This window comes from Thioalkalivibrio sp. (assembly GCF_041690275.1).
Lineage (GTDB): Bacteria > Pseudomonadota > Gammaproteobacteria > Ectothiorhodospirales > Ectothiorhodospiraceae > Thioalkalivibrio.
Genome location: NZ_JAWLHP010000020.1, coordinates 1 through 46372, shown reverse-complemented (window position 1 = coordinate 46372; position 46372 = coordinate 1). Strand labels below are relative to the sequence as shown.

Annotated in this window: 42 protein-coding genes and 1 tRNA gene; 17 read left to right on the top strand and 26 right to left on the bottom strand. The window is 66.0% G+C overall.

The features are described 5' to 3' along the window. Positions 1-112 precede the first annotated feature (112 nt). The 11 genes from ACESMN_RS05640 to ACESMN_RS05590 form a co-directional block, all read right to left on the bottom strand. The gene (locus ACESMN_RS05640; protein ID WP_373052620.1) at positions 113-550 is read right to left on the bottom strand and encodes a glycine cleavage system protein H; all 438 of its coding nucleotides are present in this window, start codon (positions 548-550) and stop codon (positions 113-115) included. A gap of 39 nt (positions 551-589) precedes the next feature. Then, entirely contained in the window at positions 590-991 is a 402-nt protein-coding gene (locus ACESMN_RS05635; RefSeq protein WP_373052619.1) for a DsrE family protein, read from the bottom strand. A gap of 16 nt (positions 992-1007) precedes the next feature. Then, on the bottom strand, positions 1008-1454 hold the full coding sequence (locus ACESMN_RS05630; RefSeq protein ID WP_373052618.1) for a glycine cleavage system protein H: 447 nt from the start codon (positions 1452-1454) through the stop codon (positions 1008-1010). Between the two features lie 207 nt (positions 1455-1661). After that, on the bottom strand, positions 1662-2573 hold the full coding sequence (locus ACESMN_RS05625) for a CoB--CoM heterodisulfide reductase iron-sulfur subunit B family protein (protein WP_373052617.1): 912 nt from the start codon (positions 2571-2573) through the stop codon (positions 1662-1664). After that, positions 2566-3282, bottom strand: a complete 717-nt coding sequence (locus ACESMN_RS05620) for a 4Fe-4S dicluster domain-containing protein (protein ID WP_373052616.1) — start codon at positions 3280-3282, stop codon at positions 2566-2568. Before ACESMN_RS05620 ends, ACESMN_RS05625 begins: the two co-directional genes overlap by 8 nt. Positions 3283-3529: 247 nt before the next feature. Next, the gene (locus ACESMN_RS05615; protein WP_373052615.1) at positions 3530-4369 is read right to left on the bottom strand and encodes a hypothetical protein; all 840 of its coding nucleotides are present in this window, start codon (positions 4367-4369) and stop codon (positions 3530-3532) included. Further along, on the bottom strand, positions 4344-5372 hold the full coding sequence (locus ACESMN_RS05610) for an FAD-dependent oxidoreductase (RefSeq protein ID WP_373052623.1): 1029 nt from the start codon (positions 5370-5372) through the stop codon (positions 4344-4346). Before ACESMN_RS05610 ends, ACESMN_RS05615 begins: the two co-directional genes overlap by 26 nt. A gap of 20 nt (positions 5373-5392) precedes the next feature. Next, the gene (locus tag ACESMN_RS05605) at positions 5393-6799 is read right to left on the bottom strand and encodes a heterodisulfide reductase-related iron-sulfur binding cluster (RefSeq protein WP_373052614.1); all 1407 of its coding nucleotides are present in this window, start codon (positions 6797-6799) and stop codon (positions 5393-5395) included. 41 nt (positions 6800-6840) lie between these two features. Continuing rightward, entirely contained in the window at positions 6841-7515 is a 675-nt protein-coding gene (locus ACESMN_RS05600; protein ID WP_373052622.1) for a 4Fe-4S dicluster domain-containing protein, read from the bottom strand. Positions 7516-7717: 202 nt separating this feature from the next. Next, entirely contained in the window at positions 7718-7948 is a 231-nt protein-coding gene (locus tag ACESMN_RS05595; protein WP_373052613.1) for a sulfurtransferase TusA family protein, read from the bottom strand. Positions 7949-8083: 135 nt separating this feature from the next. Then, positions 8084-8416, bottom strand: coding sequence for a rhodanese-like domain-containing protein (locus ACESMN_RS05590; RefSeq protein ID WP_373052612.1), 333 nt, complete (start codon positions 8414-8416; stop codon positions 8084-8086). Positions 8417-8672: 256 nt separating this feature from the next. Here ACESMN_RS05590 and ACESMN_RS05585 point away from each other — a divergent pair, with 256 nt between their 5' ends. From ACESMN_RS05585 to ACESMN_RS05560, 6 genes are all read left to right on the top strand, one after another. Next, entirely contained in the window at positions 8673-8984 is a 312-nt protein-coding gene (locus ACESMN_RS05585) for a hypothetical protein (protein ID WP_373052611.1), read from the top strand. A 56-nt stretch (positions 8985-9040) separates the two neighbouring features. After that, positions 9041-10462: a M48 family metalloprotease gene (locus ACESMN_RS05580; protein ID WP_373052610.1), complete on the top strand. Its 1422-nt coding sequence runs from the start codon at positions 9041-9043 to the stop codon at positions 10460-10462. A 174-nt stretch (positions 10463-10636) separates the two neighbouring features. Then, positions 10637-12415, top strand: a complete 1779-nt coding sequence (gene soxB, locus ACESMN_RS05575) for a thiosulfohydrolase SoxB (protein ID WP_373052609.1) — start codon at positions 10637-10639, stop codon at positions 12413-12415. A 189-nt stretch (positions 12416-12604) separates the two neighbouring features. Beyond that, positions 12605-14551: a PrkA family serine protein kinase gene (locus ACESMN_RS05570; protein ID WP_373052608.1), complete on the top strand. Its 1947-nt coding sequence runs from the start codon at positions 12605-12607 to the stop codon at positions 14549-14551. A gap of 217 nt (positions 14552-14768) precedes the next feature. Continuing rightward, positions 14769-16058, top strand: a complete 1290-nt coding sequence (locus ACESMN_RS05565; protein WP_373052607.1) for a YeaH/YhbH family protein — start codon at positions 14769-14771, stop codon at positions 16056-16058. Positions 16059-16060: 2 nt separating this feature from the next. Next, complete coding sequence (locus ACESMN_RS05560; protein ID WP_373052606.1) at positions 16061-17617, top strand: SpoVR family protein; 1557 nt, start codon at positions 16061-16063, stop codon at positions 17615-17617. Between the two features lie 25 nt (positions 17618-17642). Here the strand turns inward: ACESMN_RS05560 and alr are convergent, their stop codons facing one another. The 8 genes from alr to rnr all read right to left on the bottom strand — a co-directional run bounded on the left by alr (position 17643) and on the right by rnr (position 26146). Then, positions 17643-18728 carry an alanine racemase gene (gene alr / locus ACESMN_RS05555; RefSeq protein WP_373052605.1) on the bottom strand — a complete coding sequence of 362 codons (1086 nt, stop codon included), beginning with the start codon at positions 18726-18728 and terminating at the stop codon, positions 17643-17645. Beyond that, the gene (gene dnaB / locus ACESMN_RS05550) at positions 18725-20086 is read right to left on the bottom strand and encodes a replicative DNA helicase (RefSeq protein ID WP_373052604.1); all 1362 of its coding nucleotides are present in this window, start codon (positions 20084-20086) and stop codon (positions 18725-18727) included. Before dnaB ends, alr begins: the two co-directional genes overlap by 4 nt. 64 nt (positions 20087-20150) lie before the next feature. Then, positions 20151-20600: a 50S ribosomal protein L9 gene (gene rplI / locus ACESMN_RS05545; RefSeq protein WP_373052603.1), complete on the bottom strand. Its 450-nt coding sequence runs from the start codon at positions 20598-20600 to the stop codon at positions 20151-20153. A gap of 178 nt (positions 20601-20778) precedes the next feature. After that, positions 20779-21693, bottom strand: coding sequence for a DUF2232 domain-containing protein (locus ACESMN_RS05540; protein WP_373052602.1), 915 nt, complete (start codon positions 21691-21693; stop codon positions 20779-20781). Positions 21694-21719: 26 nt separating this feature from the next. Beyond that, positions 21720-21947, bottom strand: a complete 228-nt coding sequence (gene rpsR, locus ACESMN_RS05535; protein WP_373052601.1) for a 30S ribosomal protein S18 — start codon at positions 21945-21947, stop codon at positions 21720-21722. Positions 21948-21998: 51 nt separating this feature from the next. Further along, a complete protein-coding gene (gene rpsF / locus ACESMN_RS05530) occupies positions 21999-22418 on the bottom strand; it encodes a 30S ribosomal protein S6 (protein ID WP_373052600.1) in 420 nt (139 codons plus the stop codon). Between the two features lie 264 nt (positions 22419-22682). Further along, positions 22683-23426 (bottom strand): 23S rRNA (guanosine(2251)-2'-O)-methyltransferase RlmB, encoded by a 744-nt coding sequence (rlmB, locus tag ACESMN_RS05525; RefSeq protein WP_373052599.1) that lies wholly within the window; start codon positions 23424-23426, stop codon positions 22683-22685. Then, positions 23423-26146 carry a ribonuclease R gene (gene rnr, locus ACESMN_RS05520; RefSeq protein WP_373052598.1) on the bottom strand — a complete coding sequence of 908 codons (2724 nt, stop codon included), beginning with the start codon at positions 26144-26146 and terminating at the stop codon, positions 23423-23425. Before rnr ends, rlmB begins: the two co-directional genes overlap by 4 nt. 146 nt (positions 26147-26292) lie before the next feature. Here rnr and ACESMN_RS05515 point away from each other — a divergent pair. Next, positions 26293-26379: transfer RNA gene (locus ACESMN_RS05515), tRNA-Leu, on the top strand. A gap of 51 nt (positions 26380-26430) precedes the next feature. On the opposite strand, the gene ACESMN_RS05510 is transcribed toward ACESMN_RS05515, so the two are convergent. The 6 genes from ACESMN_RS05510 to ACESMN_RS05485 form a co-directional block, all read right to left on the bottom strand. Continuing rightward, positions 26431-27726 carry an adenylosuccinate synthase gene (locus tag ACESMN_RS05510; RefSeq protein ID WP_373052597.1) on the bottom strand — a complete coding sequence of 432 codons (1296 nt, stop codon included), beginning with the start codon at positions 27724-27726 and terminating at the stop codon, positions 26431-26433. A 2-nt stretch (positions 27727-27728) separates the two neighbouring features. Continuing rightward, positions 27729-28907 carry an ATP phosphoribosyltransferase regulatory subunit gene (locus ACESMN_RS05505; protein WP_373052596.1) on the bottom strand — a complete coding sequence of 393 codons (1179 nt, stop codon included), beginning with the start codon at positions 28905-28907 and terminating at the stop codon, positions 27729-27731. A 24-nt stretch (positions 28908-28931) separates the two neighbouring features. Next, on the bottom strand, positions 28932-29126 hold the full coding sequence (locus ACESMN_RS05500; protein ID WP_373052595.1) for a DUF2065 family protein: 195 nt from the start codon (positions 29124-29126) through the stop codon (positions 28932-28934). A 14-nt stretch (positions 29127-29140) separates the two neighbouring features. After that, positions 29141-30022, bottom strand: a complete 882-nt coding sequence (gene hflC, locus ACESMN_RS05495) for a protease modulator HflC (RefSeq protein ID WP_373052594.1) — start codon at positions 30020-30022, stop codon at positions 29141-29143. After that, on the bottom strand, positions 30022-31221 hold the full coding sequence (gene hflK / locus ACESMN_RS05490) for an FtsH protease activity modulator HflK (RefSeq protein WP_373052593.1): 1200 nt from the start codon (positions 31219-31221) through the stop codon (positions 30022-30024). Before hflK ends, hflC begins: the two co-directional genes overlap by 1 nt. A 168-nt stretch (positions 31222-31389) precedes the next feature. Beyond that, positions 31390-33063 (bottom strand): NAD-dependent malic enzyme, encoded by a 1674-nt coding sequence (locus ACESMN_RS05485; RefSeq protein WP_373052592.1) that lies wholly within the window; start codon positions 33061-33063, stop codon positions 31390-31392. A 213-nt stretch (positions 33064-33276) separates the two neighbouring features. On the opposite strand from ACESMN_RS05485, the gene ACESMN_RS05480 reads away from it, so the two are divergent. The 9 genes from ACESMN_RS05480 (at position 33277) to ACESMN_RS05440 (ending at position 42893) form a co-directional block, all read left to right on the top strand. Continuing rightward, positions 33277-34197, top strand: coding sequence for a patatin-like phospholipase family protein (locus ACESMN_RS05480; RefSeq protein WP_373052591.1), 921 nt, complete (start codon positions 33277-33279; stop codon positions 34195-34197). 139 nt (positions 34198-34336) lie between these two features. Continuing rightward, positions 34337-34708, top strand: a complete 372-nt coding sequence (locus ACESMN_RS05475) for a hypothetical protein (protein WP_373052590.1) — start codon at positions 34337-34339, stop codon at positions 34706-34708. A 115-nt stretch (positions 34709-34823) separates the two neighbouring features. Continuing rightward, the gene (locus tag ACESMN_RS05470; RefSeq protein WP_373052589.1) at positions 34824-35225 is read left to right on the top strand and encodes a hypothetical protein; all 402 of its coding nucleotides are present in this window, start codon (positions 34824-34826) and stop codon (positions 35223-35225) included. Between the two features lie 508 nt (positions 35226-35733). After that, positions 35734-37740, top strand: a complete 2007-nt coding sequence (locus ACESMN_RS05465; protein ID WP_373052588.1) for a TonB-dependent receptor plug domain-containing protein — start codon at positions 35734-35736, stop codon at positions 37738-37740. Positions 37741-37763: 23 nt separating this feature from the next. Beyond that, positions 37764-38936 (top strand): HmuY family protein, encoded by a 1173-nt coding sequence (locus ACESMN_RS05460; protein WP_373052587.1) that lies wholly within the window; start codon positions 37764-37766, stop codon positions 38934-38936. Between the two features lie 96 nt (positions 38937-39032). Beyond that, on the top strand, positions 39033-40100 hold the full coding sequence (locus ACESMN_RS05455) for a hemin-degrading factor (RefSeq protein ID WP_373052586.1): 1068 nt from the start codon (positions 39033-39035) through the stop codon (positions 40098-40100). Then, positions 40097-40978, top strand: coding sequence for a hemin ABC transporter substrate-binding protein (locus ACESMN_RS05450; RefSeq protein ID WP_373052585.1), 882 nt, complete (start codon positions 40097-40099; stop codon positions 40976-40978). Before ACESMN_RS05455 ends, ACESMN_RS05450 begins: the two co-directional genes overlap by 4 nt. Beyond that, positions 40975-42072, top strand: a complete 1098-nt coding sequence (locus tag ACESMN_RS05445) for a FecCD family ABC transporter permease (protein ID WP_373052584.1) — start codon at positions 40975-40977, stop codon at positions 42070-42072. Before ACESMN_RS05450 ends, ACESMN_RS05445 begins: the two co-directional genes overlap by 4 nt. Positions 42073-42125: 53 nt before the next feature. Further along, positions 42126-42893 carry a heme ABC transporter ATP-binding protein gene (locus tag ACESMN_RS05440; protein ID WP_373052583.1) on the top strand — a complete coding sequence of 256 codons (768 nt, stop codon included), beginning with the start codon at positions 42126-42128 and terminating at the stop codon, positions 42891-42893. 52 nt (positions 42894-42945) lie between these two features. Here the strand turns inward: ACESMN_RS05440 and ACESMN_RS05435 are convergent, their stop codons facing one another. Beyond that, entirely contained in the window at positions 42946-43893 is a 948-nt protein-coding gene (locus tag ACESMN_RS05435) for a methyltransferase (protein ID WP_373052621.1), read from the bottom strand. A gap of 1736 nt (positions 43894-45629) precedes the next feature. Between ACESMN_RS05435 and ACESMN_RS05430 the strand changes: the two genes are divergently transcribed. Then, positions 45630-46289, top strand: a complete 660-nt coding sequence (locus ACESMN_RS05430; RefSeq protein ID WP_373052582.1) for a hypothetical protein — start codon at positions 45630-45632, stop codon at positions 46287-46289. The last annotated feature ends 83 nt before the right edge of the window (positions 46290-46372 follow it).

Genomic DNA, 46372 nt, shown 5'->3' with positions numbered 1-46372 from the left:
CTCGCCTCATCCCCGTCGGGGCAATCGTTGCGTCGCCCCTCCTGCGCCCATAAAAAAACCGCCGGCCCGTCTTCACGCGCCGGCGGCCTGTTTCGTGACCTGACGGTGGGCGTCAGCAGCCGCCGAAGCCATCGGCCTCCATCTTCGCCTCGAAGGCGGACAACGCATCGGCGCCCGTCTTCAGGTCTCCGGACTCGCCGTCCCAGTCCTCGGGCTGGATCTTCACCAGCCAGCCCTCGCCGTAGGGATCCTCGTTGATCAGGCCCGGCTTGGCGGCAACGGCGTCGTTGGTGGAGACCACTTCACCCGTCACCGGGGTCTTCGCGGGACCCACCCACTTGCCGGACTCGACGGTCGCGCAGGACTTGTCCTTCTTGACGGTCTTCCCCGCCTTCTTCGGCGTGTACGAGACGATCGTGCCCGCGAGCGAGCAGGCGTAGGAGGTCAAGCCAACGGTGGCTGTGCCATCGCTCTCCTTCCGCACCCACACGTTGTTCTCGATGTTGTAGAGCAGGTCTTCAGGAAACTCACAACCCCGAACTGCACCCATGATGCCCTCCCGTTGTCTGAAAAACTGGAAGAACCGGCCTCAGAAGTTCAGCGTCTTGTCGCAACGCAACACCAGATCGGCGAGCTCGCTGGCCCGGTTCACCTCATCGACCTCGGGGATGAGGTCGGCTGATGCGTCGATTTTATACCCCGGCAAAGCAGGGTGGCAAACGTGGAGGCGCACGCCGGCCCGCTTGGCATCCCGAATGAAATCGATAATCAGCTTGCCGCCTTCCATGGCCCTCAGTTCTTCCGCGACGCCCTTCTGCATCAGGCGGACACCCTCCATCGTAAAGAAAATGTGCACGTCCACGTCCATCGCGGCCAGTACCGATCCCAGATAGAAGGGCGTGGCGCAGCGGTGGGGATCGGAGGGGCCCGACGTCATCACGATCACGACGGTCTGTTCTTCGTTGTCCAGGTAGTGGTGCTCGGCGGTCATCTCGAACTCCTCTCCGTCAGCGGGTGCGTCGCTGGCAATGAATGTCCTCGTCGCGCGCGCGCTGGCAATAGCCCTTCTCCGCCTCGTCACCGGTCACGAAGCCGCTGAGCGCCGACTCGGCGCCGTTCACGGCCTCGACGCGGGCCACCCAGGCGTTATAGGGGTCGGAGTTCAGCAGCAGGGGATTTTCCAGCACCTCGGAATTCCCCTCGACGATGGTGCAGTCGATGAAGTTCGGGATCGGCCCGGCCCACTTCCCGCTCTCGATGGTGGCCACCGGCTTGCCGGGCGGCCGGCGGGTGCCGGGCCGGCGTACGCGGACGTGGATGATCTTGCCCGCGATGGTCTGCGACAGGTCGGTCATTCCGACGGTCAGGGTATCGTCGTCCTCGCGCCGCACCCAGATCTGGAATTCGTCGTCGTAGAACAGCTCCGGATGAAACTCGCAGCCGTTGCACTCCATGTGTTGCCTCCTGCAATCGCCGTTGGCCACCTGGTGGCGGGTGGTGGGCACGCTGCGCCTTGCCCACCCTGCCGGCTGCTCCATGCGCCATGGCTTGACCGAAGAGAATGGTGGGCACGCTGCGCCTTGCTCACCCTACGTCGCGGCGCGGGAATTGGCCAGCGCGCAGCGTGCCCGCCGAGGCTGACAACCGGCGGGCACCGCCGATCAGATCACGCCCTTCTCCTTGAGCAGCCCGATCGAGTCGCTGACGTTCTCGTGGATGCCCAGCTTGCGCGGGGAGAGGCCCATCGAGAGCCCGAGGAGCTGCGTGAAGTACAGCACCTTCACACCCGTCTTGATACCGAACTCCGTCTCCGCGCGGACCTGGTGCATCTCCAGGCCGGAGTGGCAGGTCGGGCACTCGGTCGCGATCACCTCGGCCCCGGAATCCTCGGCGGCCTGCAGCAGGTTAAGCACCAGCTGCGTCGAGGTATCGGAATCCGACAGGGTATGCGCGCCGCCGCAGCAGGAGGTCTTGAGCGGATAGTCGACGTTCACGGCCCCGGCGGCTGCGAGCAGGTCGTCCATGAAATGCGGCTTGTAGCTGGACTCGGAGCCGGGTCCCTGGTCCTTCTCCGGGAAGATCTGGCGCGGCCGCGTGTACATGCAGCCGTAGTAGTTGGCGATCTTGATGCCGTTCAGGCTCTTGGTCATCTTCTGCTTGATGCCCTCGGGACCCAGTTCCTCCATCAGCCACTCGAGCAGATGCAGGGTGCGCACGTCACCGTTGTAGACCGGATCGTCCGCCTTGCGCGCAAGGTCCTGCACCGTGTCCATCGCATCCTGCGAGGTCGCGGTCTCGAACTCGGCCTTCTTCAGGTTGTGGTAGCAGCCGTTGCATGGCGCCATTACGGTGTCCATGCCCATCTGCTCGGAGGCGATCGCCATGTTCCGGGCCGACAGGTAGGTCTGCAGCATCGGATGGACGTTCTTCACCTCCATCGCGCCGCAGCAGTTGTAGTCGCGAAGGTTCTCCATTTCCAGACCCAGCGCCTTCACCAGCTGGCGGGTGGAACGGTCGTAGGGGCCGCCGGAACCCTCCAGCGCACATCCCGGGTAGTAAGCAACCTTAGCCATGAGCGGCCTCCTTCTGTTCGCGGACGTAGGCCTGGAGGACCTCGCCGGTCTTGCCCCAGCTCTTGGTCTTCGGCGTGAACACCAGGTTCAGGCCCATGCGCATGCCATGGGCGATGGGCAGGCCCTTCATCATCCTCTTGCTGAACTCCACCAGCCAGCCCTGGACCAGCGGCTGCCCGGTCTTCTTGAAGAAGTTCTTGAGCACCTTGGAGTCCTCGATCCGCCCGTGGGCGTAGATCTGGTCGGCAAACTCCTCGTCGAAGATGCGCGAGGGCGACTTCTCGGTGATGCCTTCCTCCTCCATCCAGTGCGACAGGGCCTTCATCACGCCCTCGGGCTTGACGTCCTTGGGGCAGATGTTCGTGCACTTGTTGCACGAGACGCACTGCCAGATGATGTCCTTGTCCTTGATCAGCTCGTCGGTGAGACCCAGCCGGGTGAGGTAGATCCAGTAGCGCGGATTGAACTGAACGTTCTGCGCGTACATCGTGCACGAGTTCGTGCAGGAACCGCACTGCCAGCAGCGATGGACGTTCTCGCCGCCTACGTACGACTGGATCTTCGCCTCGAAGTCGTCGTCGTAGTCCTTGATGGTGCGCGGCGTGATCATGGTGTTCCAGTGGCCGGAGACGTCGACGCCGTCGACCACCAGCGAGTCGTGTTCGAGCAGGCGCTCGTCCTCGATCAGTGACTTTTCATGTATCGCCATTTCGTTCTCTCTCCCGGCGTCCGGTTTCCGCCGGACGTTGCTGTTGATTCGCTGCTGGAAGACACCAGGCGGGCCGCCATCGCGACGGGTCAGGACCCATCGGGAGCCGCGAGGCCTGCGTTGCCTCTGGCGCGGCATGGACCACCCGCTTTCCGGGCCGTCGGGACCGGCCTGCGGCGGTTTGATGTGCCACGCCCATCAGTGCCGCGCTGCCGTCGAAACGACCGGGCCTCGCTTGATCCTCTCCCTAGTGCAGCGTCTCCTCCGTTGCGGCCTTGAGGCGCCCGCCGGGCGCGTCGATGCCGAGTATCTTCACCACCAGTTCCAGCGGATCCTGCTGCGCTCCGAACTGCGCATCGATCATGCCCATGCCCATCGAAAGGGACCGGGCATAATCGGAATAGGCCTGCGCCCACACCAGGTCGACGACGAAGTGCATGTCGCGGTAGAAGCCTTCCTCGCCCAGCGCATCGTAGAACCACCGGCGGGCACCCTCGATCGAGGCAACGGTGTCGCCGATCGGAACCTGCCGCATGGTGTCGTTGCCCTGGATGAACTCGCGCAGGGCCCCGGTCGTCGTGCCCGCGTCCCAGACCCAGCGGGCCGCCAACGGCACGGACTCCGGATCCCGGAAGTGCAGCATCTCCGCCGCGAAGTCCCAGAACGCGCGGCGCAGCTTCTTGTCCTCGCCGGCGATTCCGGCGAAGGCATGAAGGCGGTCATCGACCGAGAGTTCCGACTCGGCCAGCTCCCGCATACCCTGGAGCAGTGCTCCCTCGCGCTCCGCCAGCGCCGGGCCCAGCTTGCGACGGACCGTAAACACCAGGCCGCCAAGCGTACGCAGGTCCGTGCCGTCGATCTCCGGTCCCTTGGCGAGGACCCGAGTGAAGACCTCCTGCTTGCTGCGCAGGGCCTCGATGAACGTCTCGAGGCCTTCCACGCCGCCGGCCTCGGCGATCGCGGCGCGCAGGCTCCCCAGCTTCGTCGCCAGGATCTCCTTGTTGAAGGTGACCTGGAGCGGCTCGGGGACCAGCCCCGAGCCGGAAGCCTCGGCCCCTGCCTCAGCTGGCCTTTTGAACCAGCGCATGCAGGTCACCGACGGCCCGGCCAGCCGCGGCAGCGCCCTGGGCAATGGAATCGTCGATGGTCTCGGGACCATAGGCGGCGCCGCAGGAGTAGATGCCCCGGCGCGTGGTTCCGCAGGTGTTGGTGTAGTGCTCGGCACGCTCGATGAACCCGTGCTTCTCGAGGCCGACGCCGAAGACCTGCGAGATCTCCGGGTTGTCCGCGTTCGGGTCCATGCCGATCGCGTGCACCACGATGTCGAACGGAATCACGATCGGGCGCTTCACGAGGGTGTCCTCGCCCTTTACCAGCAGGCGGCCGTCACCCGAGGCGGTCACCTCGGCGATACGGGCCTTCACGAACTTCGTCTTGAACTCTTCCTGGGACTTCCAGTAGAACTTGTCCTCGTAGAGCCCGTAGGTCCGGATGTCCATGTAGTAGATGAACACGTCGGTCTCGGGGGAGAGTTCCTTGATCTCCATCGCCAGGTTCGCAGAGACCGTGCAGCAGATCTTCGAGCACCACTCGCGGCCGATCTGGCGGTCGCGCGATCCCACGCACAGCAGGATGCAGACCCGCTCGGGCACACGGCCGTCGGACGGGCAGGCGATCTTGCCGGCGGCGACCATCTGCTCCATCTGCGTGGTGGTCAGCACGTCCTCGAAGGTCCCGAAGCCCCACTCCGGCTTGTTGATGGAATCGAAGTGGGTGAACCCGGTGGCGAGCACCACCGCGCCGGCCGCGACCGACTCGCCGTTGCTCAGCGTCGCGGTGAAGTTGCCGGCGTCGCCGTCGAGCTTGGTGACCTTCGCGCCCTTGTGGATGGTGACGCTGGCATCGTCCTCGACGCGCTTGACCATGCGGCCGATCGCGTCCTTCGCCCACTCGCCGGACGGCACCAGCTTGGCGTAGCCCGACAGGATCGGCGCACCGCCGAGCGTGTCTTCCTTCTCCACCATCACGGCCTTGTAACCGGCGGCGGTCACGTTTGCCGCGGCGGTGAGGCCGGATGGCCCCGCACCCACGACCAATACCGTATCCTGCGTCATGCCTTGCCTCCGTACGCGAGTTCGGGGTTGTACAGGTATTCGATGTTCCCGGCTTCAACCTCCTTGAGGTAGGCCTGGAAGTTCTTCTTCGCCTCGGACCAGGAGATACCCATCTTTTCGACGAGGTCCTCGCAGGGGGAGGCGTGCCACTGCAGCTGCACGATCTTGAACGGGTCGGCTCCGCAGGCCAGCGCGGCAAACTGAACCTCGGCCATGATCGGCACCTGGAAGTCCTGTTCGTGGGCCTTGCCGATCCACTGGTTCTTGTCCATCGTGGTCACACAGCCGGTATCGTTGGCGAGCAGCACGTCGGCGTTGGCTTCCTCGCGCACCACCTTGATCTTCCGGTCCATCGTGAACGAGCGGGTGAACTCGCGCTCGGAGATGATATGGCGGAAGCCGAAGCCGCAGCAGTCGTACCAGGTCGAGTAGTCGATGACCTGGGCGCCCAGCGCCTTGGCGGTGGAGGTGATGATCGCAGTGCGGTTGCCGCCGAGCACGTCGGGATCGTAGATCGCGTCCTCGTGGACCATCTTGTAGTAGTGGCAGGCCACGTGCGCGGTGGTGCGGATGTTGGACACGTCGATGGTCTGGAGCTCGGAGGCGATGCGATCGCGCATCACGTGCACCCACTCGGAGTAGTGGATGATCTCCTCCGGAATCACCAGCTTGCCATCAACCAGCCGGCCCAGCTTGCCAAGGATCTTGGTGACCTTCTCGCGCAGTTCGGCCGATTCCACCAGGTACTTGCGGATCTCCTTGTAGTTGCCGAAGGAGGTGCCGCAGTGCACCAGCGGGAAGAAGTGACCGAGCTCGTGGCCATGCTGCTTGCCGGCGACATAGGCCTGGTGGAAGTTGCGCAGGAACACCGCGGCCAGCGACTCCACGTTGCCGATGCCCGAACCATGGTAGTTCCAGGCGGTGCAGGAGGTCTGGTCGGTCTCGTCCAGGTAGTCCTTGCCCGGCACGAAGCCGAACTTGTTCATGAACCACAGCAGCGAGGTCGGGTAGCCGGGGATGTTGCCGCACTGACCGCAGGACTTGTGGTGCCACAGCTGCTTGGTCGGGATCTGCTTGTCCCAGCCGAAGAGGGTCTTCACACCGACCGGCTCGTGCTGGTCGCCGATGCGGTGGATGATGATCTGCCCGTCCTTCTCGAGCTCGTACATGTGCTCACGGACATCGTCCATCCGGTCGCCGAGGTCGATGGTGCGGCGGTCGACGTGCTTGCGCACCCAGTCGGTGGCCTTGACGGCGTCTTCGCGCGACAGGTCTGTCGCCTGGAAGAAGGATCCGTGACCGGCGATGCCCTGCCCGTCGGTGTTGTGGAAGCCGGGCTTCATCGTGCCCGCACCTGCACCCTGTGCGCTCTGATTGTGATTACCTGGGGTATGTTCGCTCATCGGTATGCTCCTGGTGGATTCGGATGCTGATGACGGCGGCTTCAGTCGTCGTCTTCTTCTTCCTGTTCTTCGAGCCAGTCTTCGTAGTCCTCACGCTTCTCGTCGATGAAGTCCTCGATGACGTCGAAGAGGTTTTCGTCCATGAGCTCGAGGGATTTCAGTACACCGGTCATTTCCCAGATGGTGTACATCTCGACCGAGGTCTTCAGCGAGACCTCCCAGGCGGTCTCCACGGTCTGCAGCGTCTTGACCGGGATCGCCTTGCGCAGCACGCGCAGATCACCTTCGACCTTCTGGATGTTCGGGCCCCAGTCGGGGAAGTGATCGGGCTGGATCATGTCCGGCGACAGCTGGTTACCGGTCGTGATCAGCTTCAGCATCACGCGGCCGAAGGGACGCAGCACGTCCTTGGCCGACTGCATCTCGTGCTTGATGGCCACCTCGCGCATGATCGCGACCAGGCCGCCGGGCGAATTCTTGAAGGGGCACCGCGCGGCACAGGTCATGCACTGCGCACAGGCCCAGATCTTCTCCTGCATCGCGTCGTAGATCTGCTCGACGTTCTCCGTCCACAGTAGCTGGACGATCTCGCGTGGCGAGTAATCGTAGAACTGCGCCGACGGACAGGTCGCCGTGCAGATTCCGCAGTTCAGGCAGCCGTTGAGTTCGTGGTCGTACCGGAAGTCACCACGTATGTCATCGAAGATTTGCTGCATCTCAGCATATGTCGCCATGTTCCACCTCTTCGCTGGTTGCGATGCAGGGTTTCCTGCTACTGGCAGCCTAGACCGAGTCTAAGACCCCGCTCCAGTTACCTTAAGGCAACCGCCGGATTTGTTGTTCGGATTAGTCAGGAATTCGAGGGAAAAAGGGGCCGGCCATGAGGGGCCGGCCGCCGGATGCTGCCGCAAACGCCCCTCAGGCCTTCTTCAGGAGGAAGTAGAACTTGCCGCCTTCTTCGCGATGCTCGAGCAGCTCATTGCCGGTCTGCTTGGAGAAGGCCTGGAAGTCCTTAACCGCGCCGGGGTCGGTGGCGATGATGTGCAGCACCTTGCCGCTCTCCATCGCACCCAGGGTCTTCTTGGCGCGCAGGATGGGCAGCGGGCAGTTCAGGCCGGAGGCATCCAGCTCTTGGTCGAAATTGGCCATAACTCGTTCTCCTGGTTCGATTTTGGTTCAACCTTTCAGTGAAGTCCGCCGCAATGGAATTGCACCAGACCCGTACAGCAGCTGCGTACGATACGCGCTCTTATAGGTTAAGACGGTTCCTAATACAAGAAAGTACTAATCTGGCGCGACAATCGGCTTGCCGGCCCTCGCCCAGCCCACGATGCCCCCGGCCAGATTGTGCACGCCCGTGACACCCTGCTGCGCCAGAAAGGCGCAGGCCTGGGCCGAACGGGCACCGCTCTGGCAGTACAGCACCACCGGCTTGTCGTCCTTGAATTCATCCTTGCGCAGCGGCACGAGATGGAGCGGAACCAGCTCGGCCCCGGGCACCACACCGCGGGCGGTCTCGGCCATCGAGCGCACGTCCACCAGGCGGTAGGCGCGACCCTCCGCGTCCCACTCTTCGAGGGTCTGCGGCGTGACTTCTTCAATCGCGACTCCGAACATGGCATACCTCCCGTCGGATCCGTTGCGGTCCAGCCTGGCGCAACCCCGCCTCGTTCGGCCCGGTCATGGCTGGAAGTGGAGTCCGCAGCCGGCGGGCCACGATGGCGTGGCGCCAGCATGTCTAGCACGCTAGAATACCCCAAGTATTAGCAGTCGCCAATATGGTGGAGACGAAAACCGGGTACTGTGGGCAACGACACGCCGGCGTGCTAGCCTCCCGCAGCTTCGTCCAGCCCGTATCCTGAGGAGACCAGTCTTGGACAAGAACGAATTCAGTAAGGACGGGCATTACGCCGTCACGCTGCGCACCGCGGACAATCGGCTGCGCCCCGCCAACATCTATGTCCATCGCCTCGAAGACGACTACATGATCGCCCGGCACACCTCCGGACCGGACGTCGGTCTGCTGATCAAACTCCGCTATGATGATGTAGTCAAAATCGTGCGCACCCACCCGGTACTGGATCGCAAGCGCTTCATGATCCCCGAGGCGCTGCTCAAGCCCAAGCTCTGGGAATCGCGCGATTCCATGCGGGCCTATTCGTCGGCACCCGGCCTGGGCAAGTAACGCGGCCACGGCTCCAGCCGAAGAGTCGAGGGTCCGCCATCAGGGATCCTCGATGCATGAAGACCCTTCTCTCAGGCCTCCTGTTCCTCGCCCTGGTCGCCGGCGCGGCCGTCCACGGACAGTCCACGCGCCTGCCCGACCTCGGTGACGCCTCCGGCGGTCTGCTGACCCCCAGCGAGGAACTCGAGCTCGGACGTTCGCTGCTGCGCGAGATCCGCCGCGTGATGCCGCTGGTGGACGATCCGGAGATCGCCTTCTACATCGACGCCCTCGGCAGCCGCCTGGCCTCCCACGCGCCAGAGGCCTCCGGTACGTTTCACTTCCTCGCGCTCGAGGACAGCCAGGTGAACGCCTTTGCGATGCCGGGAGGCATCGTCGGCATCCACACCGGCCTGATCGGCGCCGCGCGCGACGAGGCGGAGCTTGCCGCGGTGATCGCGCATGAGATCGCCCACGTCACCCAGCGGCACATCGCGCGAATGTACGCGCGCGGCCGGGATATCAACTTTGCCACCGGGCTTGCGATCCTCGCCGGCATTCTCGCCGCGAGCATCGATCCGGAACTGGGCCAGGCGGCGATCACCGGGGGTCTCGCCTTCGGCATGCAGAACCAGCTCGATTACACCCGCAGCAACGAGGCGGAGGCCGATCGCGTGGGCATCCAGATCCTGGTCTCGACCGGCTTTGACCCGCACGCGATGGCGGACTTCTTCGAACGGATGCAGGAACTCACCCGAGGCGCCAACGACGCGGTGCCCGAATACCTGCGCACCCACCCGGTGACCCTCGGCCGCATCAGCGACGCACGGGGCAGAGCGGCGCAGATGTCGGGGGATTTCACCCGTGACGACACCGATCTCTTCCCGTGGATGCAGGCTCGCGCACGCGCGCTCGAGGAGCCCAGGCGCAGCATCGCGGCCTACGAGGCGGCCCGCGATCCCGGTCCGACACAACGGTACGAGGCGGTGGTGGCCCACCTGGAGCTTGATCAGATCGATGCCGCCAGGGGCCTGCTGGAACGCATTCCGGCTCGAGAGGCGCCGTCGCTGACGCTTGCGCTGGCGGAGGTGTCCGTGCTGCGGCACCAGGACCGCTTCGACGAGGCCCTGTCTCTGCTGGGCGACCTCGAGGAGATCTACCCCGATCACCCGTTGATCCGCCGCGTGCGCGCGATGACCCATCACGAGGAGGGCGGCCACAGCGACGCGGTACGCATCGCTGACGAGTTGCTGCGCCGGCAGGCAACCCCGGACCCGGCGCTGCTGCGCCTCAAGGCCGACGCGGCTGACGCGGCTGGCCGCGTCGCGGTCAGCCGCGAGGCCATGGCGGAGTACTTCTTCCATCGCGGCCAGTACAGCGAGGCGATAAGACAATTCGACGACGCCCTGACGGCCTCCGACGCGACAGCCCGCGACGTGGAGCGCATCGAGCACAAGCGCGACACGGCACGGCAGGTCGCCAAAGATGCCGAGGACTAGCGGAAACGCTGCCGGAAACGTGAATACCGGTCATGCGGAATGAAGCACCGGTCCCGCGCGTCACCTAGTGGGCCATGCGGGAAGTTCGGTAACCGAACTTCCCGCATGGCCCACCAGAGTGTTTCCATACCTCTTCGACTCCCCCGCAATCCGACCACTGGAGGTTGATCTCCCATGCAACTAAGTCGCCGCGAATTCCTGCAGATGATGGCCGTCGCGAGTGTCGCCGGATTTCCGCTCAGCGGCCTGGCCGGCAGCCATGGCCGCAACCTGTATGACGTGCCCCGATACGGCAATGTCAGCCTGCTGCACTACACCGATTGCCACGGGCAACTGAACCCGGTGTACTTCCGCGAGCCGAACATCAACATCGGCGTGGCGGGCATGCGCAACCAGCCACCGCACCTGGTCGGCGAGGCGCTCCTGAAGCACTTCGGGATCGATCCCGGCGGCAGGAAGGCCCACGCCTTCACCTATCTCGATTTTGTTGCCGGCGCCGAGGAATACGGCCGCGTCGGCGGCTTCGCGCACCTCTCGACGCTGGTCAAGCAATTGAAGGCCTCGCGTCCGGGCGCCCTGCTGCTGGACGGCGGCGACACCTGGGGCGGCGGCACCGGTACCGGCGTCTGGACCAATGCGCAGGACATGGTCGATGCCCAGAAGATCCTGACCAGCGACGTGATGACCGGCCACTGGGAATTCACCTACGGCGCCGATCGCGTGATGGAAGTCGTCGAGAACGACTACGCCGCCGCCGGCATCGACTTCGTTGCGCAGAACGTGACCGACGTCGACTGGGGCGACCAGATCTTCAAGCCCTACGTGATCCGCGAGATCAATGGCGTCAACGTCGCGATCATCGGCCAGGCCTTCCCCTACACGCCCATCGCGAACCCGCGCTTCAAGGTCGCGCAATGGAGCTTCGGCATCCGCCCGGACGACATGCAGCGCCAGGTCAATGCGGCCCGCGCGGAGGGTGCGGAGATCGTGGTCGCGCTGTCGCACAACGGCATGGACGTGGATCTCAAGATGGCCGGCATGGTCGAGGGCCTCGATGCGATCTTCGGCGGCCACACCCACGACGGCGTTCCGGCGCCGACGCCGGTGAAGACTCCGGACGGCGGCACCTGCCTGGTGATGAACGCGGGTTCCAACTCCAAGTTCCTCGGCGTGATGGACTTCGACTTCCGCGACGGCAAGATCCAGGGCTGGAAGTACCACCTGCTGCCCGTGTTCTCGAACCTGATCGATCCGGATCCCGAGATGCAGCGCTATATCGACACCATGCGCAACCAGGAGGTCACCTTCGACGGCGAGACCTTCAACATGCAGGAGAAGCTCTCCGAGGAGCTGGCGGTGGCCGACACCCTGCTGTTCCGGCGCGGCAACTTCAACGGCACCTTCGACCAGCTGATCGTCGACGCGCTGGTCGAGCAGCTCGATGCCCAGATCGCGTTCTCGCCGGGCTTCCGCTGGGGCACCACGGTGCTGCCCGGCATGCCGATCACCTTCGAGCACGTGATGGACCAGACCGGCCTGACCTACCCGGCGGCCACCCGCAATGTAATGACCGGCTCGATGATCAAGACCATCCTGGAAGACGTGGCCGACAACCTCTTCCACGAGGACCCGTTCTTCCAGCAGGGCGGCGACATGGTCCGGATCGGAGGCCTGAAGTACGCGATCGACCCGACCAAGGGCATCGGCGAGCGCATCCTGGAGATGGAGTTCGACGGCAAGCCGCTCGACCCGGACCGGGAGTACGTGGTCGCCGGCTGGGCCAGCGTGCAGGAAGACCCGGCGGGCGATACCGGCCGCAAGATCTGGGACGTGGTGGCCGAATACCTGCGCGACAAGAAGACCATCCGCATCGACAACCTGAACGAGCCCGTGGTCAAGGGGATCGGCGAGGACAACCTTGGCTACGTGCCCACCGACAAGTCCATGTTCTGACCCCACCGCCCGCCTGGTGCAGTCGAAGAACCCCGCCGCCAGGCGGGGTTCTTCGTTGCGAAGCAACGAGCCCGAATCGACGAGGAACTGCATCGCCCGGGTGTCGTCCAATCTTCTGGAGTTCCACAGGACGCGCAGTGCCCCGGTGCAGCCGTCTTCGATTCCTTCCCCGGAGGAGCAACACGAACGATGGATTCTGCTGACACCCTGATCGCCCGTTACGCACAAGACTTCCGCAAGCGCCAGGAATCGGAAACCTCGCTTGCCGGATATCTCGAGGCCTGCGCCGATGATCCCATGCTCTACGCGACCGCGGGGGAACGCCTGGTGGCGGCGATCGGCGAGCCCCGGGTGCTGGATACCGCCCGGGATGAACGGCTCGGCCGGATCTTCCTGAACCGCACGATCAAGATCTATCCCGCCTTCGAGGACTTCTTCGGGATGGAGGAGACCGTCGAACGCATCGTCGGCTTCTTCCGCTACGCGGCCCAGGGCCTCGAGGAGCACAAGCAGATCCTGTACCTGCTCGGCCCCGTGGGCGGCGGCAAGTCCTCTCTGGCCGAGCGTCTGAAGGCCCTGATGGAGAAATACCCGATCTACGTGCTGAAGGCCGACGACGAGGTCTCTCCCGTATTCGAGAGCCCGTTGGGCCTCTTCGACCCCGAGATCCACGGCCAGGACCTCGAGGACCGGTTCGGCATTCCACGGCGCCGGCTCACCGGGCTCCTGTCGCCGTGGGCCGTGAAGCGCCTGGACGAATTCGGCGGCGATCTGTCGCGGTTCTCGGTGGTGCGCATTTATCCATCCAGGCTTCGCCAGATCGCGATCGCGAAGACCGAGCCCGGCGACGAGAACAACCAGGACATCTCCTCGCTGGTCGGCAAGGTCGACATCCGCAAGCTGGAGCTCTACAGCCAGAACGATACCGACGCCTACAGCTACTCGGGAGGGCTGAACCGCGCCAATCAGGGCCTGCTCGAGTTCGTGGAGATGTTCAAGGCCCCGATCAAGATGCTGCACCCGCTGCTCACGGCCACGCAGGAAGGCAACTACGTCGGTACCGAGAACATCGGCGCGATCCCGTTCCAGGGCGTGATCATGGCGCATTCGAACGAGGCCGAGTGGCAGACCTTTCGCAACAACAGGAACAACGAGGCCTTCCTCGACCGGATCTCGGTGATCAAGGTCCCCTACTGTCTGCGCGCGACCGAGGAACGCATGATCTACGGGAAGCTGATCAGCGGCAGCGAGCTGAGCGAGGCACCCTGCGCACCGGCCACGCTGGACCTGCTCGCGCGCTTCTCGGTGCTGACGCGCCTGAAGGAGCACGAGAACTCGAGCCCGTACTCGAAGATGCGCATCTATGACGGCGAGAGCCTGAAGGACACCGACCCGAAGGCCAAGTCGATGCAGGAATACCGGGACGTGGCAGGCGTCGACGAGGGCATGACCGGGGTCTCCACCCGCTTCGCCTTCAAGGTGCTCTCCGAGACCTTCAACTACGACAACCACGAGGTGGCCGCCGATCCGGTGCATCTGCTCTACATGCTGGAACAGGCGATCCGTCGCGAGCAGTTTCCCGAAGAGACCGAACGCCGGTATCTCGAATTCATCAAGGCGGAAATGGCCCCGCGCTACGCGGACTTCATCGGCAACGAGATCCAGAAGGCCTATCTCGAGTCCTACCACGACTTCGGCCAGAACCTGTTCGAGCGCTACGTGGCCTACGCCGACGCCTGGATCGAGGACCACGACTTCAAGGACCCGGATACCGGCCAGATGCTGGACCGCGGCGCGCTGAACCAGGAGCTCTCGAAGATCGAGAAGGCCGCGGGCATTGCCAACCCCAAGGACTTCCGCAACGAAGTGGTGAAGTTCGCGCTGCGCGCCCAGGCGGCCAAGGGCGGGAAGATGCCCGATTGGACCTCCTACGAGAAGATCCGCGAGGTGATCGAGAGGCGCATGTTCAGCCAGGTCGAGGACCTGTTGCCGGTAATCAGCTTCGGCACCAAGGGCGACTCGGAGCTGGAGCGCAAACACGGCGACTTCGTGCAGCGCATGATCGAGCGCGGTTACACCGAGCGCCAGGTCAGACGGCTGGTGGAGTGGTACATGCGCGTGAAGCAGGCGGGCTGACGATCATGAGGTGCCTGCGCCTGACGGTCACGGCAACACGTGCCACCCCGCCGCACGAAGATCTCCCTCCCCCGCCTGCGGCGACAAATTCGCCGGGAGCGGATTTCGAACCGCCGGAGGCGGACCCGAAGGGCGGAGGGCAGGAGGCCCGGGGTAACGGTTGGGGTGGGGGCGCGGTGCTGATCCCGGCCCTCGCGATCACGGAGGCCCGAGCCCCGTGGTGAACATCATCGACCGGCGGCTGAATCCGAAGGACAAGAGCCTGGCCAACCGCCAGCGCTTCGTCCGCCGGGCAAAGCGCCAGATCCTGGACGCGGTGCGCGACGTGTCGGCGCGGCGCCGCATCGCGGACGTCGGCCAGCAGGGCGAAGAGTCGATCCGCATTCCCGCCGATGGCCTGCAGGAACCCTCATTCCGCAAGGGCGACGGGGCCGGCGTGCGCCGCCACGTGGTGCCGGGCAACAAGGAATACCAGGCCGGCGACCGGATTCCACGCCCCGATGGCGGCGAGGGTGGCTCGGGTCCCGGTGGCGGGAGCCCGGACGGCGAGGGCGAGGACGAGTTCCAGTTCTCGATCAGTCGGGATGAATTCCTGGACCTGTTCTTCGAGAACCTGGAGCTGCCGGACCTCGCCCGGACCCAGCTCTCCCGGGTCGAGCAGGAGGGTGTGCGCCGGGCCGGCTACTCGGTGTCCGGATCACCGGCCACGTTGAACCTCACCCGCACCATGCGCCGCTCGCTGTCGCGGCGTCTCGCGCTGCACCGCCCGCGTCGGGAAGAGATCCTCGAGCTCGATCGCGAAATCGACCGCCTCGAGCGCTCGGGCAGGGACCCGGAGCGCCTGCGCGAGCTCGTGCGCGAACGCGAACGCCTGTCGCGGCGCTCGCGACTGATTCCGTACATCGATCCGATCGATCTGCGCTTCAATCGCTTCGTTCCGACCCCGCGGCCGATCTCGCAGGCGGTGATGTTCTGCCTGATGGACGTGTCGGGGTCCATGACCGAGGACATGAAGGACCTCGCCAAGCGGTTCTTCATGCTGCTGTACCTGTTCCTGGAACGGCGCTACCGACACGTCGAGATCGTGTTCATCCGGCACACGCACATCGCCCAGGAGGTGGACGAGGAGACATTCTTCTACTCGCGAGAGACCGGTGGGACGCTGGTGTCCCCGGCACTGGACGAAATGGATCGGGTGATCCGCGAGCGCTACTCGCCGGAGGACTGGAACATCTACGCTGCGCAGGCCTCCGACGGTGACAACACCCCGCAGGACAACCCGGCGGTGATCGAGCGGATGGACCGCACGATCCTGCCCGTGTGCCGCCACTTCGCCTACATTGAGGTGTCCGGCGAGCGCGGGCGCGGGGGCGTGACCGACCTGTGGATGGTCTATGAGCGGATTGCGCGCAGCGGCCGTCCGCTCGCGATGCGGAGAGTCCGGCGGCGCGGCGAAATCTTTCCGGTGTTCCGCGACCTGTTCACGCCGGTGGAGCGCCGGGGCTGACGATGGCACACGATCTCGGGGCCGACACAGGACTGCTCTACGATGGGCCCGATTGGGACTACCGGCGGGTTCGCCGCGCCTTCGACGCGATCGAGCGCATCGCGGTCGACGAGATGGGGCTCGAGCCCTACCCCAGCCAGGTCGAGGTGATCAGCTCGGAGCAGATGCTGGACGCCTACTCCTCGATGGGCATGCCGCTGTTCTACCGCCACTGGTCCTTCGGCAAGCACTTCGCCCGCGACGAGATGCTCTACCGCAAGGGCGTGACCGGGCTGGCCTACGAGATCGTGATCAATTCCAACCCCTGCCTCTGCTACATCATGGAAGAGAACACCATGACCATGCAGACGCTGGTGATGGCCCACGCCGCCTTCGGACACAGCCACTTCTTCCGGAACAACCAGCTGTTCAGGGAATGGACCGACGCCGAATCCATCCTCGACTACCTCGACTTCGCAAAGCGCTACATCGCCGACTGCGAGGAGCGCTACGGGCATGCCGCCGTGGAACGCGTGCTGGATGCAGCTCACGCGCTGATGACCCACGGAGTGCATCGCTACCCGCGGCCCAGGCCGCTGAACCTGAAGCGCGAACTCGAGCGTGAGCGCGAGCGTCAGCGCTTCCAGGAGAGCAGCTTCAGCGACCTCTGGCGCACCCTGCCCGACCGCGACACCGGCGAGGACCGTTCTGATCCGGATCTCGATGCCCGGCAGACCCGCCTCGGGCTGCCGGAGGAGAACCTCCTGTACTTCCTGGAGAAGCACGCCCCGCGCCTCGCGCCGTGGCAGCGCGAGGTGCTGCGGATCGTCCGGCTCGTCGCGCAGTACTTCTACCCGCAGAAGCAGACCAAGGTAATGAACGAGGGCTGCGCCACCAGCGTGCACTACGCCATCATGACGCGTCTGCACGAGACCGGCCAGATCACCGACGGCGCCTTCATGGAGTTCCTGCATGCACACACCAGCGTGGTCTTCCAGCCGGAGTTCGACGACCCGCGCTACTCCGGGATCAACCCCTATGCACTCGGCTTCGGCATCCTGAAGGACCTCGAGCGGATCTGCACCGCGCCCACCGCGGAGGACCGGCGCTGGTTCCCGGACATCGCCGGCAGCCGGGACGTGCTCGGCACCTGGAAGACGGCCTGGGCGGAGTATCGCGACGAGAGCTTCATCCTGCAGTTTCTGAGCCCGCGGCTGATGCGCGAATGGCGGCTGTTCTCCGTACTCGACGACACCGACGCCGACGCGATGGAGGTCGAGGCCATCCATGACGAGTCCGGATTCCGGGCGGTGCGCAGGGCCCTGGCCAGTCACTACGACCTCGCGCGCCACGAGCCGGACATTCAGGTGGTGGACGTCGATCTCGCCGGCGACCGCCACCTGATGCTGGAACACCGGGTGGTGGACGGCCGCCGTCTGGAACCGGGCAACAGCCGCATGGTGCTGCGCCACCTGGCGAATCTCTGGGGCTACCCGGTGACGCTGGCCGAGGTGGACGCGGCCTCGGAGCGCGTACTGAACCGCTACGAGGCCGTCGCGCCGGATCACGCCGTGACCTGACCGTGGTCCGTGGGGTGGATCTTCCTCAGGCCTCGGTCACGCGCAGGCGACCAGCCACGCGGGTCAGCAGTTCGTAGCTGATCGTTCCGGCCGCCTCGGCGATCCGCTCGACCGGAAGACCCTCGCCCCACAGCGTCACCGTGTCCCCGACGACCGCGTCCGGGGCGCCGGTCAGGTCGATCTCCAGCATGTCCATGGAAACCCGTCCGATCACCGGGCACTCGCGGCCGTGCACCAGCACCGGGGTGCCGGTGGGCGCGTGGCGCGGGTAGCCGTCGGCGTAGCCGATCGCGACTACGCCGGCCCGGGTGCACCGGTCGGCGGTCCAGGTGGCCCCGTAACCCACGCAGGCCCCGGGCTCGAGCGCCTTCACCGCGATCAGCGGCGCGGTGACTGTCATCACCGGCCGGAGCTCGCGCGCGGGACCCACCTCGCCGGCCATCGGGCTCGGGCCATAGAGCATGATCCCCGGGCGGATCCATTCGGCGGATGCGCCGCCGGCGGCCCCTCCGGAGACCACCAGCGCGGAATTCGCAACGCTGCGCTGACCGGGCAGCTCGGCCACCGCGTGGCCGAAGCGGTCCAGCTGTTCCGCGTTCTGCGGGTGCGCGATCTGATCGGCACAGGCGAGGTGAGTCAGCCAGTGCAGACCCCGGCGAGCGGCCGGATGGTCCCGCAGCTGCTGAAACAGGATCTGCGCCTTGATCGGGGCAAACCCGAGCCGGTGCATGCCGGTGTCGAGCTTGATCCAGAGGCCGGGCAGCTCGCCGCGGAAGCCGGCCAGCACCGCCAGCTGTGCCTCGTCGTGCAGCACGGGCTGCAGGCCGTGCCGGGAGCACAGATCCCACTCGGCGGCCGTGCGCGCGCCCTGCAGCACCAGGACCGGCGCGGCGACGCCGGCGGTGCGCAGCGCCAGCGCCTCGTCAACGCAGGAGACCGAGAAACCATCGGCATATCCGGTCAGCGCGGCGGCCGCCCACTCCATGCCGTGGCCGTAGCCATCCGCCTTGATCACCGCCCAGACCTTGCGTCCGGGGGCGAACGCACGGGCCCGCGCGAGATTGTGGCGCAGCGCCCCGACACTCCTGCGCATGGCGGCCGCCCGCCTCACGCCTCGGCGCCGACCCCGTAGACGTCCGGATGGTAGTTCTCGAAACGCGTGTACTGTCCCCGGAAGGTCAGCCGCACAGTCCCGATCGGCCCGTTGCGCTGCTTCGCGACGATGATCTCCGCGGTGCCCTTGTCCGCGCTGTCCTCGTTGTACACCTCGTCGCGGTATACGAACATGATCACATCCGCGTCCTGCTCGATCGCGCCCGATTCGCGAAGGTCCGACATCACCGGGCGCTTGTTCGGGCGCTGCTCCAGCGAGCGGTTGAGCTGCGACAGGGCGATCATCGGAACGCTCAGCTCCTTGGCCAGCGCCTTCAGCGCCCGGGAGATCTCGGAGATCTCGGTCGCCCGGTTCTCGCGCGAGCCCGGGGACTGCATCAGCTGCAGGTAGTCCACCACGATCAGGCCGAGTCCCTTGTGCTCGCGCATCAGCCGGCGCGAGCGCGCACGCAACTCGGTGGGCGACAGCGCCGGGGTGTCGTCAATGAACAGCGGCGCCTCGGAGAGCATGGAGACCGCGCTGGTCAGCCGCGGCCAGTCGGCGTCGTCGAGCCGGCCCGAGCGCAGCTTCTGCTGGTTGATCCGCCCCATCGAGGACAGCAGGCGCATCGCGATCTGCTCTCCCGGCATCTCCATGCTGAAGACCGCGATCGGCTTCGCGGTCTTCATCGCCACGTACTCGCCGATGTTCATCGCGAACGACGTCTTCCCCATCGATGGCCTTCCGGCGACGATGGCGAGATCTCCCGGATGCAGGCCGGAGGTGAGCTCGTCGAGGTCCTGGTACCCCGTGGGAATGCCGGTTATCGGACTCTTGCTCTCGAACAGATGTTCGATCTGCTCAACGGCGGCCGCGAGCAGCGGCTTCATGCCGCGAAATCCCTGGGTGCCGCGCGCACCGCGCTCCGCGATCGAGAAGACCTTCTGCTCGGCAAGGTCGAGCAGCTCCCGGGTCGGACGGCCTTCCGGCGCGAACGCCGAATCGGCCACCTCGGTACCAACCGAGATCAGGGAGCGCAGGACGGAGCGATCGCGAACGATGTCCGCGTAGGCCTTGATGTTCGCGGCGCTCGGTGTCTGGCTTGCAAGCTGCCCGAGGTAGGGGAGCCCCCCGGCATCCTGCAATTCGCCGGCATTCTGCAGCTGCTCCGCGACAGTCACCATGTCGAAGGGGGCATTGCGATCCGCCAGTGCGGCGATCGCCCGGAAGATCAGGCGGTGGTCGTGACGGTAGAAATCGTCCGCGCCGATGCGATCGGCAATGCGGTCCCAGGCGTCGTTGTCCAGCATCAGCCCGCCGAGAACCGACTGCTCGGCCTCGACCGAATGCGGTGGTACGCGAAGACCCTGGCTCATGACCGTGCTGCGTTGCCGATCAGCGGTGCCGCCGGCCCCGGCCTGCACCGGGGCCCGCCTGCGCTCACTCCTCGCCGATCACGATGACGCGGATTTCCGCATTCACGCCCGCATACAGGTGCAGCTCGATCTCGTACTCGCCGGTCTGCCGAAGCGGGCCCTCGGGCAGGCGCACCTCGCGCTTCTCCACCTCCACGCCGCGTGCGGTGACCGCGTCCGCGATGTCACCGGCCCCGATGGAACCGAAGAGCTTGCCCTCGCTTCCGGCCTTGGCCTTCATCTCGATCACCATGCCCTCGAGCGACGCGCGGCGGGCCTCCGCCGCAGCCAGCGCCTCGGCCGCGGCCCGCTCGAGCTCGGCGCGACGGGCCTCGAACTCGGCGATGTTCTCCGGCGTGGCGAACTTGGCCTTCCCCTGCGGAAGCAGGTAGTTGCGGGCATAGCCCGGGCGGACACGGACCTTGTCGCCGAGGGCGCCCAGGTTGTCGATCTTTTCCAGCAGAATGACTTCCATCTTGATTTTCCTGTAACTCAGTTAACGTGAAAACCGCGCGCGTTGCGCACCATCATCCCCCTCTCCCACCGTTGGCAGAGGGTTGAGGAGAGGGCATCTTTCGGCCTTAGCGTGTCGCCACGATCCCCGAGGCATCCAGATCGCTTGCCGAGAGTGTACACGCGAACCACCGAACGGTTCAGTCCTGTCCGTTCCGGCCCCGTGCCGGGAACCGCTCGCGCAGCCGCGCCACGCCGTCGATCGCCCCGAGCGCCGCGATCAGCAGAAACATCTGCGGCAATGCCAGCACCAGCAGCACGTACATCCCCACCAGCCAGAAGCTGCTCATCCCCTGCGCATGCGTGAGCCCGTGCATCACGGCCAGTCCCTGGAGGAAGAACACCACGCCGAGGATGAAGGCGAGCTCCAGGGCCAGGGGCTGGTCCGCCAGCTGACCGAACAGCGCCAGCACCACCACCGCGACGGCCAGACCGCGCCCCATCTGCAACTCGCGGAACTCGGTACCGAAGGCGCCCGGGTTGTACAGCAGGGCCTGCCAATAGCGGGCGATCAGCAGGCTGATCGCCATGCCGAGCAGGAAGATCCCGGCCAGCATCCCGGTGAGGAAGGGTGCAATAGCGGTCAGCGCCGTCTCGACGTCCTCCTCGGCCGGACCGTTGCCATCCACGAAGGGCGCCAGCATCTCCCGGCCCGCAGCCACCCACGCACTCTCCAGATCCGGCACCAGCAGCCGCACCAGCAGAACCAGCCCGCCGGCGACCAGTGCCGCCATGGAGAGGGTCGCTCGCCAGGAGACCGACTGGCGCAGGACCACGCCCATCGCCGCGGCCGGCAGCCACTGGGCGAGGCCCGCCGTCACGCCGATCAGCGGTGAGCCACCCATCATCGCAAACACCAGGGCGCCGAGAATCAGGGCCGCGAAGCCGGCGACGAACAGTGCCTGGCCCATACCGAGCCGCAACGCCACCAGCGCAACCACGGCCGCGCTGAGGATGGCGACCGGCGGGATGAAGATCCCGAGCACACCGAGGCCGGCCGCCACGGCCACGGCCCGCCAGCGCCCCTGCATGGCAAAGTCGGCCAATACTCGCATTGGCGTCCCCTGCGCTCCTGCAGGCGTCAGAACTGGTTGTCGGTATACGGCAGCAGGGCGAGGAAACGGGCGCGCTTCACGGCGGTCGCCAACTGACGCTGATATTTCGCGCTGGTGCCGGTGACCCGGCTGGGCACGATCTTGCCGGTCTCGGTGATGAAGTTCCTGATCAGGTTCAGGTCCTTGTAATCAATGTACTCGATGCCTTCGGCGGTGAAGCGGCAGTACTTGCGGCGACGGGAAAAACGGGCCATTACGATAACTCCTTGAAACGAAGAAAAAGAAATCCGGAGACGGACAACGGATCAGCTGCGGGAGGCACCGGCCTTTTCCTCTGCTTCCCCGCCGCCATCGCGATCGCCGCGTTCTTCGCGGCGCCCGCGGCCCTTCGGACTCTCCTCCTCCTCGCGGCCCTTGGCCAGGGGCGAGGGCTCGGTCTCCGCCTTTTCCATCCGCATCACCAGGTGGCGCAGCACGGCATCGTTGAACCGGAAGGCGCTGACGAGCTCTTCGATGGTTTCCTCGCCCACCTCCACGTTCATCAGCACATAGTGCGCCTTGACCAGTTTCTGGATCGGGTAGGCCAACTGACGACGGCCCCAGTCCTCCAGGCGGTGTACCACGCCTTCCTGGGCCTCGACGATGCCGCGATAACGCTCGATCATCGCCGCAACCTGCTCGCTCTGGTCCGGATGGACCATGAACACCACTTCGTAATGACGCATGCAGTTCACTCCTTGCGGGTAACAGCCTCCCGTCCATGCCCGGGGATGGATCCCCGACCCAGGGCCTGTCGGTGAGGCAAGAAGTCGCCGAAACCGGCGAGAAAGGCGCGAGATGATAGGCGATCCACGGCCAGCGCACAAGCGCGGACCGCGCGTGAGGCCGCACGGCGGGGCTCAGCGTGAAGGTCGCGCAGTTCCCCCCTCTTCCGCTTGCGGACAGGATTGCCAATGGCCGGGGACAGATCTGCAAATCGGTCCCCGGGGTCATGCGGTGGCGGAACGCTGGCGCACGGCCTCGAACAATGCCACGCCGGCCGCCACGGAGACGTTCAGGCTGGCCACGCTGCCAGCCATGGGGATTGCGGCGAGATGGTCGCAGTGTTCGCGGGTCAGGCGGCGCAGACCCTCGCCTTCCGCACCGAGCATCAGCACCGTCGGTGGCGTCAGGTCGACGCGATAGAAGGGCTCCTGCGCATCGCCGTCCAGGCCGACGACCCAGAGGCCGGCATCCCGCAGCTCGCGCAGCGTGCGCGCGAGGTTCGTCACCGCCACCAGCGGCGTCGTCTCGGCAGCGCCGGAGGCCGCCTTCGCGGCTGCCGGTGTCAACGCAGCGCTGCGGTCCCGGGGCACGATGACGGCGCGCGCACCGGCGGCGTCCGCGCTGCGCAGGCATGCACCGAGATTGTGCGGATCGGTCACCCCGTCCAGTGCCAGAAAGAGGTCGCCACCCGCGGCCACCAGGTCCGCAAGCTCCGCCTCGCCCGCGCGCGGCCGCGGCCGGGCGAAGGCCACCACGCCCTGGTGCCGCAGGCCGGCGTGATTGCGTTCCAGCCGTTCCCTGCGCAGCTCCTCAACGCTGATGCCCAGCGCCTGCGCGCGCCCGACGAGGGCCGCCAACCGGGCGTCGGAGCTGTCCGCGGCGATCTGGAGACGCCTGACCCGATCAGGTGCGTGTGCGAGCAGCGACTCCACCGCGTGCAGCCCGCCGACGACCTCGTCGCGGCTCACGAGTCGCGACGCCGCCGCCGGCTCGACCGCTTCCGATCCCCTCCTTCGCCGCCGCCCTTCCCTGCACCGGAGTCACCCGTTTCGGTCGCCCCGGCGGGGCCCGGCTCGGTCTTTGCCCTTCCCGATGGCCGGATCAGCATTGCCACCTCGCCCGCGGGCTGCGTGCGCCGGCGCCGGCGCCGGGGGGCGGGCTCGCCGGAGGGCACCGGCTCCGTGCCCGCATCCGGTGCGGGCGCGGTCCCCTGGCCGACGGCCGCTTCTGGCCCTGCCGCCTTCGCGCCGGTATCCGCGGCCACCCCGCCATCCCTCGCGCGGCGCCGCGGCGGACGCGTTGTTCCGGTGCCGGACGGCTTCGGGGGGGCGGGCGTCTCCGGAGGTGGCGCCGGGGACTGTTGCTCCGACGCGGGGGCACCGCTGCCGGCCTGCTCCGGTTTCGGCGCCCGGCCGCGCCGCCTGGACGCGCGCCGCGGCGCTCCGGACTCCGCCTTGGCCGCGTCGGACCGCTTGCGTCCGGACTTGCGCTCACCCGCGGGCGGCTCCTCGTCGACCAGGCGCAGATCGATCTTGCGGTCATCCAGACTCACGCGCACCACCTGGACTCGCAGGCGGTCGCCGATCCGGAACACCCGACCGCCGCGCTCGCCGGTCAGACGGTGCCGGACCGGATCGAAGTGATAGAAATCGTTGTCGAGGCTGGTCACGTGCACCAGCCCGTCGATGAAGACATCGACGATCTCGACGAACAGTCCGAACCCGGTGACCCCGGACACCACGCCGTCGAAGACGTCGCCGACCTTGTCCTGCATGTACTCGGCCTTGAGCCAGGCGACCGCATCGCGGGTCGCGTCGTCAGCGCGACGCTCGGCCATCGAGCAGTGCTCGCCGAGGGATTCCATGTCGCCGTGCGAATAGGCAAAGTCGGAGGTCTTGCCCTTGCGCAACAGGTGACGGATACCACGGTGCACGAGCAGATCGGGATAGCGCCGGATGGGTGAGGTGAAGTGCGCGTAGTCTGCCAGCGCGAGGCCGAAATGGCCGCCGAGGTCGGGGCCGTAAACGGCCTGACTCAGAGAACGCAGCACCACCGTCTCGATGAGTTGCTTGTCCGGCCGATCCGCCGCCGCACGCAGGACCGCGGAATAGTGCGCCGGCGTGGGTTCGTCTCCCCCCTCGAGAGTCAGGCCGACCCCGGCCAGGAAATCGCGCAGGTCGTCGATCTTCTCCGCGCGCGGCCGATCGTGCAGACGGAAGAGCGTCGGCAGCTTGTGCTTCTTCAGGAAACGGGCCGCGGAGACATTGGCCGCGATCATGCATTCCTCGACCAACCGGTGTGCATCGGTACGCTCCACCGGAACGATGCGCTCGATCTTGCGCTCCGGACCGAACTCGATGCGGGTCTCGGTGGAATCGAAATCGATCGCACCGCGCCGGTTGCGCGCCCCGTGCAGTGCCTTGAAGACCGCGTGGAGGCGCTCCAGATGCGGCACCAACGAGGCGTATTGCTGCCGAAGCGCCGCATCGCCGTCGACCAGCATCGCCGCGACCTTGGTGTAGGTCAGGCGGGCGTGCGAGCGCATCACCCCCTCGTGGAAACGGTAGCTGCGCAGCGCCCCGCGCTTGCCGACCTCCATCTCGCAGACCATGCAGAGCCGTTCGACCTCCGGATTCAGCGAGCACAGGCCGTTGGAGAGCACCTCGGGCAGCATCGGGATCACCTGCTCCGGGAAGTACACCGAGGTTCCGCGATTGCGGGCCTCGCGATCCAGCGCTCCGTCCTTTTCCACGTAGTGCGAGACGTCCGCGATCGCCACCCAGAGACGCCAGCCACCCTCCATCTCCTCGCAGAACAGGGCGTCGTCGAAGTCCCGGGCATCCGCGCCGTCGATGGTGACCAGCGGCTTGCTGCGCAGATCGAGCCGGCCCTTGCGCGCGGCGGCCGGAACCCGGGTCCCCAGGCGGTCGGCCGCGGCCGTGACCTCGTCCGGCCACTCGAACGGCAGACCATGGGCCCGGATCGCGATGTCGATCTCCATGCCGGGGGCCATGTGCTCGCCGAGCACCTCGACCACCTCACCGCGCAGCCGCGCCTTCCGGGAGGCCTGGGGGCGGATGCGCACCACGACGATCTGATCGTCGCCGGCATCGCCGAGGCCATCCGGCGGAATCAGGATGTCGTGGGCAACGCGCTTGTTGTCCGGTGTGACCACCCCGACGCCGTCCTCGATCCGGATCCGGCCCACCAGCTGCTCCGAGCCGCGTTCCAGGATTTCGATGATCCCGCCTTCGCGCCGCCCACGGTGATCCACGCCCATCACGCGGCCCAGCACGCGATCGCCGTGCAGCACACCCCGCATCTGCCGCGGCGAGAGGAAGAGATCGTTGCTCTGGTCGTCCGGGACCAGGAACCCGAAGCCGTCGGGGTGGCCGATCACGCGACCCCGGATCAGGTCCGCCTGGTTCACCGGCAGATAGGACCCCCGGCGGTTGCACAGGACCTGTCCGTCCCGTTCCATTGCGCGCAGACGGCGGCGCAGGGCCTCCAGCTGTTCCTCGCTCGCGACCCCCACCCGGGTGGCGATCTCGTCGAATGCCAGTGGGTTTCCCGCCTCGGCCAGGCGGTCCAGGATCAGTTCCCGGCTGGCGATCGGGTTCTCGTACTTCTGCGCCTCGCGTTCGAAATTCGGATCGACCGACGGACGACTGCTGCGTTTTCTGGGCATTACCCTCACTCTTGCGTTCGCCCCGGGGTCCCCTCAAGGCCCTTCCGCGGCGCTCCGGCCGGGGCATTCAAATAAATTGACACGTCGCCTGGAGATCTCTATATTTGCGCGCTCCTGAAGCGCAGGGCCGCAAGGTCCATCCTCGTGCCGAGGTGGCGGAATTGGTAGACGCGCTAGCTTCAGGTGCTAGTGAGCGTAAGCTCGTGGAGGTTCAAGTCCTCTCCTCGGCACCATCCGTTTCTCCCCCAACCATTCTCTCCCGCCAGCCAGGCCACCGGCGAAGATCAGCCGCCGAACGGGTCACGCAGCACGATCGTCTCGTCGCGATCCGGACCCGTGGAGATCATGTCGATCGGCAGGCCAACCGCGCCGCTCAGCCGTTCCAGGTAGCGCTGGGCGTTGGCGGGCAGCTGGTCGTAGTGCCGGATACCCAGCGTCGATTCCTGCCAGCCCGGCAATTCCTCGTAGATTGGCTCGCAGGCCGAGTACGCCTCGGCTCCGGCGGGCGGAATCTCCACCTCCCGCTCGTCGCAGCGGTAGCCGACGCAGATCTGCAACGTATCCAGCCCGTCCAGCACATCGAGCTTGGTAATGCACAGGCCACTGATGCTGTTGATCGCTCCCGCTCGCCGCAGCGCCACCGCATCGAACCAGCCGCAGCGGCGCGGCCGCCCGGTAGTGGAGCCGAATTCGTTGCCCCGCCGCGCCAGGTGCTCGCCCATGCTGTCGAACAGCTCGGTCGGGAAGGGTCCGGCCCCGACGCGGGTCGTGTAGGCCTTCGTGATCCCGAGAATGTAGTCCAGATCCCGCGGACCGATGCCCGAACCGGTGGCCGCACCGCCGGCCGTCGTGTTCGAGGAGGTCACGAAGGGATAGGTGCCGTGGTCGATATCGAGCAGCGTGCCCTGAGCACCCTCGAACATTACGTCCGCCCCCGCCGCCCGCAGTTCGTGCAACCGGCCCGCGACGTCCGTGACCAGGGGACGCAGCCGCTCGGCCTGTTCCATGCTTTCGTCCAGCACCTGCTGGAAGTCGACCGTCTCGGCCTGGAAGTAATTCTTCAGGCAGTAGTTGTGGTAGTCGAGTACCTCGCCGAGTTGTGCCGCAAAGCGCTCGCGGTGGAAGAGGTCACTGAGGCGCAGACCGCGGCGCGCGACCTTGTCCTCGTAGGCCGGCCCGATGCCCCGCCCGGTCGTGCCGATGGCCGACGCGCCTCGCGCCTTCTCCCGGGCATGGTCCAGGGCAACGTGGTGCGGCAGGATCAGCTGGCAGGACTCGGACAGGCGCAGGCGCTCCGCCACGGGCACACCGCGGGTCTCGAGCATGTCCATTTCCTTCAGCAGTGCCTGTGGCGACAGCACGACTCCGTTGCCGACCAGACATTCGACCCCGGTGCGCAGGATGCCGGAGGGAATCAGGTGCAGCACGGTCTTCTCGCCGCCGATCACCAGCGTGTGGCCGGCGTTGTGACCGCCCTGGAAACGCACCACCGCGGCGGCATTTCCGGTCAGCAGATCGACGACCTTCCCCTTGCCCTCGTCGCCCCACTGACTGCCCAGAATCACTACGAATCGACCCATGCCTACAGCTCCTCGACAACCCATTCCCGACCGCGCCTCTGCAGCCGCCGTCCCGTTTTCACTGCATCCGGGGACTCGCCTGCGAGCAGGCGCCGTACCCGCACGCCACGGGCGCGCAGGTCCGCGATTGCCGCATCGAGACCAGAATCCCCCTCCGCGGGCGCGATCACACAGTCACGCGGCGCCTCTCCCTCTTCCGGCACCAGCCGCAGCAGTTGCCGCAGATCGGTGCTGAAACCGGTCGCCGCCCGTGCCCGACCAAACACCCGACCGATATCATTGTAGCGGCCGCCCCGCGCGATTTCCTGACCCGATCCCGGCACGAAGGCCGCGAAGACCAGACCGGTGTGGTAGGAATACCCCCGGAGCTCCCCGAGATCCACGTGCACGTCCAGATCGGGATGGCTCTCCTGCAGGCGCGCGATCACCGTCTCCAGATGGGCGATGGCCGCGGAGACCTGCACCGGGGCCGCGGCCAGTACGGCACGGGCCTCCGCCAGCACCTCGGCGCCGCCGTTCAGTTCCACCAGCGCCCGCAACTGCCGGCCGATCTCGGCATCGAGCTGCCAAGCGTTCAGCGTCTCCTCGATCTCGGGGATGGCCTTGCGTTGCAGCAGGTCGAAGAAGGTCCGCTCGCGGACCGGATCGAGCCCGGCCACACGCGCCAGCGAGCGGTAGATGTCCACATGCCCCAGATCGATGCTGGCATCGCGCACCCCGCAGCGTTCCAGCGTCGCCAGCATCAGGCGGAGGATCTCCACGTCGCTGTCCAGCCCGTCATGACCGAAGAGCTCGGCGCCGGCCTGGAGCGGGCTCCGCGATCCCGACCACTCGTCCGGCCGGGTGCGGAGGACCGTTCCGACGTAACACAGGCGCGACGGACCGGAGTCGCGCAGCCGGTGGGCATCGATGCGTGCCACCTGGGGCGTCAGGTCGGCGCGCACCCCCATCAGCCTTCCGGTCATCTGGTCGGTCAGCTTGAAGGTCTGCAGGTCCAGTTCGCCGCCGACCCCCGTCAGCAGGGATTCCAGATATTCCGCGAGCGGCGGCATCACCAGGTCGTAACCCCAGACGTCGAACTGGTCCAGGACGGCGCGGCGCAACGTTTCCATGCGCCGCGCGGCCCGGGGCAGCGCCTCCTCCAGGCCATCGGGCAACAGCCACCGGTTCACGTCCGTCATCGTCTTTCCTGTATCAACGGTCCATCACGCTCCGCCCCGAACCCAGCCGAGCAGCGCCAGCCCGAGCAGCAGCGAAATCAGCCCGAACAGCCTCAGGGCTCCATCCGGCAGGCGGGCGACCTCCAGCAGGTATTGCCGGTAGCGGTGCGGCACCAGGAACGGCAGCAGCCCCTCAAAGACAAGCAGCAGCGCGAGCGCTGCTGCCAGGTCCGACCCCATGGATCAGTCCGCCGTCAGGGACTGCCGTTCGCCTGCCCTCTTCCGGCCGGGTCCTTGAAATAGCGGAAGAAGTCGGAACTCGGATCGATCACGAAGGTGCTGCCCTCGCCCGTGATGGAACTGCGGTAGGCAAGCAGGCTCCGGTAGAAGGTGAAGAAATCCTGGTCCGCACCGAAGGCCGTACCCAGGATCTCGGTGGCCTGTGCGTCGCCGGAACCGCGGATCTCCTCCGAATCGCGATAGGCGTTTGCGAGGATCACCGTACGGTCGCGATCCGCGCGCGAGCGGATGCGCTCGGCCGTTTCCTGCCCGCGGGCCCGGAAGTCCTGGGCGACCCGCTGACGCTCCGCGCTCATGCGTGCGTACACCGACTCGGAGACCTCGTCCGGCAGGTCGATGCGGCGAATGCGAACGTCGACGAGGTCCACGCCCAGGGCACTTGCGGTCTCGAGCGCCTCGTCTCGGACCGCGCCCATGATGATGTCGCGTTCACCCGACACGACCTCCGTCAGCTCATAGCGGGCAAACTCGTTACGCATGCCGTCGCGCAGGATCTGCGCGAGACGGTCCTCGGTGACGCGCTCGTCGCCGCCCGTTGCACGGAAGAACTGCCCGACGTCTTCGATGCGCCACTTGGCGTAGAAGTCGACGATCACGTTCTTGGCCTCGCTGGTCAGGAAGCGATCCGGCGGAATGTTCAGGGTCATGATGCGCGCGTCGTAGAAGCGCACGTTGTTGATCAGCGGAAACTTGAGATGGAGCCCCGGCTCCAGGTCGACCTTGCGCACCTCGCCCAGCGAGAACAGGATCACGCGTTCCCGCTCGTCGACCGTGTAGGTGGACAGGGCAATCACGATCGCGGCGACGATGACGCCGATACCAGCTATACGAAGCATTAGCGCACCTCCCGCGCACGCGGGTCAGGCCGCGCGCCCGTGCGATTTGGGGCCTGACTCGGGGTGCTGACGCCGAACGCGCTGCGGCTGGCGTCCAGCGGTTGCGGCATCGGGCCGGTGCCGCCCTCGGCCCGCGGAACGGCATCGAACAGCTGATCGAGCGGCAGCATCATCAGGTTGTTGCTCGATGCCACGTCGAGCATCACCGTGTTGGAGGCACTGAAGATCTCCTCAACGGCCTCGATATAGAGACGCTCGCGGGTGACCTCCGGTGCCACCTGGTATTCCGCTAGCAGCTGGGTGAAGCGGGCCGCGTCACCATCGGCCCGGGCGATCACCTGCTCCTGGTACGCCTCGGCCTCCTCGATGATCCGGGCCGCCTGGCCACGTGCCCGCGGAATCAGGCCGTTCGCATAGGCCTCGGCCTCGTTGCGGAAACGGGCCTCGTCCTCACGCGCCCGGATCGCGTCGGCGAAGGCCTCCTGCACCGGCTCCGGCGGCTGCGCCTGCTGCATCGACATCGCCGTGACCATCACACCCGCACCGTAGGAATCCAGCGCGTTCTGCAGGGTCTGCCGCGCCGTGACCGCGATCTCGCCGCGGCCCTCACCGAGGATGTAATCGAGATTGCTCTTGCCGATCCGCTCGCGGATGGCCGACTCCATCGAAAACTGCACCGTGCGGTCCGGTCGGCGTACGTTGAACAAGAAGTCCACCACGTCGAGCACGCGGTACTGCACCGCGATGTCCACGTCGATGATGTTCTCGTCGGCGGTGAGCATCAGCGCGCGGTGCTCGAGGGTCCGGATGGCATCGACGTTCTCGATCTCGACCCGCTCGATCGGATACGGCAGATGCCAGTGAGGGCCGGGTTCCGAGATCTTCTGAAACGCGCCGAACCGAAGCACCACGCCCCGGTCGCCCTCGCCAACGATGTAGAAACCGGAGGCCAGCCACACGACCAGCGCGATGATGAGCGCAAGGCTCACCACGGCCTTGGAGTTGCGCCCCATACCGGAACCGCCGCCACCATCGGAGTCGCCGCCGCCGCCCTTGCCGCCGAACAGGCTGTTCAGCTGCTGCGAGACCTTGCGCATCATTTCCTCAAGGTCTGGCGGACGCTGGCCACCACCGCCACTGCCACCGCCACCGCCGCTCCACGGATCGCGTTGATTGTTTCCCGGTTCGTTCCAGGGCATCTAGGGACTCCAAGTATCGATACAGCCATGAGAACATGAAACGCACGTTTGGTTCTGCCGCGGTTCCATGGAGGGGGCTGCATTTTAGGGAGCCCCTCCCGGCCCCGCAAGCCTGCGGCCTCCGGCCGTGCCGAGGCCGGGAGGAGACCGCCCGCAGAGGGGTCAGACTCAGCCCACGTAGCTGACGTATGCAGGATCGTACATCTGCTCGCGCATCATCGCCTCGAGATCCGCCGGCTCCGGGATCCCCGCCAGATCCTCGGCAAAGGCGATGCGGGCGACCGCAACCGCAATCTGCAGCGACACCTCGCGGACCCGATGCAGGGAGGGATACAGGGAGCCCTGCTCGAGGTCGGCCGCATCCACGCTGTCCGCCAGGGCACGTGCCGCGGCCATGAACATGCTGTCGGTGATCCTCGAGGCCTGCACCGTCACCGCGCCGAGACCGACACCCGGAAAGACGTAGGAATTGTTGCCTTGCCGCGGCACGAACCGGCGCCCCTCGATCTCCACCGGATCGAAGGGACTGCCAGAGGCGAACAGCGCCTTGCCGTCGGACCAGGCATAGGCCTCTTCCGCGGTGCACTCGGACTTCGAGGTCGGGTTCGAGAGCGCAAAGACGATCGGCCGCTCGTTCAGGCGCGTCATCGTCTCGATGACCTCGCGGGTGAAGGCGTTCGCAACGGCACCGACACCGATGATCGCGGTCGGACGCAGGATCTCGACCGCCTCGGTGAAGCTTTCCACCGGCGGGTGCTCGTGAGCGTAGGGGCGCTTGTGCTCCGCCAGCGCGATCCGGCTGCGCACCACCAGACCCCTGGAGTCGACCATCCAGCAGCGCTGTCGGGCCGAGAGCTCGTCCATGCCCGCATCCATCATTGCGGTGGTCAGGAGATCGGCAATGCCCCTGGCCGCCTCACCCGCCCCCAGGAACAGGAAGGTCTGATCGCTCAGCGCCCCGCCCGAGGCGCGCAGCGCGGACAGCACGCCGGACACCGTCACCGCGGCAGTGCCCTGGATGTCATCGTTGAAACAGGGTATCCGGTCACGATACTCCTGCAGCAGACGGAAGGCGTTGTGGTTCGCGAAATCCTCGAACTGCACTGCGATGCCCGGGAAGACCTCCTGGGTCGCCTCCAGGAACTCCGCCATCAGTTCGTCGTACTCGGCACCGGTCACGCGCCGCTGGCGCAGGCCGAGGTAGAGGGGGTCCTCGAGCAGGGATTCGTTGTTGGTGCCCACATCGAACATTACCGGCAGGCAGCGCCGCGGATGCACGCCTGCGCAGGAGGTGTAGAGCGCCAGCTTGCCGATGGGAATGCCCATGCCGCTCGCACCCAGATCGCCCAGACCGAGGATGCGTTCCCCGTCGGTCACGACGATGATGCGGGCATCGCGGTACGGCCAATTGCGCAGCACCGAAGAGACCTTGCCGCGATCCGCCGCCGACACGTACAGCCCGCGCGGGCTCCGGTAGATATGCCCGTACTGCTGGCAGGCGAGCCCGACGGTCGGCGTATAGATCACCGGCATCGTCTCGTCGGGGTTTTCCATGATCACGCGATAGAACAGCGCCTCGTTCCTGTCCTGCAGCGCCTGCAGCATGATGTAGCGCTCGAGCGGCGAATCGATGCGCCGGAAATTCCCGAGCACTCGCTCGACCTGCTCTTCCTGCGTCGACACGTGCGGCGGCAGCAGACCGCACAGTCCGAGCATGTCGCGTTCGCGCTGGCTGAACGCGGAACCCTTGTTCAGCGCCGGATCGCGCAGCAGCGCAACGCCTCGGGGAAACCATTCCGGGAGGGGTCCCGGCAGCGGGGAGCCGGGGAGGTTCTGCGGCATCGGACAGTCCTTGGGGCCGACTCTGGGGCCTTGATCATCGCCGGGCCGGAACGGTTCCGGTCCTCAGGCCCGGAGTATCCGGCTCCGGCCCGTGGCAGGTCAACCGGGCGGTACCGCAGCCGCGCGCCCGGGCGGTGTCGAGGATCGCCGCCGGCACTGGACCCGGCACGCCGGAAGGGGAACAATCGACAGACGAACAGCCAGGAGGAACCGATGCCGGGGCAACAGGAACAGCGGACCCGAACAGTCTCGCTCGTGCTTGGCTCCGGCGGTGCCCGCGGGCTGGCGCACATCGGCGTGATCCGGGAACTCGAGGCGCGCGGCTACGAGATCCGTGCGATCGCGGGGAGCTCGATGGGTGCGCTGGTCGGCGGCATTCACGGGCTCGGGGAGCTCGGGACCTACGCCGACTGGGTCCAGGGCCTCAGCCAGGCCGATGTAATAGGGCTCCTGGACTGGTCGTTTTCCGACGGTGGCATGATCCGCGGCCACAAACTGATGCGGAAACTCGAGGACCTGGTCGGAGACCGGAACATCGAGGATCTTCCGATCAGCTACACGGCCGTCGCGGTGGACATCCGCCGGGGAAAGGAGATCTGGATGACCGACGGTTCGCTGTTCGACGCCATCCGTGCCTCGATCGCGATCCCGGCAATCTTCGCACCGCATCGCTACCATGGCCGGGCCCTCGTGGACGGCGGCCTGCTCAATCCGGTGCCGGTGGCGCCGACCCTGCGGACGCTGACGGATCTGACCATCGTCGTCGATTTGAACGGACCCGCGCCGAAGACTGCGCTGGAGAAGGACCAGAACGAGGACGGGGACGAAGCCCATTCCGGTGTGCTCAAGCGTATGCTCGGCTATGTCGAATCGCTGCGCATGAACGGCACGCCGGCTGCCGAGAGACTGGCCCTGTCCGAGGTCCTGATGCGTTCGCTGGAGACAATGCAGGCCGCGCTCACTCAGCATCACCTCGCGGTGTTCCGTCCCGACCTCGTCGTCAGCGTCCCGAAGAACGCCTGCATGTTTCACGAATTCCATCGTGCCGGTCCGGTGATCGAGCTGGGAAGGGAGATCGCCCGCGCAAGGCTGGACGAGCTGGAGGAAAACGGCACACCGGGAACCCCGTACTGAGCGCCCGCCCCGCCGGCGCCAGCGCCAGCGCCCTGGGATAACCGCCGCACAGCGGCTATGCTGCGCGGGCAGGGGCAGCCGCCTCGCCACCCGGGGCCGGCCGGCCCCGGAATCCAAACCCATGGAAAGGAGTCGCAGCATGTATCCGACGGACATCCGCGGAAGACATTCGAGGGGTGGAGGGCTGGTGGGCCTCTTCCTGCTCGTTCTGCTGGTCGCCATCTTTTACGTTGGCGGCGAGTGGTATGTCACGCAGCACGTGAAGACGGCACTGGGCGAGATCCTGCACCAGGACATGGAGCAGGAACTGGTGGTCGAGTCCGTCGGCATGGATGGCTGGCTGTTCAGTGGGCGACGCACCGGCGATGCGGTGGTCGTCCTGTCCTCCGGCGAACGCGTGCCGGTGGAATTCACGATGATCGGCAACCCGCTCGCCGGGTCCACGATCACGGTCGAGGGAGATGAGCGCCTGAAGCTCAGGCTGCGCGGGATACTCGGCGACCTGCTCTGACCCCGTGCACCGGCCAGCGCTCGTTACATTCCGGACATACTTGTGAAATATCAGCATTGTCTAATACAGGGCATACAGAACCCGAACCGGAACGAACCCGGAAGGAGCAACCCTGATGACGAAGCTGAACAAGCTGAGCGCACTGGCCGCACTGGCCATTGCGGGCACGATGACCGCAACCGCGAACCTGTCGGCCGCGCCAGACACCGATGTGAGCCTTGATCCCTGCCTGAACGGCGGGGCCTCCACGAGCGGCCGCTTCCCCACCCAGTCCATGGAAGACGAATTCAACCGCTACCTGGAATGGGTCTCCGAGAGCGGGCTGGGCGTGGAACACGCACTCGCCGATCCGACGCGGCCGGTGCACACCCTGGAACCGGGCATGGATGCCAATGTATCCGCCAGCGGCCGATTCCCGAGCCAGGCGATGGAAGACCAGTACCAGGCGTACATGAACTGGGTCGAGAATGCGGGCCTGGACCCGCTCCACGCCTTTCGCGGCGTGTCCGCAAACTGAAGGGATCGCCTCTCGCAGTGTGCCGGCAGGCGGATGACCGGTGCAGGGCCGTCCACTCCCGGTTGCCCAGCGGGCGCCTGGCCATGCTGCCGGCTATCCACTGCAAGTCTCGATGGCATGAGTGGGGCTCGTTCAGTTAAGGGATGAGGCGAACAATCGCAATGTGAATTGTTCCTATTCGTGACAGTCGTCAGGGCCCGGGAGCAGGACCATCGCTCATCCGCGGAGCCGTGTGCCAGTTGACAACTGAGTGAGACGCGTTATCATTCGCGTTATTGGTCACGCGAGTTCCACCAGTGCCCAATCTGCGCAGCGGCGTTCGTGACCGACGCGCTGTAGCCACCCAGCCAGAACCGGCCTTCGCCGGACCCGCCAGGTAGCACGTTTCCGTGATCCACGGCTGAGCGGGCTGCCTTCCTCAAGAGCTGCACGTCCCCCTCGCCAGTGTTGCCGCGATTGGCGGTGGGGAGATGCCATGCTTCGGTTGGGATCGTCGAGCGTTGTCCTCATGCTGGCGAGCGCCGAGATGCTGGCGTCGGGCGCGCAGGCCGAGACGTTCCGGGGATCCGCGCACGGCGGTGAGGAGCCCCTCCTACTCCCCCAGATCGTGGTGACCGGTACGCGAACCGAGCGCCTGCTCGACGACGTTCCCGTCCGCACCCAGGTGATCGACCGTGACGCCCTCGACCGGCGCCAGGCGCGCGACCTGGCTGATGCCCTGCGCCTGCTTCCCGGGGTCTACCTCCGCACCATCCATGGCAAACAGGGACAGGAGGTGTGGATGCAGGGTCTGGATGGCGACCGGGTGCTGGTGCTCATCGACGGAATTCCGGCGATTGCATCCACCGGAAGCACGGTGGATCTCACCCAGATCATGGTGGCCGACGTCGAACGAATCGAGGTCGTTCGTGGGGCCACGTCAGCGCTTTACGGCTCTTCCGCGATGGGCGGTGTGATCAACGTCATCACCCGCCGGCCCGATGAGCTGGCGTATCGGTTGCAGCTGGAGGCGGGTGCCTATGACGAGCGCGGCGAGGGAGATCCGCCTCACGGGACTCACCTCCTGGGCCGCTGGAGCCGTGGCGGGGAACGTTATGCCGCTGAGTTCACGGGGGCCTGGCGTCGGAACGACGGCTTCTCCCTGGAACCCGAGCGATTCGCTCAGGACGTCCACGGCATCGAACACGTCAACCTCTCCTCGCGGGTGGACTGGACGCCCACGCAGCAGACGCGACTCGGCCTGCGACCGACCTGGATGCAGGAGGACAAGACCCAGCGCCTGTCCGTGGCTCTGCCCGGCGGATTCGAGGGACGTCGCGTCAAGGAGGAGACCGTTCGCCAGCCCGCGCTGGTCGTGGACCTTGCGCACACCACTGAGAACAACGGCGACTGGCGGCTTGCCGCCTCGTGGTCACGTTTCGAGAACCAGACCATGGAACGTTCCGTGGCCGGTGATCCGCTGACCCGCCGCGACGCCCGGATCGTCTCCAAGCGTGTCGAAGGCCAGTGGAACCACGACTGGAACCCGCGCCATTGGCTCACCTTTGGCGCAGTGGTCTGGGAGGAGCGGCTGGATCAGACCAAGGACACCTGGATCGGCGGAGCCCCGGTCCGCAGCAACGAAATCGTGCCCGATGCACGGCACCGCAACCAGGAGGTGTTCGCCCAGGACAACATCTTTCTGGGCGAGAGGGCCGAAATTCTTGCCGGTCTTCGTTATCAGCACGACAGCGACTTCGGTGGGTTCTTGGCTCCCAGTCTGAACCTCAAACGACAGGTCGATACCGATGCCGGACGCGTGAATCTGCGAGCCGGCGTGGGGCGTGGCTATCGCGTGCCCAACCTGAAGGAACGTTACTTCGAATTCGACCAGAGCAGCCTCGGCTATCTGGTGGTAGGCAATCCGGACCTGAAACCAGAAAATTCGGTCAGCGTGCAGCTCGGCTCGGAGTGGCTGCCCCTGGAAGAACAGGCCCCCCGCGGGGACGTGAACCTGTTCTACAACGACATCCGGGATCTGATCACCACCGAGTTCAACGCCGAACTCTCCGATCGGGAGGGTCTGCAGGTATTCGACTACCAGAACCTGGCCCGGGCAAGGACCTGGGGTGTCGAGACGGGCCTCGCCTGGCAGCTGCACCCCAGCTTCCGCTGGGACATCGGGTACACGTGGCTGCAGACGGAAAACCGGGACACGGGCCTCACGCTTCCGCTCCGTCCCGCCCACCAGGTCAAGACCGAATTCATCTACCAGCGCAACCGGCTGCAACTCTCGGCGGACGCCGAGTACCAGTCCAGCGAGTTCATCGATATTGAGAACACGGAGAAATCCCCGGCATGGACCCGGGTGAACCTGCGCGGCGCCTGGCGTCAGGGCCCCGTGACCTGGCTCGCGGGTGTGGACAACCTGTTCGACGAGGTTCCGGCGGCTGGTGACGCCGCGGATTTCAGCCCGAAAACCGGCCGCTACATCTACCTGGGGTTGCGCCTGGACGGCCCCTTCCGGTCCCGATGACATCAACCCAGAGGAGCGACATCATGTCCGTTGCATTCCACCGACCACTCACAGCCTTGCTTGCTGCGCTTCTGGTGACCGCCTGCGGAGGTGGTGGATCGGATGATCCGCCTGCCGACGGGGATAACCCGCCGCAGACTGACGAACTGACATCGCTACAGATCGACGCCACGGACGCCTCCCGGTACGTATATCTGAACCTGAACACGGGACAGGTCGCCGAGGTTGCCGCGCAGTCCGAGTCCGGGCCGGAGTGGCATATCGCCTTCCGGCGGTTCAACGTGAAGTTGAACGGCGGGACGTCGGGAGACGGCAACGTCGCAGGCGCGCTGGTCGGCGCACAGAGTGACTTCTACGACAACGGCGCGCCGATCGAGAGCCGGTTTACGACTGCGAACCCTGACGGCGAACGACCGGCACTGATGGCCGAGATCGCCGAGCCCGATGCCGGCGACTGGATCCAGGACAGCGTGACGACGGTGCTGCGGGGCACCAGCGCAACCGACGGCGGTTGGTACCTGTTCAACCTGGCCGACGGGACCATGCTTCCGAACCCGGACCGCGGCTGGCTGCTGCGGTCTGGGGAGGGCAACAGCTACGCCCGCATGCGCATGACGGAACTCACCTTCGCTACGCGTTCGGGACTCGGCGTGGAGAATTTCCGCTTCGAATTCGACGTGCAGCCGGCAGGGATCGGCCAGTTCACTGGCCAAGCGGCGTTCCAAGGCTCGATTCCGCCGGAGGGTGGCGAGGTCTGCTTCGATTTCGACGCCGACCAGACGGTCGCCTGCTCGGGCACCGCGTGGGATCTGAAGATCGGATTCCTCGGCAGGTCCTTCTTCCTGCGGAGCAACGGCGGCGTGAGTGGCGACGGCAGCGGGGCCGCATTCGGTCCGTTCGACTGGGCGGAACTGGCCGCCTATGCCAGTGCAACCATCGATCCGGGCGGAACTCCCCTGGCCGGGCTCTATGTTCCGGACAGCTCGAGCGGCGTGTTCAGCGAACACCCCTGGTATGCGTACAACCTCGCGGGGCAAAACCGCCTCTGGCCAAACTACCGGGTCTACCTGATCGACACCGACCGTGCCGATGACACCGCACCGCGTTATGTGCTGCAGATCATCGGCTACTACAGCGACGCCGGAATCTCGGGGTATCCGCAACTGCGCTACCGAGCCGTTCCTGCACTGCAGTGACCGGGCGCACCGCTGCGCCAGGAGCGAACCGCGACTTGAATTCTGCACGTCCGCGTGCCGGTGCGTGCCAGCCATCACCACACGGAGACGATCACCATGGACATGTTACGAAGCGAATCTCAGGCGAATGGTCTGCATCAGGCCTGGCATGACCTGCGCCAGAACAACCCCCGATTGAGGGCGCGCGATGGCGCGAGGCAGCTCGGCGTCAGCGAGGGCGAGTTGGTTGCCAGCGGCTGTGGCCGGACCGCCGTGCGCCTGAAGCCTCGGTGGCAGTCACTGCTTCACGCGCTTGGCTCCCTGGGGCCGGCCATGGCCCTCACCCGCAACGAGCACGCAGTCCATGAGCGCCATGGGCGATACCGGAACATCCGGGTTTTTGGAAACATGGGCCTGGTACTGGATGACGGCATCGACCTGCGCCTGTTCCTTGCACACTGGCACCACGCGTTCGCGGTGACCGAACAGGGGGCGGACGGGAGCCGCCAGAGCCTCCAGGTCTTCGACAGCGACGGTACCGCCGTGCACAAGGTGTACCTGACCGCACAAAGTGACGGTGCGGCCTACCAGGACCTGCTGGAACGCTTTCGTGATCCGGATCAGGATCCCGTGCTGAACGTCTTTGCCCGGCCTCCAGCGCCACCGCCGCAACCAGAGGAGACCATCGATGTAGCTGGTTTGCAACGCCATTGGGATGCGTTGCAGGACACCCACGACTTTCATGATCTGCTGCAGGAGTTCGGCGTGACCCGTATCCAGGCCATGCGTCTGGCTGGTTCCGAGCGTGCGCGGGAGGTCGGGCCGGATTCCCTGCAGCAGGTGTTCGAGAGCGCGCGCGATGCGGACCTGCCCATCATGGTCTTCGTCGGGAGCCCTGGGGTCGTCCAGATACACACCGGCACCGTCAAGCGCCTCTACGAAGTGGGTGAGTGGTACAACGTGCTCGATCCGGCGTTCAACCTGCATCTGCGCCAGCCGGCCGTCTCCAGTGCCTGGATGGTCAAAAAGCCCACGGTGGACGGGCCGGTGCACTCGCTGGAGCTCTATGCCGAGGACGGGCAACTGATTCTCCAGGTGTTCGGGGCCCGCAAGCCGGGGAAGCCGGAGAATGTGGGTTGGCGCTCGTTGATCCAGTGCCTGCAGCCATTCCGGGCCCGTACATGAATGTCCTCCGGCGTCGAGTTCTGCTGGGTGGCCTGCTCGGTCTGTTCGGTGTCGCTCCGGTCGCTGTCCCGGCCGCTTCGCGATCCGGGCGGGTGATCAGCGTCGGCGGATCGGTGACGGAGACGGTGTTCGCACTCGGTGCGGCCGAGCGCCTCGTCGGGGTCGATACCAGCAGCATCTTTCCGGAGGCTGCGCGCTCGCTGCCACAGGTGGGGTACCAGCGGGTGCTCTCGGCCGAGGGCATCCTTTCGCTGCAGCCGACGCTGCTGCTGGCCGATGAGCAGGCCGGTCCGGCGTCGGTCATCACACAGATCCGGGCTGCCGGACTTCCCGTGGACACCGTCCCTTCCGCCCGGTCGCGGGAGGAGGTTGTAGAGCGCATCCATCTCATCGGTCAGTCCCTGCACCGTGACGCCGCGGCGCAGGCCCTTGCCGGCGCCGTCGATCAGCGCCTCGAGGCGGTCGAGCAGGCGCTGGCACATCAGGATCAGCGGCCCCGGGTCATTCTCCTTCTCGCCCACGGGCGCGGCTCGCCGCTGGCCGCGGGTCGGGATACGCAGGGCGAGGCGATGATCCGGATGGCTGGCGGACAGAACGCACTGCACGGCTTCCGGGGTTACAAGCCGGTATCTCCGGAGGCGGTGGTGGCCGCCGCACCGGAGGTCGTCGTGCTGCCCGAACAGTCGGTGGAGGCTTTGGGAGGGATGGATGCCGCCCTCGCAGCATCCGGGCTCGACGCCACACCCGCAGCACGTCATGGGCGTGTGGTGGTCCTGGACATGCTCTATCTGCTCGGGATGGGCCCGCGCACCGGGGAGGCAGTGACGGAGCTGGCCCTTGCCTTCCATCCGGCACTTCGCCCCGGGCGGATTCCGTGAACGCGCGGGTATTCGCCGCAGCGGTGGCGGAGCCGGAAACGCAGGGGGACCGGTCGCGGCGGGCACGCTGGACCCTGCTTGCCCTGGCTGCGGGTCTGCTCGCGGTCGCGGTTCTGTCGCTGGGACAGGGGGCCCTTCCGGTCCCTCCGGATCGCATCGTCGGGATCCTGGCGAGTGCCGTCGGGCTCGGCGATGCGGCCCGCTTCAACCACTTCGAGATGCATGTGGTCCTGCACCTGCGCCTGCCCCGGTTGCTGCTGGCGATGCTGGTCGGCAGCGCACTGGCGGTCAGTGGGGCGGCGCTGCAGGGGCTCTTCCGCAACCCACTGGCCGACCCTGGCCTGGTCGGCGTGTCCGCGGGAGCGGCGCTCGGTGCCGTCACCGTGATCGTGCTGGGCGCAACGTGGCTCCACGGCATGACCGCCTGGCTCGGGATCTACACTTTGCCGATCGCGGCCTTCATCGGCGGTCTTGCGGCGACCCTGCTGGTGTACCGCCTGGCCCAGCAGGGCGGATACACGCCGGTCGCAACGCTGCTGCTCGCGGGTATCGCGATCAACGCCGTCGCGGGCGCCGGAACCGGGCTGCTGACCTTCATCGCGGACGATCAGCAACTGCGTTCCCTGACCTTCTGGACCATGGGCAGCCTCGGTGGTGCGAGTTGGTCGAATCTGGCCGCGGCCGCGCCCCTGATCCTGCTGCCGATGCTTGCGCTGCCGGTTCTGGCCATGGCCATGAACGCCTTCCTGCTCGGTGAGTCGGTGGCACAGCATCTCGGGGTTCGGGTGGAGCACATCAAGATTCTGGTCGTGACGCTGACCGCGATGGCTGTCGGGGCCGCCGTCGCGGTCTCGGGCATCATCGGCTTCGTCGGGCTGGTGGTCCCGCACCTCCTGCGCCTGTGGATGGGTCCGGATCATCGCTACCTGCTTCCGGGCAGCGCTCTGCTCGGGGCGTTCCTGCTGCTGCTGGCTGATCTCCTGGCGCGCAATGTCGTGGCCCCCGCGGAATTGCCGATCGGTCTGATCACCGCGCTGGTCGGCGGGCCGTTCTTCCTGGCCCTCTTGCTGCGCAGACGAGGCATGTATTCATGATTGAGGCATTGAGGGTCGCCCTCCGCCGTGGAGGTAAGAAACTTCTGGCAGGAGTGGATTTCCATCTGGGCCCGGGCGAACTGGTTGCCGTCGTCGGGCCCAACGGTGCGGGGAAGACCAGTCTGATACGCATCCTGAGCGGGGAGTACCCACCGGACAGTGGGACGGTGCAACTGGACGGGGTGCCACTGGACCGCTGGTCTCCGCGGCTTCTCGCCCGCCGGCGTGCTGTTCTCCCGCAGGAGACCTCGCTCGATTTCCCGTTGTCGGCGCTGGAAGTCGCGTTGATGGGGCGGATGCCTCACGTACGCAGTTCCCGGGACCGTCAGTTGGCGCTGGATGCCCTGCATCAGGCGGATGCCGCGCACCTTGCCCACAGGATCTACCCGACCCTGTCCGGCGGCGAGCGGCAACGGGTGCAGCTCGCTCGCGTGCTCTGCCAGCTCCGGGATGATTCCGCTCCCGCACAGCGTTACCTGCTGCTCGACGAACCGACCGCTGCACTGGATCTCGCGCACCAGTACACGCTGCTGCGAACGGTACGCCGGCTCGTCGGTGACGGTCTCGGCGGCCTGGCGATCCTGCACGACCTCAACCTTGCCGCGCAGTTTGCCGACCGTATCGTCGTGATGGCCGGGGGACAGATTGTTACCGGGGGAGATCCCCGGACCGTCCTGGTTCCGGAGCTCATTCGGGAGGTGTACGCGGTCGATTGTGTGGTGACGCGGCATCCGTGTCTCGCGGTGCCACACGTGATCCCGGTTCCGGACGCCAGAATGGGCGTTGGGGCTCATACGACAGTGCCGCGTACCCATGACTGAGTCCCTCCGGCTTCTTCCGCAAGGCCTTGGTGGTCGCGCCTTGAGTTGCCGGTCATTCTCGCGAAGCCCGCAGCAGCAGATTGCGCGGGGTTAGTTCGCGGTCGCAGAAGGACCCGAGGTCAACCCGCATGCCAGCCTCCTCGAGCCGCCGAGCTCGGTCGAGTGCCAGCCATACCTCCAGTGGCCGACGGAACAGGTGGCGAACCTGCTCCAGTCGCTCGACTTCTTCGAGCCGTCGCCAGCCGGCTCGCTCGCGCGCCGTCCAGTCGGTGATGGACGGCAGAACGAGCTGCTTTTCGTTGGCGGCCCAGCGGCAGAAACCCTGAAAGTCGGCGGGCAGATCGCCGTACCGAAGGCGGGGTATCGGGAGATAGGCGTCCACGCCGCGAATTTCCCGTTGCAGCAGGTCGAAGCCCAGCCGCCAGGCCTTCGCTCTGCGGCGCTGCCGCTGCGTGTGACAGGGTGCGGTCACTGTCTCCTGGACCGCGAGTGCGAGATCCTGGCGCGTGAGCACCAGTGCGTGGCGACGGGCAAGCTCCCGGCCGCTCTCCGAGACGGGTTGATACTGCTCATGCACAGTGCGGTGGTAACAGCAGGGTGCGAGAGAGAGCGCACAGCCCGTCTGCGCTACCAGTTCGAGCAGGCGCAGGTGCAGATCGCCACAGGCGTGCAGCGCCACCACGTGAGTCCCCGGACGCAGCCAGCGCAGCACGTCGTGCGCGAGCACGTCCTGTTGCTGCAGGTGCATGTGCACGCCTTGACGCTTTGCGAGTGCCTGCCCTTCGCTACAGAGTCGGGCATCAGACTCCAGTCCGGTTACGGGCGCGTAGCGACCATCGGCCAGGGCACGGGCGAGATGCCCCTTGCCCGAGCACCATTCGACGATGGACTGCCCGGGGACGATGTGTACGCGGGACACGAAAGCCGTGATCTGGCGCCATTTGCGTCCGCCGACATGGAGCCTCAGGCGTTCGGGCGGAGGTGCCGCGACAGCGGGCACTCGTGGCAGGTCGATGAGTTCCCCCAGTGGTTCGGCAGGGAGCCAGCCGGCGAGCGCTGTCGGGTCAGACCAGGGAACTACGGTGCCCCTTGATGGGAAGGCGGCCCAGGGTGGCGTCAGGCACTGGAAGGGCTCAATCGTCCAGACCGGGTGCCATTCGGCGAGCAGTCCCGTGAGGCGCTCCAAGCGCTCGGCAAGCGATGGCGTCACGGGCTGTTGCCGGCTCGCAGGATGGGTGAGCCAGGCTGTGCGGGCGTCAGCGGCAGGAAATCACGACGCACAGGATCGTGAAGGTGGCGCGTGGAGCCATATGCGGCATCAGTAGCGTCTGGTACGACCGGGTGAGTGTCTGCGTCGTGATGCACTCGGGCGAGGGGGTCTGCAGAGCCACTTCGACCACCACTCCATTCCTGAAGTATAGGACGGATAAACGCTGCTTTCAGGAAATGTCCAACGCTTATTCCCCGGTGAGATCGGAACAAGCCGCCTTTCTTGGCCCAAACTCGCGCTCCGCTCGGTCACCGCCCATCGCCAGCGCCATTTCAGGCGGGCAGCCAGCCGTTACGCTGCCGTGTGCCTCCAGGAAACAGCATCCGGGGTTGAATGAGGACGATGCCGTCAGCCGAATAGCGCTCCAGGCGGCGCCCGGCTTTCGGGTAACAGGAAGGGTCCGCAGGTTGGGGCTTCCATCTTCAAATGATTAAGGATTCTCTGAGCCGCTGCCAAATCCTTGATACAGGGGATGGTTCGCCCAGCCCCGCCCCTGCCCCGACAGGTCTCGACATCGGCCCCAAGAACCTGCTCCGAACGTTGGCGTCAAGTCCGACTCGAGCCACTCATCCAGGCCCACTGAATGGCAGTTCAGGGTCGCGAACCGTCCCTCCGAATCGGTTAATGCTCGTGTTTCCTCAACCACGAACGAGGACACCGACCATGAACGACAGCGAAATGATTGTTGCTTACCATCCGCCCCCCTGGGACAAGGGAAGGCTCATCGGCCAGAAGCCCCGCTGAAGCTCAGACAGATCTGGGCCCTACGCACCCGACGCGAGATGGCCGGGAAGGCCCAAGAACTCGCCCTGCTCAACCTGGCGATCGACAGCAAGCTCAGGGGCTGTGGCCTGGTCCAGTTGCGGGTAGACCACGTGGCCCGTGGCGGCGAAGTGCTGACCCGCGCCAGCGTGGTCCAACAGAAGACCCGCGAACCCGTTCGTTTCGAGCTGACCGAGCCTACCCGGATTGCAGTCTCTGCCTGGATTGCCAAGGCCGGACCGACCAGCGGCAGTTATCTCTTCCCAAGTCGGCAGCCAGGGGCGGCTCGGCACTTTTTTCTGGGAGGAGGCCTCGGCGACGGTTGTCACCGTGCTCTGGGTCACGGTGTTGATGCCGAACGACCAAGATCCGGATATCCGTAGCCACGAGACGATAGATGATCGACCAGGGGAAGCCGTGCAGCGGGAACCAACGACGGTCGCCCCCCGGTGGGAACCATAGGCCGGGATTCGCCACCAGGAAGTTTACGGGGACAGCACACCCATTTCTCTGCGGTCCGCGCGGGCTGCATGATCCGGGGAATCATGAGAAAGTGAGGGATGGCCCAAGCGGATCGTGTTCATTCGCGGGTAATCGCATCATGCGCGGCAGCGCTGCAATCGCCGGCGGGAATGGATATCGGTGTACTTCCCCGGAAACCCCGGAAACCGGGCCAAGAAACTTCATAGCCAGAGGGATTCCGATTGAAAGCCACGAAGCCGTCCTGTCTTCTGACGCTACTGACGAGCATTACCTTGGTGGCGGCCACAGCCTGTGCCCCGGAGGCACCGGACAAGAAGCCTGTTCCGCAATCCCGCCAACAGGAGCCTGCCGCCGAAGCGGAACCCATCCGCCCCGGTCACTCGCGTATTCTGCAATCCTACGACGGCACCGCCTACCAATATCCGATCAGGGCGCAGTACCCAGACTCCATGCAGGTTGACGGCGGCTGCATTGGTGAGGGCTGCGGGTTCTCCTTTACCTTTGCTCCCCGTGGCAATGCCCTGGATGATGCCGAGGTTCATGTCTTCTTACCGGCGGCCGCGCACTCGGCCGACGATCTGGAACCCTCGGTGACCGGCCCCAATGGCCTGATTGCGAGGGCGGGCTGGACAGTCAACGACATTGAGTCGGGAAGATCAGAAGCATTTCCCTATGACTGGGTGCAGACAGTCATCAGCTTCAGCGGTGATCGCGGACAGTCCGGCCATATCTTGCTGGGAGAAACCTCGGGTCAGGCGGTGCAGGTTCTACTGAAATATCCTGCCGAAATGGCAGAGGCCTACTGGCGCGATGCTGAGATCGTCCTTGAGAGCCTGGAATTCGAGGAAGAGCTGCTTCCCCTGACGTCCTCGTCTTCCTGAGGGGTTGCGGGTACAGTGCGCCCGTTTCTCTCCGCAAGCGGATCGTGTTCATTGTCGGGTAACCGCATCATGCGCGGCAGCGC

Coding starts and splice junctions, on each gene's coding strand:
- hflC (WP_373052594.1), bottom strand. CDS start 30,022: ATGCTTCGTATAGCTGGTATCGGCGTCATCGTCGCCGCGATCGTGATT.
- ACESMN_RS05455 (WP_373052586.1), top strand. CDS start 39,033: ATGGACATGTTACGAAGCGAATCTCAGGCGAATGGTCTGCATCAGGCC.
- ACESMN_RS05460 (WP_373052587.1), top strand. CDS start 37,764: ATGTCCGTTGCATTCCACCGACCACTCACAGCCTTGCTTGCTGCGCTT.
- ACESMN_RS05480 (WP_373052591.1), top strand. CDS start 33,277: ATGCCGGGGCAACAGGAACAGCGGACCCGAACAGTCTCGCTCGTGCTT.
- ACESMN_RS05470 (WP_373052589.1), top strand. CDS start 34,824: ATGACGAAGCTGAACAAGCTGAGCGCACTGGCCGCACTGGCCATTGCG.
- ACESMN_RS05600 (WP_373052622.1), bottom strand. CDS start 7,515: ATGCAGCAAATCTTCGATGACATACGTGGTGACTTCCGGTACGACCAC.
- ACESMN_RS05590 (WP_373052612.1), bottom strand. CDS start 8,416: ATGTTCGGAGTCGCGATTGAAGAAGTCACGCCGCAGACCCTCGAAGAG.
- ACESMN_RS05485 (WP_373052592.1), bottom strand. CDS start 33,063: ATGCCGCAGAACCTCCCCGGCTCCCCGCTGCCGGGACCCCTCCCGGAA.
- ACESMN_RS05635 (WP_373052619.1), bottom strand. CDS start 991: ATGACCGCCGAGCACCACTACCTGGACAACGAAGAACAGACCGTCGTG.
- ACESMN_RS05475 (WP_373052590.1), top strand. CDS start 34,337: ATGTATCCGACGGACATCCGCGGAAGACATTCGAGGGGTGGAGGGCTG.
- rplI (WP_373052603.1), bottom strand. CDS start 20,600: ATGGAAGTCATTCTGCTGGAAAAGATCGACAACCTGGGCGCCCTCGGC.
- ACESMN_RS05640 (WP_373052620.1), bottom strand. CDS start 550: ATGGGTGCAGTTCGGGGTTGTGAGTTTCCTGAAGACCTGCTCTACAAC.
- ACESMN_RS05615 (WP_373052615.1), bottom strand. CDS start 4,369: ATGCGCTGGTTCAAAAGGCCAGCTGAGGCAGGGGCCGAGGCTTCCGGC.
- ACESMN_RS05580 (WP_373052610.1), top strand. CDS start 9,041: ATGAAGACCCTTCTCTCAGGCCTCCTGTTCCTCGCCCTGGTCGCCGGC.
- hflK (WP_373052593.1), bottom strand. CDS start 31,221: ATGCCCTGGAACGAACCGGGAAACAATCAACGCGATCCGTGGAGCGGC.
- ACESMN_RS05465 (WP_373052588.1), top strand. CDS start 35,734: ATGCTGGCGAGCGCCGAGATGCTGGCGTCGGGCGCGCAGGCCGAGACG.
- ACESMN_RS05625 (WP_373052617.1), bottom strand. CDS start 2,573: ATGGCTAAGGTTGCTTACTACCCGGGATGTGCGCTGGAGGGTTCCGGC.
- rpsR (WP_373052601.1), bottom strand. CDS start 21,947: ATGGCCCGTTTTTCCCGTCGCCGCAAGTACTGCCGCTTCACCGCCGAA.
- soxB (WP_373052609.1), top strand. CDS start 10,637: ATGCAACTAAGTCGCCGCGAATTCCTGCAGATGATGGCCGTCGCGAGT.
- ACESMN_RS05570 (WP_373052608.1), top strand. CDS start 12,605: ATGGATTCTGCTGACACCCTGATCGCCCGTTACGCACAAGACTTCCGC.
- dnaB (WP_373052604.1), bottom strand. CDS start 20,086: ATGAGCCAGGGTCTTCGCGTACCACCGCATTCGGTCGAGGCCGAGCAG.
- ACESMN_RS05500 (WP_373052595.1), bottom strand. CDS start 29,126: ATGGGGTCGGACCTGGCAGCAGCGCTCGCGCTGCTGCTTGTCTTTGAG.
- ACESMN_RS05560 (WP_373052606.1), top strand. CDS start 16,061: ATGGCACACGATCTCGGGGCCGACACAGGACTGCTCTACGATGGGCCC.
- ACESMN_RS05505 (WP_373052596.1), bottom strand. CDS start 28,907: ATGACGGACGTGAACCGGTGGCTGTTGCCCGATGGCCTGGAGGAGGCG.
- rnr (WP_373052598.1), bottom strand. CDS start 26,146: ATGCCCAGAAAACGCAGCAGTCGTCCGTCGGTCGATCCGAATTTCGAA.
- ACESMN_RS05605 (WP_373052614.1), bottom strand. CDS start 6,799: ATGAGCGAACATACCCCAGGTAATCACAATCAGAGCGCACAGGGTGCA.
- ACESMN_RS05450 (WP_373052585.1), top strand. CDS start 40,097: ATGAATGTCCTCCGGCGTCGAGTTCTGCTGGGTGGCCTGCTCGGTCTG.
- rpsF (WP_373052600.1), bottom strand. CDS start 22,418: ATGCGTCATTACGAAGTGGTGTTCATGGTCCATCCGGACCAGAGCGAG.
- ACESMN_RS05595 (WP_373052613.1), bottom strand. CDS start 7,948: ATGGCCAATTTCGACCAAGAGCTGGATGCCTCCGGCCTGAACTGCCCG.
- ACESMN_RS05620 (WP_373052616.1), bottom strand. CDS start 3,282: ATGGCGATACATGAAAAGTCACTGATCGAGGACGAGCGCCTGCTCGAA.
- ACESMN_RS05540 (WP_373052602.1), bottom strand. CDS start 21,693: ATGCGAGTATTGGCCGACTTTGCCATGCAGGGGCGCTGGCGGGCCGTG.
- ACESMN_RS05630 (WP_373052618.1), bottom strand. CDS start 1,454: ATGGAGTGCAACGGCTGCGAGTTTCATCCGGAGCTGTTCTACGACGAC.
- ACESMN_RS05510 (WP_373052597.1), bottom strand. CDS start 27,726: ATGGGTCGATTCGTAGTGATTCTGGGCAGTCAGTGGGGCGACGAGGGC.